The sequence below is a fragment of the Campylobacter helveticus genome, from assembly GCF_002080395.1.
Lineage (GTDB): Bacteria > Campylobacterota > Campylobacteria > Campylobacterales > Campylobacteraceae > Campylobacter_D > Campylobacter_D helveticus.
Genome location: NZ_CP020478.1, coordinates 566065 through 623735 on the forward strand (window position 1 = coordinate 566065; position 57671 = coordinate 623735).

59 protein-coding genes, 1 tRNA gene and 1 pseudogene (2 of these 61 only partly in view) are annotated in these 57671 nt (G+C 32.8%); 29 read left to right on the forward strand and 32 right to left on the reverse strand.

Annotation, left to right across the window (positions count from 1 at the left end):
* From fliF to serC, 9 genes are all read left to right on the forward strand, one after another.
* Positions 1–1667 carry the 3' portion of a flagellar basal-body MS-ring/collar protein FliF gene (gene fliF, locus CHELV3228_RS02975; RefSeq protein ID WP_082199476.1) on the forward strand. Its footprint begins 16 nt before the window's first position, so 1667 of the gene's 1683 nt are visible here — the last part of the coding sequence; its start codon lies off the left edge, out of view; its stop codon occupies positions 1665–1667.
* Positions 1667–2695, forward strand: a complete 1029-nt coding sequence (fliG, locus tag CHELV3228_RS02980) for a flagellar motor switch protein FliG (protein ID WP_082199477.1) — start codon at positions 1667–1669, stop codon at positions 2693–2695. The genes fliF and fliG overlap by 1 nt, the downstream gene beginning before the upstream one ends.
* A 7-nt stretch (positions 2696–2702) precedes the next feature.
* The gene (fliH, locus tag CHELV3228_RS02985; RefSeq protein ID WP_082199478.1) at positions 2703–3521 is read left to right on the forward strand and encodes a flagellar assembly protein FliH; all 819 of its coding nucleotides are present in this window, start codon (positions 2703–2705) and stop codon (positions 3519–3521) included.
* Positions 3514–5349, forward strand: a complete 1836-nt coding sequence (dxs, locus tag CHELV3228_RS02990; protein ID WP_082199479.1) for a 1-deoxy-D-xylulose-5-phosphate synthase — start codon at positions 3514–3516, stop codon at positions 5347–5349. The genes fliH and dxs overlap by 8 nt, the downstream gene beginning before the upstream one ends.
* A gap of 80 nt (positions 5350–5429) precedes the next feature.
* Entirely contained in the window at positions 5430–5846 is a 417-nt protein-coding gene (gene perR / locus CHELV3228_RS02995; RefSeq protein WP_082199480.1) for a peroxide-responsive transcriptional repressor PerR, read from the forward strand.
* Positions 5847–5878: 32 nt separating this feature from the next.
* On the forward strand, positions 5879–6982 hold the full coding sequence (locus tag CHELV3228_RS03000) for a CYTH domain-containing protein (protein ID WP_082199481.1): 1104 nt from the start codon (positions 5879–5881) through the stop codon (positions 6980–6982).
* A 5-nt stretch (positions 6983–6987) separates the two neighbouring features.
* On the forward strand, positions 6988–7701 hold the full coding sequence (gene ubiE / locus CHELV3228_RS03005) for a bifunctional demethylmenaquinone methyltransferase/2-methoxy-6-polyprenyl-1,4-benzoquinol methylase UbiE (RefSeq protein WP_082199482.1): 714 nt from the start codon (positions 6988–6990) through the stop codon (positions 7699–7701).
* Positions 7691–8854 (forward strand): exodeoxyribonuclease VII large subunit, encoded by a 1164-nt coding sequence (gene xseA / locus CHELV3228_RS03010; RefSeq protein WP_082199483.1) that lies wholly within the window; start codon positions 7691–7693, stop codon positions 8852–8854. Before ubiE ends, xseA begins: the two co-directional genes overlap by 11 nt.
* Before the next feature lie 10 nt (positions 8855–8864).
* A complete protein-coding gene (serC, locus tag CHELV3228_RS03015) occupies positions 8865–9938 on the forward strand; it encodes a phosphoserine transaminase (RefSeq protein WP_082199484.1) in 1074 nt (357 codons plus the stop codon).
* 28 nt (positions 9939–9966) lie between these two features.
* Here the strand turns inward: serC and CHELV3228_RS03020 are convergent, their stop codons facing one another.
* The 6 genes from CHELV3228_RS03020 to CHELV3228_RS03045 form a co-directional block, all read right to left on the reverse strand.
* On the reverse strand, positions 9967–10953 hold the full coding sequence (locus CHELV3228_RS03020) for a beta-ketoacyl-ACP synthase III (protein ID WP_082199485.1): 987 nt from the start codon (positions 10951–10953) through the stop codon (positions 9967–9969).
* Positions 10934–11914, reverse strand: a complete 981-nt coding sequence (gene plsX, locus CHELV3228_RS03025) for a phosphate acyltransferase PlsX (RefSeq protein ID WP_082199486.1) — start codon at positions 11912–11914, stop codon at positions 10934–10936. Before plsX ends, CHELV3228_RS03020 begins: the two co-directional genes overlap by 20 nt.
* Positions 11915–11919: 5 nt before the next feature.
* Positions 11920–12066, reverse strand: a complete 147-nt coding sequence (rpmF, locus tag CHELV3228_RS03030; RefSeq protein ID WP_082199487.1) for a 50S ribosomal protein L32 — start codon at positions 12064–12066, stop codon at positions 11920–11922.
* 19 nt (positions 12067–12085) lie between these two features.
* A complete protein-coding gene (locus CHELV3228_RS03035) occupies positions 12086–12445 on the reverse strand; it encodes a DUF177 domain-containing protein (RefSeq protein ID WP_082199488.1) in 360 nt (119 codons plus the stop codon).
* A complete protein-coding gene (ndk, locus tag CHELV3228_RS03040) occupies positions 12445–12858 on the reverse strand; it encodes a nucleoside-diphosphate kinase (protein ID WP_082199489.1) in 414 nt (137 codons plus the stop codon). Before ndk ends, CHELV3228_RS03035 begins: the two co-directional genes overlap by 1 nt.
* A 104-nt stretch (positions 12859–12962) precedes the next feature.
* Complete coding sequence (locus CHELV3228_RS03045) at positions 12963–13247, reverse strand: DUF362 domain-containing protein (RefSeq protein ID WP_082199490.1); 285 nt, start codon at positions 13245–13247, stop codon at positions 12963–12965.
* A gap of 207 nt (positions 13248–13454) precedes the next feature.
* Here CHELV3228_RS03045 and CHELV3228_RS03050 point away from each other — a divergent pair, with 207 nt between their 5' ends.
* From CHELV3228_RS03050 to flhB, 3 genes are all read left to right on the forward strand, one after another.
* On the forward strand, positions 13455–14051 hold the full coding sequence (locus tag CHELV3228_RS03050; protein WP_082199491.1) for a peroxiredoxin: 597 nt from the start codon (positions 13455–13457) through the stop codon (positions 14049–14051).
* 199 nt (positions 14052–14250) lie between these two features.
* Entirely contained in the window at positions 14251–14496 is a 246-nt protein-coding gene (locus CHELV3228_RS03055; protein WP_082199492.1) for a hypothetical protein, read from the forward strand.
* A 106-nt stretch (positions 14497–14602) separates the two neighbouring features.
* Positions 14603–15673, forward strand: coding sequence for a flagellar biosynthesis protein FlhB (gene flhB, locus CHELV3228_RS03060; protein WP_082199493.1), 1071 nt, complete (start codon positions 14603–14605; stop codon positions 15671–15673).
* Here flhB and CHELV3228_RS03065 read toward each other — a convergent pair.
* Both CHELV3228_RS03065 and CHELV3228_RS03070 read right to left on the reverse strand, forming a co-directional pair.
* The gene (locus CHELV3228_RS03065; protein WP_082199494.1) at positions 15670–16404 is read right to left on the reverse strand and encodes a YaaA family protein; all 735 of its coding nucleotides are present in this window, start codon (positions 16402–16404) and stop codon (positions 15670–15672) included. The two genes, flhB and CHELV3228_RS03065, sit on opposite strands and share 4 nt — an antisense overlap.
* The gene (locus tag CHELV3228_RS03070; protein ID WP_082199495.1) at positions 16401–17489 is read right to left on the reverse strand and encodes a JlpA family lipoprotein adhesin; all 1089 of its coding nucleotides are present in this window, start codon (positions 17487–17489) and stop codon (positions 16401–16403) included. The genes CHELV3228_RS03065 and CHELV3228_RS03070 overlap by 4 nt, the downstream gene beginning before the upstream one ends.
* A gap of 130 nt (positions 17490–17619) precedes the next feature.
* Here CHELV3228_RS03070 and CHELV3228_RS03075 point away from each other — a divergent pair, with 130 nt between their 5' ends.
* The 3 genes from CHELV3228_RS03075 to CHELV3228_RS03085 all read left to right on the forward strand — a co-directional run bounded on the left by CHELV3228_RS03075 (position 17620) and on the right by CHELV3228_RS03085 (position 21676).
* A complete protein-coding gene (locus CHELV3228_RS03075; RefSeq protein WP_082199496.1) occupies positions 17620–18450 on the forward strand; it encodes a cysteine ABC transporter substrate-binding protein in 831 nt (276 codons plus the stop codon).
* Between the two features lie 58 nt (positions 18451–18508).
* Positions 18509–19588 carry a flavodoxin-dependent (E)-4-hydroxy-3-methylbut-2-enyl-diphosphate synthase gene (gene ispG, locus CHELV3228_RS03080; protein ID WP_082200735.1) on the forward strand — a complete coding sequence of 360 codons (1080 nt, stop codon included), beginning with the start codon at positions 18509–18511 and terminating at the stop codon, positions 19586–19588.
* 99 nt (positions 19589–19687) lie between these two features.
* Entirely contained in the window at positions 19688–21676 is a 1989-nt protein-coding gene (locus tag CHELV3228_RS03085; protein WP_082199497.1) for a DUF2972 domain-containing protein, read from the forward strand.
* 16 nt (positions 21677–21692) lie between these two features.
* Here CHELV3228_RS03085 and CHELV3228_RS03090 read toward each other — a convergent pair whose 3' ends face one another.
* Positions 21693–22622 (reverse strand): DUF2860 family protein, encoded by a 930-nt coding sequence (locus CHELV3228_RS03090; protein WP_082199498.1) that lies wholly within the window; start codon positions 22620–22622, stop codon positions 21693–21695.
* 150 nt (positions 22623–22772) lie between these two features.
* Between CHELV3228_RS03090 and CHELV3228_RS03095 the strand changes: the two genes are divergently transcribed.
* Both CHELV3228_RS03095 and lpxD read left to right on the forward strand, forming a co-directional pair.
* Entirely contained in the window at positions 22773–24155 is a 1383-nt protein-coding gene (locus tag CHELV3228_RS03095) for a replicative DNA helicase (RefSeq protein ID WP_082199499.1), read from the forward strand.
* Positions 24156–24226: 71 nt separating this feature from the next.
* Positions 24227–25180 (forward strand): UDP-3-O-(3-hydroxymyristoyl)glucosamine N-acyltransferase, encoded by a 954-nt coding sequence (lpxD, locus tag CHELV3228_RS03100; protein WP_082199500.1) that lies wholly within the window; start codon positions 24227–24229, stop codon positions 25178–25180.
* 61 nt (positions 25181–25241) lie between these two features.
* Here the strand turns inward: lpxD and CHELV3228_RS03105 are convergent, their stop codons facing one another.
* Genes CHELV3228_RS03105 through CHELV3228_RS03120 form a run of 4 tightly spaced genes read right to left on the reverse strand, consistent with a single transcriptional unit; the run spans position 25242 to position 28728 of the window.
* Positions 25242–25892 carry a glycosyltransferase family 25 protein gene (locus tag CHELV3228_RS03105; RefSeq protein WP_082199501.1) on the reverse strand — a complete coding sequence of 217 codons (651 nt, stop codon included), beginning with the start codon at positions 25890–25892 and terminating at the stop codon, positions 25242–25244.
* 1 nt (position 25893) lies between these two features.
* Positions 25894–27279, reverse strand: coding sequence for a D-glycero-beta-D-manno-heptose-7-phosphate kinase (rfaE1, locus tag CHELV3228_RS03110; protein ID WP_082199502.1), 1386 nt, complete (start codon positions 27277–27279; stop codon positions 25894–25896).
* Entirely contained in the window at positions 27272–28219 is a 948-nt protein-coding gene (gene rfaD, locus CHELV3228_RS03115) for an ADP-glyceromanno-heptose 6-epimerase (protein WP_082199503.1), read from the reverse strand. Before rfaD ends, rfaE1 begins: the two co-directional genes overlap by 8 nt.
* Positions 28210–28728, reverse strand: coding sequence for a D-glycero-alpha-D-manno-heptose-1,7-bisphosphate 7-phosphatase (locus CHELV3228_RS03120; protein WP_082199504.1), 519 nt, complete (start codon positions 28726–28728; stop codon positions 28210–28212). Before CHELV3228_RS03120 ends, rfaD begins: the two co-directional genes overlap by 10 nt.
* A 97-nt stretch (positions 28729–28825) precedes the next feature.
* Here CHELV3228_RS03120 and CHELV3228_RS03125 point away from each other — a divergent pair, with 97 nt between their 5' ends.
* A complete protein-coding gene (locus tag CHELV3228_RS03125) occupies positions 28826–29125 on the forward strand; it encodes a c-type cytochrome (RefSeq protein ID WP_082199505.1) in 300 nt (99 codons plus the stop codon).
* 1 nt (position 29126) lies between these two features.
* On the opposite strand, the gene ccoS is transcribed toward CHELV3228_RS03125, so the two are convergent.
* Both ccoS and CHELV3228_RS03135 read right to left on the reverse strand, forming a co-directional pair.
* Positions 29127–29339 carry a cbb3-type cytochrome oxidase assembly protein CcoS gene (ccoS, locus tag CHELV3228_RS03130; protein ID WP_082199506.1) on the reverse strand — a complete coding sequence of 71 codons (213 nt, stop codon included), beginning with the start codon at positions 29337–29339 and terminating at the stop codon, positions 29127–29129.
* The gene (locus tag CHELV3228_RS03135; protein ID WP_082199507.1) at positions 29336–31690 is read right to left on the reverse strand and encodes a heavy metal translocating P-type ATPase; all 2355 of its coding nucleotides are present in this window, start codon (positions 31688–31690) and stop codon (positions 29336–29338) included. Before CHELV3228_RS03135 ends, ccoS begins: the two co-directional genes overlap by 4 nt.
* 106 nt (positions 31691–31796) lie before the next feature.
* On the opposite strand from CHELV3228_RS03135, the gene rho reads away from it, so the two are divergent.
* The 6 genes from rho to CHELV3228_RS03165 all read left to right on the forward strand — a co-directional run bounded on the left by rho (position 31797) and on the right by CHELV3228_RS03165 (position 37902).
* Entirely contained in the window at positions 31797–33092 is a 1296-nt protein-coding gene (gene rho, locus CHELV3228_RS03140; RefSeq protein ID WP_082199508.1) for a transcription termination factor Rho, read from the forward strand.
* Between the two features lie 5 nt (positions 33093–33097).
* Positions 33098–34609, forward strand: a complete 1512-nt coding sequence (locus CHELV3228_RS03145) for a DNA polymerase III subunit gamma/tau (RefSeq protein WP_082199509.1) — start codon at positions 33098–33100, stop codon at positions 34607–34609.
* Between the two features lie 143 nt (positions 34610–34752).
* The gene (gene nrfH / locus CHELV3228_RS03150; protein WP_082199510.1) at positions 34753–35253 is read left to right on the forward strand and encodes a cytochrome c nitrite reductase small subunit; all 501 of its coding nucleotides are present in this window, start codon (positions 34753–34755) and stop codon (positions 35251–35253) included.
* A gap of 15 nt (positions 35254–35268) precedes the next feature.
* On the forward strand, positions 35269–37092 hold the full coding sequence (locus tag CHELV3228_RS03155) for an ammonia-forming cytochrome c nitrite reductase subunit c552 (protein WP_082199511.1): 1824 nt from the start codon (positions 35269–35271) through the stop codon (positions 37090–37092).
* A 90-nt stretch (positions 37093–37182) separates the two neighbouring features.
* A complete protein-coding gene (locus CHELV3228_RS03160) occupies positions 37183–37755 on the forward strand; it encodes a hypothetical protein (RefSeq protein WP_082199512.1) in 573 nt (190 codons plus the stop codon).
* A gap of 57 nt (positions 37756–37812) precedes the next feature.
* Positions 37813–37902: transfer RNA gene (locus CHELV3228_RS03165), tRNA-Ser, on the forward strand.
* 237 nt (positions 37903–38139) lie between these two features.
* Here the strand turns inward: CHELV3228_RS03165 and CHELV3228_RS03170 are convergent.
* From CHELV3228_RS03170 to CHELV3228_RS03180, 3 genes and pseudogenes are all read right to left on the reverse strand, one after another.
* Positions 38140–38394: a hypothetical protein gene (locus CHELV3228_RS03170; protein ID WP_082199513.1), complete on the reverse strand. Its 255-nt coding sequence runs from the start codon at positions 38392–38394 to the stop codon at positions 38140–38142.
* A 247-nt stretch (positions 38395–38641) separates the two neighbouring features.
* On the reverse strand, positions 38642–38782 hold the full coding sequence (locus CHELV3228_RS03175) for a TraU family protein (protein ID WP_255298197.1): 141 nt from the start codon (positions 38780–38782) through the stop codon (positions 38642–38644).
* A 29-nt stretch (positions 38783–38811) separates the two neighbouring features.
* Positions 38812–39159: pseudogene (locus CHELV3228_RS03180) on the reverse strand (hypothetical protein); the annotation flags it as partial.
* Positions 39160–39312: 153 nt separating this feature from the next.
* Here CHELV3228_RS03180 and CHELV3228_RS03185 point away from each other — a divergent pair.
* From CHELV3228_RS03185 to CHELV3228_RS03200, 4 genes are all read left to right on the forward strand, one after another.
* On the forward strand, positions 39313–39942 hold the full coding sequence (locus CHELV3228_RS03185) for a hypothetical protein (protein WP_234981041.1): 630 nt from the start codon (positions 39313–39315) through the stop codon (positions 39940–39942).
* Positions 39939–40367, forward strand: coding sequence for a hypothetical protein (locus CHELV3228_RS03190; RefSeq protein WP_004277980.1), 429 nt, complete (start codon positions 39939–39941; stop codon positions 40365–40367). Before CHELV3228_RS03185 ends, CHELV3228_RS03190 begins: the two co-directional genes overlap by 4 nt.
* Positions 40368–40407: 40 nt before the next feature.
* Positions 40408–40848, forward strand: a complete 441-nt coding sequence (locus CHELV3228_RS03195) for a hypothetical protein (protein WP_370445641.1) — start codon at positions 40408–40410, stop codon at positions 40846–40848.
* Positions 40849–40952: 104 nt separating this feature from the next.
* On the forward strand, positions 40953–42164 hold the full coding sequence (locus CHELV3228_RS03200) for a Cj0814 family flagellar-dependent secreted protein (RefSeq protein WP_082199515.1): 1212 nt from the start codon (positions 40953–40955) through the stop codon (positions 42162–42164).
* Between the two features lie 43 nt (positions 42165–42207).
* On the opposite strand, the gene CHELV3228_RS03205 is transcribed toward CHELV3228_RS03200, so the two are convergent.
* The 7 genes from CHELV3228_RS03205 to CHELV3228_RS03240 all read right to left on the reverse strand — a co-directional run bounded on the left by CHELV3228_RS03205 (position 42208) and on the right by CHELV3228_RS03240 (position 46345).
* Complete coding sequence (locus CHELV3228_RS03205; RefSeq protein WP_082199516.1) at positions 42208–42801, reverse strand: cysteine peptidase family C39 domain-containing protein; 594 nt, start codon at positions 42799–42801, stop codon at positions 42208–42210.
* Entirely contained in the window at positions 42786–43640 is an 855-nt protein-coding gene (locus CHELV3228_RS03210) for an HmcD domain-containing protein (protein WP_082199517.1), read from the reverse strand. The genes CHELV3228_RS03205 and CHELV3228_RS03210 overlap by 16 nt, the downstream gene beginning before the upstream one ends.
* A gap of 173 nt (positions 43641–43813) precedes the next feature.
* Positions 43814–44191 carry a PIN domain-containing protein gene (locus CHELV3228_RS03215; protein WP_082199518.1) on the reverse strand — a complete coding sequence of 126 codons (378 nt, stop codon included), beginning with the start codon at positions 44189–44191 and terminating at the stop codon, positions 43814–43816.
* Complete coding sequence (locus CHELV3228_RS03220; protein WP_082199519.1) at positions 44175–44432, reverse strand: hypothetical protein; 258 nt, start codon at positions 44430–44432, stop codon at positions 44175–44177. The genes CHELV3228_RS03215 and CHELV3228_RS03220 overlap by 17 nt, the downstream gene beginning before the upstream one ends.
* A 442-nt stretch (positions 44433–44874) precedes the next feature.
* Complete coding sequence (locus CHELV3228_RS03230; RefSeq protein ID WP_082199521.1) at positions 44875–45156, reverse strand: helix-turn-helix domain-containing protein; 282 nt, start codon at positions 45154–45156, stop codon at positions 44875–44877.
* Positions 45149–45376 carry a type II toxin-antitoxin system RelE/ParE family toxin gene (locus CHELV3228_RS03235; RefSeq protein ID WP_159445025.1) on the reverse strand — a complete coding sequence of 76 codons (228 nt, stop codon included), beginning with the start codon at positions 45374–45376 and terminating at the stop codon, positions 45149–45151. The genes CHELV3228_RS03230 and CHELV3228_RS03235 overlap by 8 nt, the downstream gene beginning before the upstream one ends.
* A 186-nt stretch (positions 45377–45562) precedes the next feature.
* Positions 45563–46345: a tyrosine-type recombinase/integrase gene (locus tag CHELV3228_RS03240; protein ID WP_244289600.1), complete on the reverse strand. Its 783-nt coding sequence runs from the start codon at positions 46343–46345 to the stop codon at positions 45563–45565.
* A gap of 400 nt (positions 46346–46745) precedes the next feature.
* Here CHELV3228_RS03240 and CHELV3228_RS03245 point away from each other — a divergent pair, with 400 nt between their 5' ends.
* Positions 46746–46970 (forward strand): mobilization protein, encoded by a 225-nt coding sequence (locus CHELV3228_RS03245; RefSeq protein WP_082199523.1) that lies wholly within the window; start codon positions 46746–46748, stop codon positions 46968–46970.
* 31 nt (positions 46971–47001) lie between these two features.
* Here the strand turns inward: CHELV3228_RS03245 and CHELV3228_RS03250 are convergent, their stop codons facing one another.
* The 7 genes in view from CHELV3228_RS03250 to CHELV3228_RS10470 are tightly spaced (at most 54 nt apart) and all read right to left on the reverse strand, a layout consistent with a single transcriptional unit that may run on beyond the window.
* Entirely contained in the window at positions 47002–48300 is a 1299-nt protein-coding gene (locus tag CHELV3228_RS03250) for a hypothetical protein (protein ID WP_082199524.1), read from the reverse strand.
* Between the two features lie 10 nt (positions 48301–48310).
* Positions 48311–51631, reverse strand: a complete 3321-nt coding sequence (locus tag CHELV3228_RS03255; protein ID WP_082199525.1) for a hypothetical protein — start codon at positions 51629–51631, stop codon at positions 48311–48313.
* Entirely contained in the window at positions 51628–53535 is a 1908-nt protein-coding gene (locus tag CHELV3228_RS10355; RefSeq protein WP_174900347.1) for a hypothetical protein, read from the reverse strand. Before CHELV3228_RS10355 ends, CHELV3228_RS03255 begins: the two co-directional genes overlap by 4 nt.
* A 9-nt stretch (positions 53536–53544) precedes the next feature.
* Positions 53545–54369: a hypothetical protein gene (locus CHELV3228_RS03265; RefSeq protein WP_082199526.1), complete on the reverse strand. Its 825-nt coding sequence runs from the start codon at positions 54367–54369 to the stop codon at positions 53545–53547.
* 12 nt (positions 54370–54381) lie between these two features.
* Positions 54382–55887: a DUF6402 family protein gene (locus CHELV3228_RS03270; RefSeq protein WP_082199527.1), complete on the reverse strand. Its 1506-nt coding sequence runs from the start codon at positions 55885–55887 to the stop codon at positions 54382–54384.
* A 54-nt stretch (positions 55888–55941) separates the two neighbouring features.
* Positions 55942–56739 carry a hypothetical protein gene (locus tag CHELV3228_RS03275; protein WP_082199528.1) on the reverse strand — a complete coding sequence of 266 codons (798 nt, stop codon included), beginning with the start codon at positions 56737–56739 and terminating at the stop codon, positions 55942–55944.
* An 8-nt stretch (positions 56740–56747) separates the two neighbouring features.
* Positions 56748–57671, reverse strand: partial view of a lipase family protein gene (locus CHELV3228_RS10470; RefSeq protein WP_244289601.1) — the 3' portion only. It continues 1014 nt past the right edge of the window; the window shows 924 of its 1938 coding nt (coding positions 1015–1938); its start codon lies off the right edge, out of view; its stop codon occupies positions 56748–56750.

The window sequence follows — 57671 nt, forward strand, 5'->3', positions numbered from 1 at the left end:
TGTTTCTCCAAATTGGGCAGTTGTATCAAAATTTAACGCGCAAACAACGCATTGTTATAGCTGCTTCTATTGTTGTTGTTGTGGGATTTTTAGTTTTTTTAGCTCTTTTTCGTAATGGTCCTGCGGGTTCAAACGGCTATGTTCCTTTGATAGAAAATGCTAATCCAAGCACAGCTGGGGCTATCGTTACTAGGCTTGAGCAAAATGGAGTTCCTTATAAATTAGAAAACGAAAGCACCATTTTAGTCCCTCAAGACCAAGTCAATCGTCAAAAAATGTTTATTGCTAGCGAGGGTTTGATAAAGGATAATCGCGTTGGTTTTGAGGTATTTGATAAGCAAATTTTTGGAGCGACAAGTGCTGAAGAAAAGGTAAGAGCGCAAAGGGCTTTACAAGGCGAAATTGCAAGGATTATAGAAACCTTAGAGCCGATTCGCAGTGCTTCTGTTATTTTAGCCTTACCAAAAGAAAGCGTTTTTACTGAAAAACAAATTCCTCCAACAGCTTCAGTTACAATAAATATTAAAGATGGCTTTAGACTTACAAGAAAACAGATTGATGGCGTGAAAAATATTGTCGCGGCTTCTGTGCCAAGACTAACCAGGGAAAATGTAAAAATTAGCGACCAAAACGGAAATACCTTAGATGAGCAAGAGTTAGAATCAAGTGAAATTTTAGCGATGCAAATTCGCTATAAAAGAGATAGCGAAAGAGAACTCGAGGAAAAAATTATCAATTCTCTCGCACCATTTGCTGGTGGTCGCGATAAACTTCAAGTGAGTGTAAATATAGAGTATGACTTTTCTAAACAAGAATCGCAAAGTGAAATTTACGACCCTAACACGGTGGTTAGAAGTGAGCAAACTTTAAACGAAGAAAAGCAGGGTAGAAAAGACCCTGAAATTCAAGGCGTTCCAGGAGCTGTGTCAAATATAGGTCCAGTGGAGGGCTTGGCAAATAATGGCTTGATTGATTCTTACAAGAAAAATCAGGTAACAACAAATAATGAAATTTCTAAAACTATAACTAACACAAAAAAATCTTTTGGTGTGCCGCTACGCATTTCAGCTGCTGTAACCATCGATGGAAAATATGAAGAAAGTGTCGATGAAAATGGTGATATTAAGAGCGAGTATGTGCCTTTGCCACAAGCCCAGCTGAGTGGGGTGGAAAGTATCGTTAAAAGCACGATAAATTTCAATGCTACAAGAGGCGATAGCGTTGTGGTGCAAAATTTACCATTTTATAGAGAATCTGTTAAAGTTGAAAGTAAGGTTAAGACTTTCTACGGGCGTTTCATCGAGCCATTTATACCACCTGTTAAATATTTTATCGCAGCGATTTTGCTGTTCTTTTTTTACAAGAAAGTTATCGCCCCTTTTACGCAGAAAATGCTCGAAGATGTCGCTGCACAAGAAGAAGCACAGCAGGGTCCAAATGCCATTATTGACGATGCAGAAGATGCCTTAGAGAAATTCAATGCGGCAAGGAAGAAGGTCGAAGAGCAGCTCGGTTTTGGAGATAATTTCGATGAGGATTCTATACAATATGATGTCTTGCTTGAAAAATTAAGGGCTTTGGTAAGTGATAAGAGTGAAGAGATAGCAGCACTCTTACAGAATTTAATACAAAATGATTCTGATTTTAGCGAGAATAAGGATATATAATGATAAAGCTTAGCGAAGAACAAAAGATGATTTATGATGATTTATCAATGCCTGAAAAGGTCGCGATATTTCTTATACAGCTAGGCGAGGATTCTACAACTTCTGTTTTCTCTCATATGGAAATTGATGTGATTACAGAAATTTCTCGTTATATTGCTATGGCTAAAAATGTTGACCGTTCCGTAGCCACAGCTGTTTTGGAGGAATTTTATACTCTACTTCAGTCAAATCAATACATCAAAAGTGGTGGTCTTGAGTATGCTAAAGAAATACTTTTCCGCACTTTTGGACCAGAAATCGCTAATAAAATTTTAGAAAAACTAACCAAAAGTATGGAAAATAATCAAAATTTTGCATACTTAGCACAAATCAAACCACAGCAATTAGCCGACTTTATCACCAAAGAACACCCACAAACCATAGCTCTTATTTTAGCGCATATGGATAGTATCCAAGCGGCGGAGACTTTGGAGTATTTTAGTGATGAATTAAGAGCTGAAGTTGTGATAAGAATGGCAAATTTGGGCGATATTTCTCCAAGCATTATCAAAAGGGTTTCTGCTGTGCTTGAAAGCAAACTTGAGAGCCTTACTTCTTATAAAGTTGAAGTTGGAGGACCTAGGGCTGTGGCGGAAGTGCTTAATCGCTTGGGACAAAAAGCTTCTAAATCAACTATTACTTATATCGAGCAAAGTGATGAGCGTTTGGCTGAAACCATTAAAGAATTGATGTTCACTTTCGATGATATACAAAAACTTAGCACTCAGGCTATAAGAGAAATCCTTAAAGTCGCCGATAAACGCGATTTGATGGTTGGCTTAAAAGGTGCAAGTGAAGAATTGAAGCAAAAATTTCTTTCAAATATGTCCACGCGTGCAAGTGAGGCTTTTTTGGAGGAAATGGGCTTTTTGGGTGCTGTTAGGGTGAAAGATGTGGAAGAGGCGCAAAGAAAGGTTGTGGAAGTCGTGCAAAAACTAGCAGAGCAGGGCTTAGTGCAAACAGGCGATGCGGATGAGATGATAGAGTAGGCTAAATATGGTTAATCGTAGCAATGTAATTTCAAATGAAACTTCAGAACAACATGTGATTGAGGATTATCGTTTTAAGGTAATTTCTGAGTTTGTTAGCGAACAAGAAAGAGCACAAAACGAACAGGCGCATCATCAAGAAATCCCAACCCCTCAAGCACCCATACAAGAGGAAAAAAAAGAAGAATTAAAAGAGGAAAAGGCAGAAGAGCAGGGAGTAGCTTTTCAGCCGAGTTTCGTGGAAGATTTACTTAAAAAAACAGATGAAATGTCCAATAATATCATTAAGCTTCAAATGCAAATTGAAAGTCAAGAAAGCGAATTTAATAACAGGCTTGCCAGTGAGCTTGAAAATGCTAAAGAAAAATATACAAAAGAAGGTTTAGAGGAAGCAAGAGCCGAATTTGAAAAAGAGCTTGGTGCGCTCAAAGACAAGTATTTAAAAAGTGTCGCTAAACTTGAGGAAGCTTGTGCTAATTTAGATAATTTTATCACTAAAAACGAAAAAGAACTAGCCGATACCGCGATAGACATTGCCAAAGAAGTGATTTTAAAAGAGCTTGAGGAAGATTCTACAAAGATAGCTTACGCTTTAGCTAAGGACTTAATGGATGAGCTCAAGGGTGCTAGTGAGTTAGAATTAAAGGTTAATGCTGAGGATTTTGATTATTTAAAAGAGCAGTTTCATCAAGATAGTCGCATTAAGGTCAGCTTAGACGATGCGATTAGTAAAGGTAGTGTGGTGATTTTAAGCAATGCTGGAAATATAGAATCTAACCTCAATTCCCGTCTTAATAAAATCAAAAAAATGATACACAATGACTAAACTTACTCATACGAATTTAGAGTTGCAAGCTTTAAATGAAGAGGAGCTTAAGACTCTTGCTGTAAATTTAAGAGCTAAAATTATAGAGGTTGTGAGTCAAAATGGTGGGCATTTAAGCTCAAATTTGGGTGTCGTTGAGCTTAGTATCGCAATGCATTGTGTGTTTGATAATGCAAAAGACCCATTTATTTTTGATGTTTCTCATCAGTCTTACGCCCATAAGCTTTTAAGTGGAAAAGAGGAATATTTTCATACGCTAAGAAGTTTTGGGGGCTTAAGTGGCTATACGAAAGATGAAGAGGGCGATTATTTTGTTGCTGGACATTCTAGCACTTCCATTTCTTTAGCTATAGGAGCTTGCAAAGCCATAGAGCTTAAAAAAGAGGAGCGTATGCCTGTGGTTTTAATCGGCGATGGGGCTTTAAGTGCGGGTATGGCTTATGAGGCGTTAAATGAGTTGGGCGATAGAAAGTATCCTTGCGTGATTATCTTAAATGATAATGAAATGAGCATAAGTAAGCCCATAGGGGCGATTTCAAAATATCTCTCTCAAGCAATGGCAACGCAGTTTTATCAAAAATTTAAAAAACACGTCGAAAAGATGTTGGATTTTTTACCAGATAGTGCGACTTATATGGCGAAGCGTTTTGAAGAAAGTTTTAAGCTTATCACACCGGGGCTTTTATTTGAGGAATTTGGACTTGAGTATATTGGTCCTGTGGATGGGCATAATATTAGCGAGGTTATCAGCGCTTTAAAACAGGCTAAAATGATGAAAAAACCTTGCATTATCCACGCACAAACCATTAAAGGTAAGGGTTATGCGCCAGCTGAGGGTAAACACACAAAATGGCACGGGGTAGGGGCTTTTGATATCCGTAGCGGAGAAAGTCTTAAAAAACCTAGCTCTAAGTCTAGCGCAACGGAAATTTTTAGTCAAAATTTGCTGGATTTAGCACAAAAATATGAAAATATTGTCGGCGTTACGGCAGCTATGCCTAGTGGCACAGGGCTTGATATTTTGATAGAAAAATATCCTAATCGTTTCTGGGATGTTGCCATCGCTGAGCAACACGCCGTAACTTCTATGGCTGCTATGGCAAAAGAGGGCTTTAAGCCTTTCATTGCGATTTATAGCACTTTTTTGCAAAGAGCTTATGACCAAGTAATTCACGATTGTGCGATTATGAATTTAAATGTTGTTTTTGCTATGGATAGAGCTGGGATTGTGGGTGAGGACGGAGAGACACATCAGGGAATTTTTGATGTGAGTTTTTTGAGTGCTGTGCCAAATTTAACCCTTATAGCCCCACGAGATGCTAAAATGATGAAAGAGTGTATGGAGTATGCCTATTTTCATCAAGGTCCCTTAGCTTTTCGTTACCCTCGCGGTAGCTTTATTTTAAATGAGGAATTTATTCCTTGTAAAATTTTTTTAGCTAAGGCGCAGTGGTTGGTTAAAAATTCAAGCGAAGTGGCATTTTTAGGTTTTGGACAAGGTGTAGGTAAGGCGTGGGAGGTTTTGCAAAATTTGGGAGAGGAGTTTGCAAATTTGATTGATTTAATTTTTATAAAACCTTTAGATGAAGCTTTGTTAAAAGAGTTGGCAAGTAAGACTAAAATTTGGTTTGTTTTTAGTGAAAATGTTAAGATTGGCGGGGTGGCGAGTTTGCTTAGGGAATTTTTGGCTAAGTATGATTTGGGGGTAAAAATTATCAGTTTTGAATATGAGGACGCATTTATTACGCACGGAAATTTGAGTAAAGTTGAAGCAAGTTTGAGTTTAGATGTGAAAAGTTTGAGTCGCAGGGTGCTTGATATTATTTGATAAAAAATATTCTTTAACATAAACATTTTTTAAATAATTTTTTTATATGATTTCGCATAAAACAAATTTAAGGTAAGATTATGGAACTATTACAAATGCTTAAGAAATATGACCTAAAAGCTACTCCGCAAAGACTTTGTGTTTTAAAAATTTTAAAAAGACACGAGCATCCAAATATTGACGAGCTTTATGCTGAGATAAAGCGAGAATACCCCTCCATTTCCTTAGCTACAGTGTATAAAAATATCAATACGCTTCAACAGCAAGGGTTAGTTGTTGAAATCAATGTTGCTAATCAAAAATCGTGCTATGACATTTACGAAAAAGAACATATGCATATCATATGCACTAGTTGTGGAAACATCGAAGATAAAGATTTTGATGAGATAGAAATGAATGAATATCAAGAAAATCTTGAAAAGAAAATCTCAAATTTGATTGAACATTTATCCGTTTGTGCCTATGTTAAAGCTTGCAAAAAATGTCAAAAGCATTAAGGGCAAAACGAGCCTTTTGAATAGAGTTTGTCGTGTTTTATCCATTTCAAAGAAAATTTTTACTCCAGTCTTTTGATTTAAGCTTAAAACAAATTTCAAAGGGTGTTTGCGTAACGACTTTTTACACAAAAATTTCTCCAAAAGAAACTTTAAAATTTCAAAGCCTCGATGAAAAATATTTTTTAATTAAAAATGATTTAAGAGAAGAAATCTCTAAAAAAGAATTTGACAAAGCGAAAGAAAAAGCCTTGATGAAGGTGCTTTCTAAAAAAAGTTATGAATTGCCAGATGAAAAGAAAAGAGCGTTTTTGCAAATTTATAAAGAAGATAGGCTGTTTGTTTTGAAAGTATTTTTTAAAAGCGAGGAAGAGGCTTGTCGCTTTAAGTGTGATGAGAGATTGCAGCTTTTAAGGGAGCTTGATGAGAGGTTTAATTCTAAAAATTTAATCCTTTATGATTATAAAAAGGCTTTTTTTGATATTCACACTTGTTTTAATATCATAGGGAAAAATCAAAATTTCACGCTTAATTTCCCTCAATCTTTACACGCAAATGATGGTTTTAGAGTGCTTTTATTTTATTTGCTTTGTGGGTTAAAAAGCCAGATGAGAAAAAAATACGATATGGCAGATTTGCATTTTATCGTTTTAAAAATTTGTGTATTTTTGAAAAATACAATAAAGCTTTTTGATGCCACAATGGCGCGAAAATTATTAAGTGGATTTGAGAGTTTGGAAAAGAAAATAAAGCAAAATTTAACAAAAAAATATTTTAATATCAAACCTTATAGAGATTTATTGAGCGATTTTGAATTGTTTTTGAGAGAGGGAGATTTTTTTAAAAGTGTGGAGAAAGAGAGTTTTTTAAAGACTTTTGTGGCACACAAATTACGCTTAAAGCTGATTACATTTAAGAAAAATTCTTATAAAAGTTTTTCTTATGAGGAATTTATGGTGCAATGTTTGGAAATTCGTATTTTCCTTGAGCATTTTGCTCATTTTTTTAATGATAAAAATTTGCAAAAATTAGCTCTTATTTTCGATGAAAATGTTTTTGTAAAATTTATGAAAAAAAGAGAAAAAATTTTTAAACTCATCAAAAAAGTAAATAAAAATTTAAAAATTTATAAAGGATAAATAAAATGCAAAAGCAAGAAAAAATTATAGAAATGTTTAATCAAATCGCCCCAACCTATGATAAAGCAAACAGAATTTTGAGTTTTGGTGTAGATGTAAGTTGGCGTAAGAAAGCTTGTAAGAGGGTTTTGGAGCTTTGTGAAAATGATGATTTAAATATCATAGATGTGGCTTGTGGCACGGGCGATATGATAGAAATTTGGCAAGAAAGCGTTAAAAAATCAGGCAAAAAACTTCATCTTATTCAGGGCATAGACCCAAGCTCTGCGATGCTAAAAGAGGCGAAAAAAAAATTTACCAATGTAAAGTTTATCGAGGCTGGGGCGCAAGATTTGCCGTTAGAAAGTAAGAGCGTGGATATTTTAAGTATAAGCTATGGAATTCGTAATGTGGTAGAAAGGCAAAGGGCTTTGGGTGAATTTGCGCGCGTTTTAAAAAATGGTGGAATTTTATTAGTATTAGAATTTACAAAAAGAGAGCGTGGGGGCATTGTGGCGTTTTTTAGAGATTTCTATCTTAAAAATGTTTTGCCAAGTTTGGGGGGGCTAATTAGTAAAAATAAAGAAGCTTACACCTATCTTCCAAATTCTATTGAGACTTTTTTAAGTCAAGAGGAATTTGGCACAGAGCTTGAGAGTGTGGGGTTTGAAAACATTGATTTTAAAAGCTTTAGTTTTGGGGTGAGTTCTATGTTTATAGCGAGAAAAAATGACGGTTAGTCAGTTAAATTTAGCCGCTAAATCTTTATTAGAGCTTCATTTTAGCAATGTGCTTGTGAGCGGAGAGCTTTCTAAGATAACAATGCACGGCTCAGGACACTGGTATTTTGAGCTAAAAGACGAGAGTTCAAGCATTGCCTGTGTGATGTTTAAGGGAAATAACATTCAATTAAATTTTAAGCCAGAGGTTGGAGATTTTTTAGAGCTTGAGGGAAATTTAAGCCTGTATGCCGAGAGTGGGCGCTATCAATTTATCGCTAAAAATATGAAAAAAGAGGGTTTTGGTGATTTAGAGGCGCGTTTTTTAGCTCTTAAGGAAAGTCTGCAAGAGGAGGGTTTATTTGACGATGTGCATAAAAAATCCTTACCAAAATTTCCTTTAAAGATTGGTATTATCGCTTCTTTTAGCTCTGCAGCTTTGGAGGATATGCTTAAAATCATCAAGCAAAAGGGTTATTTTTTAGCTAAGATTTATATTTTCAATGCTCTTACTCAAGGACAAAATGCACCAAATTCTTTAATTAACGCTTTAAGAAAGGCTGATAGTGCAAGCCTTGATGTGCTTATTATGGCAAGAGGGGGAGGGAGCAGAGAGGATTTATTTTGTTTTAATGATGAGGCTTTAGCAAGAGAAATTTTTGCAGCAAAAACACCTATCATTTCAGCCATAGGACACGAGATTGATTATGTAATTAGTGATTTTGTTGCGGATTTAAGAGCGCCAACGCCAAGTGCTGCCATAGATATTTTATTAGCTTCCAAAGAGGATTTGGAGCAAAGACTTGATTTTGTGGAGGATAAGTTAAAAACGAGTTTTACGCTCATTTGTAAAAATTGGGAAAATCAGCTTTTCAATTTAGCAAAAATCTTTAAGGCAAATTCTTTACCTTTTGCGATAAGTCAAAAAATGAAACATTTAGAAAATCTTAAAAAACAATTAGAATTGTTGATGAAAAATAAAATTCAAATCAGTTTTTTAGAATTTGAAAAACTTAAAAATGCATATTTACAGCACGAGAATTTTTTTGAAAAAAACAGACATTTAATTTCTCTTAAAAAAAATGGTAAAATAGTGCATTTAGAGGAGTTAAAAAGTGGAGATGTTGTGCTTCTTAGCTCACAAAATTTAGAAAAAGAAGCTAAAATTTTATGAAAGGATAGAGATGAGAAAGATAAATTTTAGTGCAGGACCTTCGACTTTACCGCAAGAGCTTTTAAAAGAGGCACAGGAGCAGCTTTGCGATTATAAGGGTTTGGGCTATTCTATTATGGAGATTAGCCATAGGACGAAGATTTTTGAAGAAGTGCATTTTGACGCGATGCGTAAGGCTAAAGAGCTTTATGGTTTGGGGGAGGAGTATGAGGTGCTATTTTTACAAGGTGGAGCAAGTTTGCAATTTGCTATGATACCGATGAATTTAGCAATGGGCGGTGTTTGTGAATATGCAAATACAGGAGTTTGGACTAAAAAAGCGATTAAAGAAGCGCAAATTTTGGGCGTTGATGTTAAGGTTGTGGCGAGTAGCGAAGAGGAGAAATTTTCGCATATTCCTAAGGTGGAATTTAGCGATAATGCCGATTATGCTTATATTTGCTCTAATAATACTATCTATGGCACACAATATAAAAAATATCCAAAGACAAAAACGCCTTTGATTGTCGATGCGTCAAGTGATTTTTTTTCTAGGAAGGTGGATTTTAGCGATATTGCACTTTTTTATGGCGGAGTGCAAAAGAATGCTGGAATTTCGGGTCTCGCCTGTCTTTTTATACGCCAAGATATGCTAGAAAGAAGTAGGGCTAAAAATATCCCTAGTATGCTAAAATACGCTATCCACGCTGAAAACAACTCTCTTTTTAATACCCCTGCGACTTTTGCGATTTATATGTTTCATCTTGAAATGCAATGGCTTTTAAATTTGGGCGGTTTAGATGAGATAAATAAGAAAAATACGCAAAAAGCACAGCTTTTATATGAAAGCATTGATTTGAGCGAGGGTTTTTACAAAGGACACGCGAGGAAGGAAGATAGGTCTTTAATGAATGTAAGTTTTAATATAGCAAATAATGAGCTTGAAAGCATTTTTATTAAAGAAGCCGAAGAAGCTGGTATGATAGGACTTAAAGGACATAGGATTTTAGGTGGAATTCGTGCGAGTATTTATAATGCCATCACCTTAGAGCAGGTAAAAACTTTGTGTGAATTTATGAAAGCATTTCGTAAGAAATATGCTTAATGAGCCAAGAAAAGCCAGATGGCTTTTCTTAGAAATTTTCTCCCCCAAAATGAAGCAGAGCAGACCCCCAGGTAAAACCCCCTCCAAAGGCATCAAGCAAGATTAAAGACCCCTTTTTTAAGCGTTTTTCTTCATAAGCGTCATTCATCGCCATAGGGATAGAAGCGGCGGAAGTGTTGCCATACTTTTGCACACTAATAACGCATTTTTCATCTTCTAAATTTAGTTTCTCTTGCACGGCTTTAATGATTCTAAGATTTGCTTGATGTGGGATAAATAAGTCAATTTGTGTGGGGCTAATATGATTTTTCTCTAAAAGTTCTACGACATCATTGCTTAAGGTTTGAACGGCTATTTTAAAAACTTCATTACCTTTCATTTTCATCGCTAAGGGTGAGCAAATTTCTACGCTTTTGGAGCGTTCTGTCATTAGCAAATCGCCATATGTGCCATTACTCGCAGTATGCACATCGATGATAGGATTTTCCCTATCAAGACTTACAATCCCAGCTCCCGCCCCATCGCCAAAAAGTATGCAAATGCTTCTATCTTTATAGTCCATTATGGAGCTTGCTTTTTCTGCGCCTATGATGAGGACATTTTTTTTTGCACCGCTTTCAACTAAACTTTTGGCAAGTTCTAAAAGATAGATGAAACCAGAGCAAGCCGCAGATATATCAAAGGCTGTGATATTTTTTAAGCCCAAATTTGCAGCGATTTTGCAAGCTGTTGATGGCATAGTGAAATAGTCAGGACTTAAAGTCGCTACAAGAATAGCATCAATTTCATCTGGCTTTAAATTTGCCCTTTTTATAGCTTTTAAAGCAGCTTTTGTGCCTAAATCGCTTGTATTTTCATTTTCTGCTGCTATTCTTCTTTCTTTAATTCCCGTGCGACGCAGTATCCACTCGTCACTAGTATCGACCATTTTTTCCAACTCTTCATTGCTAAGTATTTTTTCTGGCACATAAGAGGCGATACTTTTAAGAGAGGCTTTAAAATTTGGCAAGTTCATTTTCTATAGCTTTATTGATATTGGCTTCATTAAAGTGAATTGCCTGAAAAATAGCGTTTTTAATAGCCCTCGAATCGCTTTTTCCGTGACTTATAATCACACAGCCTTTTACGCCAAGTAAGGGTGCGCCGCCATATTCTTGCCAATCAATTTTCTTTTTAAGACGCATAAATGAGGGCTTCATTAAAACTGCTCCAAGTTTGGAGAGAAAATTTTGCTTAATGTCGGCTTTTAAAATTCTAAAAATTGCTCCAGCAACGCCCTCGCAGGATTTTAAAATGACATTACCACTAAAACCATCGCAAACTAAAACATCGACATTTGCGTTAAAAATATCGCGTCCTTCAGCGTTACCGATGAAATTAGGAATTTTTTTCATCAGTTGGTGGGTTTCTTTGGTAAGTTCATTTCCTTTGCACTCTTCTTCTCCATTTGAAAGTAGGGCAACTCGTGGTTTTGAAATTTGCATTACCTCTCTAGCATAAACTTCACCCATAACGGCGAATTGAAATAAATTTTCGCTTTTGCAATCTGTATTTGCCCCAACATCTAAAAGTAAAGTTGTGCTTTCAATGTTAGGCATTAAGGTTGCTATAGCTGGTCTTAAAACATTTTGCAATCTTCCAAGTCTAAGCGTTGCCAACGACATACTAGCCCCACTATGCCCTGCTGAAACTACGGCACTTGCCTTTAAATTTTTAACAAGCTCAATGGCTTTATAAATACTCGTTTCTTTGCGTTTTAAAGCATCGGTAGCATTTTCTTCCATAGAAAAAACTTCATTTGCTTCTTCGTATTGGATATATTGCTCTAAATGTTTTGGAATGAGCGGTTTTAATTTTTCAGTCTCACCCACTAAGATGGCGTTAAAAGGCTTAACATTTAAAGCCTCGATGACGCCTTCTATAATGGGTTTCTCGCCGAAGTCCCCTCCCATTGCATCGATAGCAATGCTTATCATAACTTTTAGTATTCCTTAGTTAGTGGATTAGCACGGTGAGGCATTTTGTAGCTTCCATCTTTGTCTTTCACAGGCATAGGAAGACTAACTTTATAATGTGTTCTGCGTTTAGCTGCACGAGTTTTGCTAACTCTTCTCTTAGGTACTGCCATTTTTTCTCCTTTTTAAAAATTAATCTTTTTCGCTGCAAGAATCGCAGTAAAAATAATCGCTCAAATAAGCTTCTAACTCTCCCATAGCAACTTCTAATAAATCAATATGAGAGTCAAAAAATTCTATGGTATCGCTTAGTTCGTTTTTAGGGTCTTTATAAAAACCATCGCTTACCAAAAGTTCCAAATTTTCATCGATACGAAGCTCCATTTCAGCCCCACATCTATCACAAGGTCTATAAACAAAACCTTGCATTTTTGCTTGCATTTTTACAAGCTTAGGATTTATTCTGCTTAAGTTTCCTTCAAAAACTATATTTTCAAGGTTTAATTTGAAAGGATAAGCAGTGGAATTAATCCTAGAAAAAGCAATTTTCATTAGCAAATTTCGTTAGATTTAAAAAAGAACTCAATCTCGATTTTTGCATTTTCTAAACTATCGCTTCCGTGAACGGCATTAGCATCAATGCTTTCAGCAAAATCCGCTCTAATAGTGCCTGGCTTGGCTTCTTTAGGGTTTGTTGCACCCATTAAATCTCTATTTTTAAGCACAGCATTTTCACCCTCTAAAACTGAAACAACCACAGGACCACTAATCATAAATTCCACTAAATCTTTAAAGAAAGGTCTTTCTTTATGCACTGCGTAGAAATTTTCAGCCTGTTCTTTGCTTAGTTGTAGTTTTTTCATTGCTGCTATTCTTAAGCCGTTGCTTTCAAAGCGGTCTAAAATTTTACCTATAACACCTTTTTTAACAGCGTCTGGCTTGATGATAGATAAAGTCTTTTCCATAATCACTCCTTAATAAACTTAATAAATAAAACTTGGAATTATACTTGAATTTGTTTATAAGAAAATTAAACGAAGAAAAGCTAGTCAAAACTAGCTTTAAAAATTTAGGCAAATACGGGAGTATCGCCGTTTCTCATATCACTTGAAATGTTATCTCTGCTTGGTTGTCCCGAAGCAACTTCGCTCCATACTATGCAACCATCAGTCGGGCAAGCACTTGCACAGGCAGGTTGGTCATTATGTCCTACGCACTCTACGCATTTGTTAGAATAGACATAGTATCTATCCTCGCCCTCAGGGTTATTTGCATCATCAACAATAGCACTCACTGGGCATTCATCGATGCAAGAACCACACGCGATACAACTATCTGTAATTTTTACAGCCATTTTAGCTCCTTTGATTTTTGATGTTTGGAGGGAATTTTAGCGGTAAAAATCTTAAAAAAATATAATTTTGCCCTTTGTTGATAATCAAAAAAGTAGTATTTTTGATAACAATTATTATTTTTTTCATTTTTTACTTTTTTAAAGCTTTTTAAAGCTTTAAATGATACAATTTTGCTATCAATAAATTTTATTATTTAGGAGAACAAGATGATTGTTACAAAAAAAGCTTTAGATTTTACTGCTCCAGCAGTATTAGGTAATAATGAGATTGTAAATGATTTTAATCTTTACAAAAACATAGGTCCAAAGGGTGCGGTAGTTTTCTTTTATCCAAAAGATTTTACTTTTGTTTGTCCATCGGAGATTATTGCTTTTGATAAAAGATATGAAGAGTTTAAAAGTCGTGGTATCGAGGTGATTGGAATTTCGGGCGATAATGAATTCTCACATTTTGCGTGGAAAAATACCCCAGTAAATCAAGGCGGTATCGGTCAGGTAAAATTCCCACTTGTTGCGGATTTGACAAAGCAAATTGCTAGAAATTTTGATGTGCTTTTTGCTGAGGCTGTGGCTCTTCGTGGCTCATTTTTATTAGATGCTGATGGCACAGTTCGCCACGCTGTGATTAATGACTTGCCACTTGGTAGAAATATTGATGAAATGCTAAGAATGGTAGATGCTATGCTTTTCACAAACGAACACGGCGAAGTTTGCCCTGCTGGTTGGAATAAGGGTGATGAAGGTATGAAGGCTAATCCTAAAGGTGTGGCTGAGTATCTTGGCAAAAACGAAAGCAAACTTTAATCTTAAAAAGCCTCTTTTGGAGGCTTTTATTTAATTCTACAAATTTTCACCCATTTAATCTTTTAAATTTCTGCAAATTTTTTAACTTATCTTCAAAATATTTTCCAAACAAGCTTTTGCATTAACTTAAATTAAATTTAAGTAAAATTTAAGGGGGGGGGGGTATCATATCAGTTTTATTTTACTTTTAGGAGGTTTTATGATTTATGTGTTGGCTTTTTTCTTTCCTTACATAGCTTTAGCAGTTCGTGGGCTTTGGATTCAGGCGATTTTTAACTTTATCCTTTGTGTTATTGGTTATGTTTGCATACTTACTGGTATCGGTGCGATTTTGGGTATTCCATTTGAGTTAATTGCAGTGGTTTGGGGCATTATCGCTATATTACAAAATTCTAATAAAAAGCAGCATCAAGAAATGCTGGACGCTTTGAAAAATAAAGACTAAGTTTCCGCTAATTAAGTCTAGAGTTTTACTTTAGACTTCTTCTCATCAAATTTTATCAATTTATACTTTTTTATTATAATTTAGCTTTTAAATTTAAAGGCAAAAAATGGCAGGCGAAGACCAAGAAAAAACGGAAGAACCCACCTCCAAAAAGATAGAAGATGCTAGACAAGAGGGAAATGTCCCTAAGAGTCAAGATGCCTCCGCTGTGGTAACCCTTATCGTTGCGATTACTCTAATTTTATTTTTAATGGGCTTTATGGGCGAGAGGATAGCAAATTTATATAGATATTATCAAAGTTTTATCGGCGTGGAATTTGATTTGCGTATTATTCAGGCTATTATGATGAAAAGCATTTTTGAGGTTTTGATTATCCTTGCTCCTATTGTTTTAAGCATTATGGTGGCGGGGGTCGTGGGTAATATTATGCAATTTGGTTTCATTTTTACAACTAAACCCATTATGCCAAATTTAAGCAAAATCAACCCCCTCAAAGGACTTAAAAATCTTTTCTCCCTTAAAAAACTTATCGAAAGTGTGAAGATTATCCTTAAGGTGAGTGTGGTTTTTACCATAGCTTTTATTGTTCTACTTCAATTTGTCAAAGAGCTTCCTAAGGTCGAGCTTTACAATCTCACCGCACAAATGATTTGGTTAAGAGACAAGGCTTTGATTTTAGCAGCTATTGTAATTATCGCTTTTATTGTGATTGCTGTTCTTGATGTGTTTTTGGTGCGTTTTCAGTATTTTCAAGGGCTTAGAATGAGTAAGCAAGAAATTAAAGATGAGTATAAGCAAATGGAAGGGGACCCGCAGGTAAAAGGTAGAATTAGGCGTTTGCAAATGGAAGCTGCGAGGCGTAGAATGGTGCAAGATGTCGCAGGTGCTGATGTGGTGATTACCAACCCTACCCACTATGCGGTAGCACTTCGCTATGATACGACTAAAGAAAATGCCCCAAGAGTTGTGGCTAAGGGGGTGGATTTTCTTGCGTTACGCATTAAAGAAATGGCTTATAAGCATAATGTTATCGTGTATGAAAATCCACCTCTTGCAAGGCAGCTTTATAGGGATTGTGATATTGACCAAATGATTCCTAGAGAGCTTTTTAAGGCTGTGAGCGAAGTATTTAAATTTGTTTATCAAGCTAATAAGAAAAAATTTCCTAAAAGCTAGTCCATAATTTCTAAGGTAATTTCTTCTTTAAATTTAAGTTGTTTAATGTCTTTTAGTTTTAAATTATTTGGAAGTTTTGAGAGTAATTTCGCATTTGAGCCGATTTGATTTTGTGCTGCAATTCTTAATAAAATCCCCCGATAAGCTTTAGCATAGTGGCTGACTATCTTACCGTTTTTAAGGAATTTATAGGTGCTAATTTTCTTTTTTGGAGTATAAAATTTATCGTAAAATCCAGCCCTTAAATCAAGCACCTCTTCATCTTTTAAATATTCATCTAAAGCCTTACTAAAATGCTCTTTGTAAAATTTTTCTATGGCAAAAGTTCCGAGCTTTGCCCCTTGTTTAAATTTGTAAAAGGGCAGGGTATCACTTGCTCTTACTACGCCAAAAAGATTGGAAAAGATGAGAGTGTTATCTAAAATATAATTTTGCGCTTTTTCTTCTAGGCTTTGAAAATTTAAATACTCATAACTTACACCTGTATAAAGTTCTATGGCGCGTTTTGTGGGAGCTGTTTTGAGATTATGCAAAAATTCTTGTGTGGGATTTTTCACACCAAAAAAAGTTTGTAGCTCTTCTAAATTAGCATTTTTAATACAATTTTCATAAATTTGCAAGGCTTCAAGTCTGTATTTAAAAAGCTCTTTAAAGATAAAAGAGCTTTCATTAAAGGCACCTTCGGTGCATTCTTTATCCTTGCTTTCACTTGGAGAGAAAAGAATTTTCAAGGAACCATCATTCCTATTTGTGAGAGTTGATTGATTGTTTTAAGGATATCGCTAAAATCTTTACCATTGATGGTAATTTTTTCTACGCCACTTTCTTTCAGGGTGTTAAATTCGCTTAATGGAATATCTTTAAAATCAAGTGCAAGATTAAGTTTGTAAAGTGGATTTTTGCTAATATCATTAATCAGTTCAAGAGTTTTAGAATAAAGCAAACTCTGCTCTTCATTGGTGTTTTGATTTTGCAGAACTTCTAGTGAGCTTTTTGCCATATTAATGTAAGGGGCAAAAGCGTCTTTTGTTTGAAGATTAATGTCAAGCTTAAAGTTTTTTACCATACTTTGTTTTAGTATTGCTTCAATAGATTTACTGGAATCATTGTTAAAATTAACAAGGCTTTTTTCATTTACAATCAATTTGTCTGTGTCAAATTTTATTTCAAGTTCATCTAAAGCTTTAAAAACTTCTTCTTTTATGCCGCCTTCCAAACTTGCAGAAATAAAATTTTCCTTATCATTACCTATTTTGTAAGAATAGTTATAATTTACATTTCCCCCATCTTTTGTTGTTAGTAGGTTGAATGCGACATTGTAATTATCTTGGCTTAATTCTTGCATTAGTTTGGCGATTTTTTCGTCATTTATTAAGGCTTTGCTATTATTTTCCACTTGCCTAATGCTTTCATCGCTTAGTTTTAAACTTTCTAAATTTACGCTTGTTTCAAGTTTATCATTTTTAGAGAAAAGATGAGCGTAATAATCTTTATAAGAGATTAAACCAGAAGCATTATTTTCTGTGTAAATTTCGTTGGAGCGAAGCTTGATATTTTTAGCACTAAAAATAGGCGTCCCGCTAGAATTTAGTGAAAAGTCAGGACTATTACATTCTATATAAGCTTTATCAGCTTTACAGGTGAAATCTTTAAGTTTTACTTCAATTTCCTCACTAGTAGTAAATTCTTTAAGTTGCTCTTTAACAACTTCATTAAGACTTTGTTCATATTTTTTCACAACTTCATCACTAATTTCGCTTGAGCAAGCGCTGAAAAAGAGTGCAAAAGCACCAAGTAGAGCTAAATTTTTTTTCATATTTTTCCTTTTTATGTGTTTTATATAGTAAAAGAGAGCGGAATTATAGCAATTTTTTCTTAAATTTTTTATCTTATATTAATTTTTTTTTAATAAAATGGGATTGAATTTATCTTATAAAAGGACAAAAATGAAAAAAATACTTTTAAGCATTTTTACAGCTTTTGTTGCGGTATTTTTAACCGCTTGTGGTAGCGAAACGAAGGAAAATTCCATTGAGAGAATTAAAAACGCAGGGGTTGTTAAAATAGGCGTTTTCGGCGATAAGCCCCCTTTTGGTTATGTTGATGAAAAGGGAGAGAATCAAGGCTATGACATTATCCTTGCCAAACGCATTGCAAAAGAGCTTTTGGGTGATGAAAATAAAGTGGAATTTGTGCTTGTCGAGGCGGCAAATCGTGTTGAGTTTTTAAAGTCTAATAAGGTCGATATTATCCTAGCGAATTTCACACAAACGCCTGAAAGAGCGGAGCAGGTTGATTTTGCTTTGCCTTATATGAAAGTGGCTTTGGGCGTTGCCGTGCCTAAGGATAGTAAGATTAAGAGTGTGGAGGATTTAAAAGATAAGACTTTGATTTTAAATAAAGGCACAACAGCGGACGCGTATTTTACTAAAAATCACGCTGATATTAAAAGTTTGAAATTTGACCAAAATACAGAAACATTTGCCGCTTTGATGGATAAAAGAGGGGACGCTTTAGCACACGATAATACCTTGCTTTTTGCGTGGGTTAAAGAAAGACCGGATTATAAAGTTGTTATTAAAGAGCTTGGTAATCAAGATGTTATCGCTCCAGCGGTTAAAAAAGGCGATAAAGAATTGAAAGAATTTATTGACAATTTAATTGTTTCTTTAGCGGCAGAGCAGTTTTTTCATAAGGCTTACGATGAGAGTTTAAAAGCGCATTTTGGGGAAGATGTTAAGGCTGATGATGTGGTGATTGAGGGAGGAAAACTCTAAATTCTAAGGGCAATTTCGCTTGAAATTGCCTAAGTTATGCTATATTTCCACTCAAACAATGAAAAGAGACGCTATGCGAAGATACAAAACAAGACAAATTAAAGTTGGCGATGTGTTAATAGGGGGCGATGCACCGATTTCTGTGCAATCTATGCTCTTTACGAAAACAAGAGATATTGAGGGCTGTTTAGAACAGCTTAACCGTCTTTATTTCGCTGGAGCAAATATCGTCCGCCTTGCGTGTCTTGATATGGCTGACGCTAGGGCTTTAAAAGAGATAAAAGAAAAAAGCCCTCTGCCTTTAATCGTTGATATACATTTTAATCATAAGCTTGCTGTTTTTTGTGCGGAATTTATTGACGGAGTGCGGATAAATCCGGGTAATATCGGCTCTAAGGAAAATATAAGAGAAGTCGTAAAAGCGTGTAAAGAAAGGCAAATTCCTATAAGAATAGGCATCAATCACGGCTCCATAGAAAAGCAATTTAGCGATAAATTTGGTTATGGTGTGGATGCGATGCTTGAAAGTGCGAAATATAATATAGGGCTTTTGGAGGATTTGGATTTTACAGACATTAAAATTTCTATGAAAACCTCCAACACGCAAACGACCATTGAAGCTTATGAAAGGTTGCGTCCGCTTTGTGATTATCCTTTTCATTTGGGCGTAACAGAGGCTGGGACGAAATTTCACAGCACTATAAAAAGCTCTATCGCTTTAGGAAATTTACTTTTAAAGGGTATAGGCGATACGATGAGGGTGTCAATGACTGGGGAGCTTGAGGAAGAAATTCGCGTGGCTAAGGCCATCTTGCAAGATAGTGGGGTGCAAAAAAGCGGGGTTAATATCATCTCTTGTCCTACTTGTGGGCGAATTCAAAGTGATTTGCTCTCAGCCATAAAAATCGTTGAAGAAAAAACAAAACATATCAAAGAGCCTTTAAATATCAGCGTAATGGGCTGTGTTGTTAATGCTTTAGGTGAGGCTAAGGGTGCAGATGTGGCTATAGCTTTTGGCAAAGGACAAGGGCTTGTGATAAGACACGGCGAGGTCGTGGCTAAACTCAAAGAAGACAAGCTGGTAGAGAAATTTTTAGAAGAAGTGGAAGATGAAGTCAAGCTTAAAAGAGGGTTGTAGAATCTAGACTCCATTTTTTTTTTTTTTTTTTGATATAATCCCCTCAATCAACAAAATTCCAAAAACCAAAACATTAAACTACCAACAAAGGAAAACGCTATGATAAACAATCCTAACTCAGCCATACAAAGAATGAAAAATCATCTCTCTTATAAATTAGGGCAAGAGCTTATTGCATTTGACACGGGGGGGGGGGGGGTAAGCTCTCTTCTTTTTAAACTCTATTTAATTAAAAAAACCCACAAAAAACATCTTAAAATTTATCAACAAATCACAGAAGTCTTCCCAGAACTTAGACGCATACCTTTAGAACAATGTAGCGATTATAAACAAGGCTTAGAATGTCAGTTTCATCTTTCTTATCTTTTAGGACAAGCCTTAATCAAAGCAGATAAGACTTGGTATAAGGGAGGCTATTTTAAACTCTTTAAAGACATCAAAGAAGCAAAGCAAATTTATAAAGCTTTTAAAGAGATGAAGGAAGAGCTTGGTGTTGTGCCAAATTTAGAAGGTGTTAAAGCAAATCATCTCAAAAAATCCTTAGTATCAAAAGAATTTCAAAGTCTTTTAAAAACATCATATATCCCTTTACAAAATCTCATCTTAGATAATTTTGCTTTTATCTTAGAGCATTTAGAACTCATCTATTTATGGCTTAACTCTAAAGAATTTAAAGACAAATATGAAAAGGAAAATTACCCTTATCCTCCATTACTTAATCCAGATATCTTAAATGAGCTTTTAAATTTAGAAGATGAACAAAATAAAGAAACACTAAGAATCAAGCTTAAAGAACTTTCCAATACACAACATACAAATGCTTTAAGTGATACTATAAAAGCCTATGCTAAGGCTGGGCTTGATTATAGACTAATCCCAGCTGAGAAAGCTTGGGAAATGAATTTGCCTTTGCCGAGGAGCTGGTATGAATGTGTGTTGGTATTTGGGGGTTGTAAGGGACATGTAGCTTTATCCTATTATCTTCTATGGGCTGGCTATGCAAAAAATGTATTTAAAAGTTCCAAAGCAGGATTGCCAAATCCAAGCGGATATTATATAAATCAATATAAAGAATTGAATGAGTTGAGAAACGACAAAAATATACTTATTTTTTTAAAAAATTATGAGAAGTCTCATAAAGATTCTCCCAAACTATATGATTTATGTTTTCACAATAAAGATATTTATATTTTAACTAGAGATCCAATTTCAACATTTAGAACAGCTGTTAATCATATTGACGATCAATATATTTCAGAAAATACACGATTTAGTCCCAAGACCGATTTTAGCGAGGGTCTTAAATGGGTTCAATATCACCACTATTGGCTTGATAGTGCTATGAGGCTTATTGAAGATTGTATGGATGTTGTGAATATAGATAGTTTTCTTATCGATTATGTTGATAAAAATAGAGTTTTTTATATAGATTTTAACGAAATATATCCTAATACCATGTGGCTTTTTAAACACTTTCAAGCTAAATATAATTTTCCAGATTTTTCTGACAAAGACTTTTTGGGATGTAGCTGTGGTGGAAGTATAGGATATTTAATATTTAATGGGAAAATATTAGAAATTTCTAAAAATTATTTTTCTAAAGAAAATCCTGATTGTGAGAAATTTGAAATATACTTTTATTCAACATTGAGAATGTATTTTTTAAAAAATAAAAATATCAATGTAGAAAACAGCATTCCACATTGTCTAGATATACAGAAAAATTTTATTGATGTTACCGATTTTCTAGTTAAAAATGAGTTGAAACCAAAAGACTTTTTTTTAGCAATGTCTCAGAGTAAATTTAAAAAATTATCTCAAGATGAAGATCTATTCAATCAAACCAAAGATTATATTGAATATTTCTTAGGACTTATAGAAAAACAATGCGTTTTAGAGGATAATAAAAAGAAGAGTGAAAAAGATATTTTAACTTTATTGAAAAAAAATAAACATATTAGAGTAAAGCTTAAGAATTATATGGATAAAGAATTCAACAGCATCAAAGAAAATCGCCCCGACATTGTCGCTTCGTGGAAATACTACCAAGAATTTGAAAAGATGTGTGGGGAGATGAAAGAGGGTTAAAAGGGCATTTGCCCTTTTAGAATTTATAGCCTAAACCTGTGAGGAAAATTTGGTAGGTTTCATCGTAAAAATTGATGTCGCTATCGCGTTTTTCTAGGTTATAATTTGCATAGGCGTAAAGACTTTCATAGCCTAAAAGTTTGTTTTTCACTACATTTACACCAAGTTCGAAAATATCTCCGTCTTGCTTTTTGTTGAAAATTGGGTCTGTGCCATCGGCTTCATAATAGCTATAAGCGATGGTTGGACTTATGATAAAATCATCTTGCAAAGGTAAATTTAGCCCAGCCTTAAAGCCATACCTTGAAAAACTTGCAGCTTTACCATCTGCGTCATTATAATCATAAAGCAATCCAGCATTAAATAAAGAATAATCGTAATTTAATTCAAATTCGTGGTAGAAGCCATCGCGTTTTAGACTGCTATAAGGAATGGTTTCCTTATCGTATTTATTTTTTGCGAAAAGGTAATTTGCACCAAATTTACCAAAATCACTTTGATAAACTTGAGAAAATTTAAGTCCAAATTTGTCTAAATCTGTTTCTTCGCGAAATGTATTTAGGGCGTAAGGGTTTGCATAAGCTTTTTCTCTAATCGAGCTTACAAAAGAAAGTGAGCTGCTAAAATTTGACATATAAGCCATCTCGTAGCCGAGCGCAAAACCACTTAAATCTCTACCATTGTAGTTTTTTAAGAAAACTCTATCATTTTCTATTAAACCGCCATAGTAAAGCTCAAATCCCACTAAAGGAATGGCTGAAGTATCAGAATTTTTTGCGTTATAGCTTCCTAAAAAATCGCTGTCTGCAAGGGGGCTAAGATTGCTCTTAACATCTCTAAAACCACCGCCAACGCTAATTTTACCGCTAAAACCCTCTTCAAAAACAATTTCATTTGCATTTAACATTAAAGCGCTTAAAGCAAAACTCACTAGATATTTTTTCAATTTTTCTCCTTGTGTGAAAATTAAAAGTAATTGTAATTACTATAAATTTAAAGTTGGAAATGTTACTTTACTTTGCTTTAAAAATTTCTTAAAATATTCAATTTTTAAGCATAGTTTTGTTAAAATTCGCATTTTAGTGGAGTTATGGGTATGAAAAATGAAGAGCATTATGATTTAGACTTAGAGCGTATGATACTAAGCTCTTGTTTGCTAAGTGATGGCGAAGTGTATGCAAGTATAGCCGGAGATATTGAGATTAAGGATTTTAGCTTAAAGGCACATCAGGATATTTTTAAAGCGATGGTTGCTTGTGCGAATGCAGGAGAGCCAATTAGCCTTAGTTTTTTGAAAAAACACGCCAAATTAGACGAGCAAATTTTAAACGAAATCATCGCCACTCCCTCTATGATAGACATTAGCGCTTATGTGAAGGAGCTAAGAGAAAAGTCCATTAAAAGACAGCTTTTAGGCTTTGCGCATCTTTTGCCAAGTCGCATTAATGCAAGTAGGGCTGTGAGCGAAATTTCTGATGAGCTTAGCAAGGATATTTTTAATATCATTAGCCGCGTAAATTCTGCGGATATTAAGGACATTAATGAGGTCTTAGGTGAGCTTTTGGAGGAATTTAAAAGGCAAAAAAGTTTAGAAAATAAGCACATTATAGGGCTTGAAAGTGGCTTTAGTGAGCTTGATGATAAAACGAAAGGTTTTAAGGGCGGTGAGCTTATTATCGTGGCGGCAAGACCGGGTATGGGTAAGACGACCTTATGCTTAAATTTCATCGATAGGGTTTTAAGGCAGGGTAAGGGCGTGGTGATGTTTTCTCTTGAAATGCCCGGAATTCAAATTATGCAAAGACTATTAGCCTCTAAAACCTCTATCCCCTTGCAAAAAATCATCACCGCAGATTTAAATGACGAGGAGTGGGAAAGAGTGGGCGATGCGTGTAATTACTATTCTAAAACTAAATTTTTTCTATATGATAGTGGCTATGCGAGTATCACGGATATTAGGGCGATTTTAAGGAGGCTTAAGTCGCAAGAGAGTGATATTTCTTTATGTGTGGTGGATTATATAGGGCTTATGATGAGTCATTCAAATTTTAGCGATAGACATTTGCAAGTGAGTGAAATTTCACGCGGGCTTAAGCTTTTGGCAAGAGAGCTTGATATGCCTATTATCGCACTTTCCCAGCTTAACCGCTCTTTAGAGAGCCGCTCAAATAAACGCCCGATGTTAAGCGATTTGCGTGAAAGTGGGGCGATAGAGCAAGATGCGGATACGATATTGTTTGTTTATCGTGATGAAGTGTATAGAGAGCAAGAGGAAAAAGAAAGGGAAAATAAAGCAAAAGCAGAGGGTAAGGACTACCGCCCAAATTTCGTGCCAAACCCAAGACAAGAAAGTGCTGAAATCATCATAGGTAAAAATAGAAATGGTCCCGTTGGGACGGCTGAAGTGGAATTTCAAAAGGAAAATTCGCGTTTTGTGGATAAGCCTCACGGTATGAGTGAAACGACTTTTGAGGGCTAAGGCGAGGGCGTTTTGAAACTAAGTTTTGTTAAAATGCCTTGTATAAATTTGCAAACGAGAAAGGATATAGAATGAAATTAAGAGAGATAGCGGAATTTTTGAGTTTAGAATATGAGGGCGAGGATTTAGAAATTAGTGCGCTTAATTCTTTATTAAGGGCTAGTTTTACGGAATTAACTTATTGTGATGGGGAAAAAAATGCTAAAGACATTCCAAACACAGGTGCAGCGGCTATTATCGTTTCTAAAGAATATGAAAATTTAGTTCCAAAAGATACAAAAGCCCTCATCTCGCCTAATCCTCATCTTAGTTTTGCCTTTTTAAGTAAAATTTTTGCTAAACCCCTTTTTAGTGAGATTAAGTCGCAAAATATCGCAAAAAGTGCGAAAATAATGCCTAATGTTTATTTAGGAAATAATATTGACATAGGGGAAAATGTCATCATAATGGCAGGGGCTTTCATAGGAGATAATGTAAGCATAGGAGATGAAAGCATTATCCACCCTAATGTCGTCATTTATAATGACACTAAAATAGGTAAAAAATGCCATTTGTTAGCAAATTGCGTGATAGGAAGTGATGGCTTTGGCTATGCGCATAATAAAAATGGAGAGCATTATAAAATTTATCATAATGGCAATGTGATTTTGGAGGATTTTGTCGAAATAGGTGCTTGCACGACTATTGATAGGGCTGTGTTTGGAAGCACTATTATCAAGACCGGGACTAAGGTGGATAATTTGGTGCAAGTGGGGCATAATTGTCAAATAGGGCAAAATTGCATTATAGTTGCTCAAACAGGAATTTCAGGCTCAAGCGAATTGGGGCGTAATGTTGTAATGGGCGGACAGAGTGCAACAAGCGGACATCTTAAAATAGGCGATTTTAGCACCATAGCAGCAAGAGGGGGCGTGAGTAAAAGCTTAGAAGGTGGGCGTGTATATGGGGGCTTTCCTATAATGCTGCAAAAAGATTGGCTTAAAATGCAGGCTAAAATTGCTTTAAGTTTTAAGGAGAAAGATTAAACGAAGTCTTGTTTTGAGTGTGAGAAGAAAGTGTTTTGCGTTGCGATATAGGCGGTAAAGCTCACGCGTGAATTTGTAGTTGTTCTCTCTCTCTCTCTCTTGTAGCGGCTATATCACTTGCTGTGTCAAAATCTTGCAGAAAAAGAGGTTTAAAGATGATGTTTGAAACAGTGCTATAATCCATACTATCATCAACGGGATTGATTAAAATTCGCGTGTGTTTTATGAATTTTTTAGCCGCACTAGGCTTGATGAAATAGCCTCTCGTTCCCCCTACATTTGAAAAAGTGATATTAAAATGATTATTAAGAGCGTAAGAACTCTTTTCTTTTATGTAGTGAATTCTCACATACTCATAGGGACTTTTTAAAATTTTTTCTAAATTTTGTGCGTTAAAAGCCTGAGTAAATTCCACATCGTCCTCAAGCACAAAAATGCTCTCATTAAGCTCTAAGCACTTTTGCCATAATTTATAATGACTTGCAAAACAGCCTTTTTCACCCGAACTTAACTTTCTACCATTTAAATATTTCGCCCAAGCAGGGTGAAATTTGGCAAATTCCTCTCCCCCATCTCCATCAACAGCTTCAAAAAAGATGAATTCTAGTTTATCTCTGAGAGTCTTTTCTTCATTTAAAAGTTTAGCAATTTGTTCCTCCATCGCCCTTTTTCTTTGCGTGGAGCGTTTGAGGTTGATGATGAAAACTTTCATCTTAATTCCTTCGTATTTTTTCTATGAGAGAGGTGGTGCTAAAACCTTGCTGAAATTCAAGTAATCTCACTTCTTTGACAAGCTCACTTCCCACGACCTCTTTGCCCTCATAATCTGCCCCCTTTACCAAAACATCAGGTTTTAAAGTTTTGATTAACTCAAGCGGAGTGTCCTCCTCAAATATACACACAAAATCTACAAAATAAAAAGCCCCCAGCATACAAGCCCTTTCATATGCCTTATTGATAGGGCGTTTTTCTCCTTTTAGTCTTTTGACACTAGCGTCTGAATTAAGCCCTACGATTAAAATATCGCCTAGTTTTTTCGCCTGCTCTAAATAGCTTAAATGCCCAAAATGCACGATGTCAAAGCAGCCGTTGGTAAAGACGATTTTTTTATCCTTTAAATTTTCAAGTAAAGCCACAAGTTCTTCTTTGCTTTTAATTTTCTTTTCGAAAGTGCTTAAATTGAGGCTTTTTATCTCGTCAAAACTCACGCTCACGCTGCCTATCTTACTTACAACCACAGCCGCTGCCTCGTTGGCTAATTCACAAGCATTTAAAATAGGCACTTTACAAGCTAGACAAAAGGCTAAAACAGCAATGACACTATCTCCAGCCCCAGTTACATCATAAACCTCCAAAGCTCTAGCACTGATTAGGTGTAAATCTTCATCAAACAAGGCTATGCCGTCTTCTGAAAGCGTGATGATGGAGTATTTTAAATGAAAGTCATTTTTAAGCTTTTTAATGGCAAGTTTTAAATTTTCTCCCTTTAAGTCCTTAAATTTCAAAGCCTCCAAAGCTTCTTTTTTATTGGGCGTTAAGAGAGTGGCGTTTTGATATTTGCTATAATCATTTCCCTTTGGGTCGATTAAAATAGGGATATTAAGCTCATTTGCCCTACAAATAAGAGCTTGACACACTTTTTCACTCAAAACCCCCTTTCCATAATCGCTCAAGATAATTGCCTCAAAATCTTTTGCGATGGTATTAAAATTTGTGATGAGTTCATCTTCTAGCCTGATTTTAGAGCTATCTTCCTCATCGAGCCTTAAAACTTGTTGATTGTGAGCTAGAATTCTGTTTTTAAGTGGAGTTTTGCGTCCTTTTTGTGTGAGAATAACACCTTTTAAATGACGCTTTAAAAACTCTCCCGCTTCATCATCTCCCACGACACCAAGTGCAAAAACTCTAGCTTTAAGATTAGCTAAATTTGCATAGACATTTGCCGCCCCGCCTAATCTTTTTTCTTGTTTGAGGGATTTTGCGATTAAAACGGGAGCTTCTGGGCTAATTCTTGAGCACTCACTCCAAATGTAATTATCCACCATAAAATCACCCACAACAAGAATCTTAGGGCTTTGTTTGCTTAAATTTTCAAGCATTATATTCCTTTTCAAAAATGCGTTTAATTTCAGGCAGGTAATCCTTTATCCCAGCTTCAAGTTCAAATTCGCTTGTGTAAAAGTTCTCACTTAAATGTGCCTGGGTGTGAAATTGATAGGCTTTTTCATAGGGATTTTTAATCCACTCATAGTCTAAATTTGTGCCAAGTTCTTTTTGTAAAATATCTACAATATCTTTAAAAGTCCTTGCCTTGCCACTGCCTACATTATAAATTCCACTTTTTGTTTCTAAGGCTTTTAAATTCGCATTTACAACATCTTTTATATAGGTAAAATCTCTATAAATTTTTTCACTTCCTTCAAATAAACGCGGATTTTTCCCACTTAAAATTTGTAAGCCAAATTGTAAAATCATCGAGGCGGTTTTGCCTTTAAAAAATTCATTTTTCCCATAAATATTAAAATAGCGTAGCCCCACGATATGAAGCTCGTTAAAATATTTTTGTGCAAGTTTATCCATCATTAATTTTGAAAAAGCGTAAGGGTTTTTAGGCTCTTCATAGCCTACTTTTTGAGGGCTTGGCATATCTCCATACACACTAGCAGAGCTTGCGTAGATAAGCTTAGAGTCGCATTTAATAGCAAGTTTAATGAAGTCCTTAAAGCTATTTAAATTCACGCTTAAAACTTGGGTTTGATTATAGGCTGTGGTGTCCGAAATGGCTGCTTGATGAAAGATGGTTTCGGGTTTAAATTCACGCATCACTTCAAAAGTTTTTGCTTCGTTGATGTCGCCTACAAAAAGCTCTCCCTTAAAATCAAGCAAATTTTTGAAATGTCCAAAACTTTCTAAATTTCCATTATCGAGTTTTTTATCGCTTCGCATTTTGTCGATGATTAAAATTTCATTATTTTCTTGCAAAGCAAGGGCTAAATTTGAACCGATAAAGCCTGCTCCTCCTGTGATAATTATACGCATATTTCCCCCTTTTCGATGTCTTTTAAAAGTGCATTTAAATTAGTATAATTTTGATAAAAATCGCCCTTTTGAGTGGAATTTATAAGATAGAGTTTTTTAAGTCCTGCTTTAAGTCCTGCTTGCATATCTGTGAGATTATCGCCTATAAAAAAGGAATTTTCTCTATCGATGTCAAATTCTTCATAAGCCTTTAAAAACATACCGGGCTTTGGCTTTCTACACTCACAACCCTCCAAATGCGGACAATGATAAATTTTATTTATTAAAATTCCTTTTTTGGCAAATTCTTCACACATAAAAGCACTTAATGTCGCAAAATCTTTCTCATCATAATAGCCTCTTGCAATTCCTGATTGATTAGTGATGACAAAAATAAGATAATTTTTTTGTGTGAAAATTCGGCAAAGCTTAAAAATCCCCTCGCAAAATTCAAAATCTTCTATTTTGTGAACATATTTTTTATCGACATTGATTACGCCGTCTCTGTCTAAAAATAAAGCCTTTTTCATAAAATCATTATAGTTAAATTTTTTAAATGATTGAGAAATTTAAGAAGTATTAAATTTTTAAGGATATACTAACGAGATTTTGTAAAAAGGAGATAAAATGAAAAAATTTGTTGCAATTTCAGCTTTAACCTGTTTGGCTATCTCAGCTTATGCGGCAGATGGTGCTACGCTTTATAAAAAATGTGCAGTTTGCCACGGACCAAAGGCTGATAAGGTGTATCTTAATAAGGTCCCAGCACTTAAAAGTATTTCGACTGCTGAAAGACTTCAATATATGAAAGAATATTTAGAGGGTAAAAGAAATGCTTATGGACAGGGTGCAATTATGAAAATCAATCTTAAAGGTTTAACGGAGGAAGATTTTAAAGCTATTGAAGCTTATATCGAAACTCTATAATTTAAGGCTCTTTACGAGCCTTATCTCTCAACGTCTCTTTTTTACGGCGTTCAAGTTCTACCGCTTCTTTTAAACTTTCTTCATCGTCATTAAGCGTGATGAATTTATAATCATCGTCAAATTGCTTATTTTTAATCCCCCAAAGTAAGGTCGCAAGTATAATAAAAAAGACGACTATGGAAACACCTATCATCATCATTATGACCAAATTCATTTTTTAATCCTTAGTGCATTTAAAACGACAATTATACTACTAAAAGACATCGATAAAGCAGCGATGAGAGGATTAATAAGTCCTAAAAATGCTAAAGGTAGGCTCAAAACATTATAAAAAAGCGAAAAAGCTAAATTTTGTTTGATAATTTTAAAGGTAAATTTGGAGAGTTTAAGGGCTGTTTTTAAAGAATTTAAGTCATTTTTCAAAAGCAAAATATCACTATTTTCAATAGCTAAATCACTTCCCTCTTTTAAGGTAATTGAAACGGAGGCAAATTTTAAGGCTAAAGCATCATTTACTCCATCGCCGACAAATAAGATTTTGTGATTTTGCGAGAGTTTTTCTAATTCTTTCATTTTATCCTCTGGCAAACAAGAAGCTTTGTAATTTGAAATTTCAAGCTCTTCGACTATTTTTTTAACAGCAAATTCATTATCTCCGCTTAAAATCATCACTTCTTTTTTTTCTTTTTTTAGATAATTAATTAATTCTTTCGCTCCCTCTCTTAACACGCTTTTAAGTTCAAAAAAAGCTAAAATTTCTTTATTTTTAGCGAAGATGAAATGTGAATTTTCTAGCTTTTTTTCTATTTTAATGTGATTTTCTTTCAAAAATGTCTCATTGCCTCCCAAGAAAATATCTCCATTTAAATGAGCTTTTAAGCCTCTAGCACTGATATTTTTAAGCTCTTTAAAGTCTAAATTTTTTTCTTTAGCTCCTTTTTGTTTTAAAAACCCTGCCACGCTTTTTGCTATGGGGTGCTTTGAGAGTTTTAAAAAGGTGTAAAGTGCGTTTGTATCAAGCTTCTCACTAAGATAAAATTTATCAATTTCAAGTTCTAATTTAGTTAAAACACCCGTTTTATCAAAGACGGCAATATCGCATTTATTTAAATTTTCAATGACACTTGAGTCTTTAAAAAGTATATTGTGCTTAAAAGCTTTACCAAGTGCGATGAGATTACTAACAGGCGTGGCAAGAGCTAAGGCACAAGGACAGGCTATGATTAAAACCGAAATGGCATTAATGAGCGAAATTTCCACGCTTTCATTAAGGTAGAAAAACCAAAAACAAAAGCAAAGTAGGGCAAGGCTTAAAATGGTTTTTGAAAAATAGCCGCTGATTTGATTGACGAGATTGATAAGTTTGGTTTTTTTTGAACTTGCAAATTCCAAAAGCTTAATAATTTGCGAGAGTTTAGAGTCTTTGTAAAGTTTGGTAGCTTTGTATTCTACACTGCCGTCTATTAAGATACAGGCTGAATTTAACACATCACCTTTTTTGATGAGCTGAGGTGTGTTTTCACCATTTAAAGAAGAGCTATCTACACTTGCTTCGCCTTTTGTGCAAATTCCATCGATTAAAATTTTATCCCCAGCTCTTAGTAAAATAATGTCTCCAAGTGCGACTTTTTGCACTTCTTTTGGTTTAAATTCTACGCCGTTAAAAACCAAAACTTCATTTTGTAAGAAGTCGTTTAAGCCATCGATTGTGTCAAGGGCGCGTTTTTTGCTAAAAACTTCTAAATATTTACCTACGAAAACAAAGCAAATAATCATAGCCACAGAGTCAAAATACACTTCCCCCACCCTAAAAAACATCGCCCATAAAGAATAAATATAAGCCAAACTTGCCCCGCTAATGACTAGAGTGTCCATATTTAAGTTTTTATGTTTTAGGGCATTGAAAGCACTTTTGTAAAAACTTGAGCCTGTATAAAAAAGCACAGGTGAGGCAAGGATAAATTCAGCGAAATTTAAAATGTCCTTAATATCCCTTTCCATACCGCTAAAAAAGCCGGCATATTTTGCCACCGCTATCCACATCACATTCATCACACAAGCGATAGCAACGACCATTTTAGAATAAAATTCGCGTTTTAAACTTTGTGCTTTTTTCTCACTTTTGTTTGCATCATAAGCACTTGCTTTATAGCCTATGCTTTCGATGAGTTTTAAAATTTCTTTAAGGCTGATTGTTTTTTCGTCAAAAACAATTCTTGCCTTATGGTTGAGGTGGTTGATGTCAAGTTCTAGTATGCCTTTTTGTCTTATCAAAACCTTTTCATTAAGCCATATACAAGCCGCACATTCTATGCCATGTATAAGAAGATAAATTTCGCTAAAACCCTCTTTTGTTTTATGGATAAATTCGTCATAATTTTTTGTTTCCCCATTTAAATCAACGGGTTTTAGGCTATGATTCCCAAGTCTTTGATAAAACTCATCAAGCCCTTTGTCGTGTAAAATTTCATACACACTTTCACAGCCCCTACAACAAAAAAATAGCCCATTTTTCTCACGCATTTGCTCTTGTTTGAAGTTTAATTTACAATGCTCACACTTCATCTTTTTACTTTGAATTTTTTTATAAGTATAAACTAAATTTGACAAAAATAAGAATTTTTTACTAAAATCACGCTTTTAATTTACTGCTACATCTTACAGAGGACTTATGGAAAAAGAAAAAAAACATCAAAGAACGCACATTCCCGTTGAGGGCTATAAAATAGAAGATTTAAAATTGCTTGACCTAGAAAATTTGGTTAAAATCGCTAATGAATGCGAAATAGAAAATCCTAGAGAATTTCGTAGGCAAGAGCTTATTTTTGAGATTTTAAAGGCTCAAACTAAAAAGGGCGGCTTTATACTTTTTACAGGAATTTTAGAACTTAGTCCTGAGGGCTATGGTTTTTTAAGAGGGATGGACGCAAATCTAAGCGATAGTGTCAATGATGCCTATGTTTCTAATTCTCAAATTCGCAAATTCGCCCTAAGAGTAGGGGACATTGTAACAGGGCAGGTTAGAGAGCCAAAAGACCAAGAGAAATATTATGCACTTTTAAAAATTGAAGCGATTAATTATCTCCCTCTTAAAGAGGCTAAAGAAAGACCGCTTTTTGATAATCTTACCCCCATTTTCCCCACAGAAAAAATCAAACTTGAATATGACGCAATGAAACTTACAGGCAGGGTGCTAGACCTTTTCACGCCGATTGGTAAGGGACAAAGAGGGCTTATAGTAGCCCCGCCTCGCACAGGTAAAACTGAGTTGATGAAAGAACTTGCCACCGCTATAGCTAAGAATCACTCTGAAATGCACTTAATCGTGCTTTTGGTCGATGAAAGACCGGAAGAGGTTACTGATATGCAGCGTTGCGTTAAGGGTGAGGTATTTAGCTCGACTTTTGATTTGCCAGCTTATAATCACGTGCGTGTAGCCGAGCTTGTCATAGAAAAAGCAAAAAGAATGGTAGAAATGGGCAAGGATGTCATCATCTTGCTAGATAGTATTACGCGTCTTGCTAGAGCTTATAATACAGCCACTCCAAGCTCGGGAAAAGTTTTAAGCGGGGGCGTGGATGCAAATGCTTTGCATAAGCCAAAACGCTTTTTTGGAGCGGCTAGAAATATAGAAAATGGAGGCTCACTTACCATTATCGCTACGGCTCTTATTGATACGGGTTCGAGAATGGACGAGGTGATTTTTGAGGAATTTAAAGGCACAGGAAATAGTGAAATCGTGCTAGATAGAAGTATATCAGATAGAAGAATTTACCCTGCGATTAATATCATTAAATCAGGCACAAGAAAAGAAGAGCTTTTGCAAGGGGTTACGAATTTGCAAAAAATTTGGGCAATTCGCTCCGCTATTTCACAAATGGACGATGTGGAGGCGCTTAAATTCTTGTATTCTAAAATGCTTAAAACAAAAGACAATGTTGAGCTTTTATCTATAATGAATGAGTAGGCAAAATGCTTCAAGCTTTAGCGATAAAATATCGTCCTAAGACTTTTGATGAGTTAGTAGGGCAAAAGGCTGTCAGTGCGAGTTTAAAATACGCTTTAAATTCTAAGCGTCTTGCGCACGCTTATCTTTTTTCTGGACTGCGTGGAAGTGGGAAAACCTCAAGTGCAAGAATTTTTTCTCGTGCTTTAGTGTGCGATGAGGGACCTAGTGCCACGCCTTGTGGAATTTGTAAGCAGTGCAAGGCTGCACTTGAGGGCAAACACATCGACATTATAGAAATGGACGCAGCGAGTAATAGGGGGCTTGAAGATATACAAAGCCTTATAGAGCAAACTAAATACGCCCCTTCAATGGCGCGTTTTAAAATTTTCATCATCGATGAGGTGCATATGCTTACCTCTCAAGCGGCAAATGCTTTACTTAAGACCCTTGAAGAGCCTCCAAGCTATGTGAAATTCATTTTAGCGACAACAGACCCTTTAAAACTTCCAGCCACAGTGCTTTCACGCACGCAGCATTTTCGTTTTAAGCAAATCGCTCAAAGTGAAATTTTGACACATCTTAAAGAAATTTTAGAAAAAGAGCAGGTGGGTTTTGAAGAAGAGGCTTTAAAATTCATCGCAAGAAGTGGAAATGGCTCTTTACGCGATACCCTTACGCTTTTAGACCAAGCGATAATTTTTAGTGAAAATCACATTAGCACGGCTAAAATTACTGAAATGCTTGGCTTTTTAGACCCGTCTAAAATCAAAGAATTTTACCGCGCTATTTTGCATAAAGACAGAGAAAAGGTATTTGAATTTTTAGAAGAATTGCAAGACTATGAAGCTAGTAGTGTGATTGATGAAATGCTTTTTTATCTTAAAGAAAGTTTTTTTTCAAGAAGTGAGGAATTTACAACTTTAATCTATGAGAGATTTTTTAGGATACTTTCAAGGGCGAAAAATTTAATTTGTGATGATGATGGATTTACGCTTTGTGTGATGGCTTTTATGATGATGGAGGCAAGTTATTTAAAAGAAATCGACACGCAGATTAATGAACTGCAAAATAAGATTGACAAGCCTTTAAATCAAACTAAAGAAGAGGGCATTAAGATAGAAAATTTTAAGCCTCAAACTAGTCAAAATGCCTATGAGCTTTTAATTGCAAAAATTTATGATAGGGATTATGAACTTGCGGAGTGTTTTAAGCAAAGCACGAAATTTATAGGATATGAAAATTCCACTTTAATCATTAGCTCCAATGCGCAGGGGCAAAATCGCACTTCATTAAATCAAGGCTTTAAGCTTATACAAGAATTATTAAAGGAAATTTTTGGAGAAAATGCTAGGATAGAAGTGCGAAAAGAGGTTATTATCGATGAGAGCAAATTGCAAAGTCTTAAACAAAATGCGAAGAATCTTGATTTAAATTTGGAATTTGACGCCTTGCGCAAAGACGCCAAGAAGGCAGACCCTCAAGGTGAGACTAAAGAAGCTTTAAGGCGATGTTTTGGCGATCCTCAAGTGGAGTAAAAATTGATTTTACAATCTTGCAAAATACAATCTAGCTTATTTTAACAAAGTATTTAAGATTTATTTACTCCTTAAATAAAAATTAAATATTTTTTGTTACAATTTTCCATTACGATTGTAAATTATTTTACAAGGAGGGGATTTTGGGGCAAAAAAGAGCTTTTACAAATCTTTTTGGTATTTTTTTACTTTTGCTTTTTGCTTTATTTGCTGTGGGTTTTTATACCTTTTATAATGCAAAAGGTTTTTCTTATTTTAGCAACTCAAGCGAATCTTGCAATAATTGCCATATTATGAATGAGGTTTATAATGACTATTTAGCAGCTTCTCATTCTAAAAAAGTTAAGGGTGAGGCACGAGCGAGTTGTGCGGATTGTCATTTACCACATCAAGGCGTGGATAAGTGGATAGCAAAAGCTCAAAGTGGCTTATCTCACGCTTATGCTTTTACTTTTAAACTCGATGCGTTGCCAACAAATTTAAGTGCAACACAAAAAAGCAAAGAAATGGTGCAAAATAACTGCATTCGTTGTCATAGCGACTATGCTGGGGTGGCTATCAATGCGACAGCCAACCCTCATAAAGATAATTCTTTAAGTTGTGTTTCGTGTCATAGTGGCGTTGGGCATAAACGCGGATTTTAAATTATAGGAGGTTTTATGAATAAAAAAGGTGTTTTATACTTCGGTATAGTAGTTGTTATCGCCTTAATCGGCGGAGTATTGTGGCTTAATAATGATGTCAGCCAAAAACAAGCAGAAAGTGTAGGGGGCATCGCAAGTAAGAATTTTGTTGAGATGACGGATGATAATCCTACTTTTGATGAGTGGGGTAAGAATTTTCCGGATTATTTAGATATGTATTTAACTGTGGAAAAAGAAAAGCCTTTTGAGACTGATTTCGGTGGAAATTTGGCTTATTCTAAGCTTATTCGCTATCCTCAGCTTACAGTGCTTTGGGCGGGATATCCTTTCTCCATAGACGCAAATGAAGAAAGAGGACATTTTTGGATTCAAGTTGATCAAATGGATACAGCAAGAAATAATAAAGATTTTCTTAATGCTCACGGCTTTGCAGGATTTGGCGGACAGCCAACAGCCTGTATGAACTGCCATAGTGGTTGGACTCCTTGGCTTTTGAAAAATGTCGCAAAAGATGATTGGGTGGCATTTAATTCAACTAAATATTGGACGATGATTAAAAATGTCCCAGCTGTTAATGGCTATAAGGAAGGCTCAGTAGAGCATAGCGGACCACACGGCGGTAAAAGAATGGGCGTAACTTGTGCGGATTGCCATAGTCCAAATAATATGAGCTTAAGACTTACACGCCCAGCAGCTATTAATGCTTTGGTAGCTAGAGGCTATGAAAGAGATGCGGAGCAGGGTGTTAAGGCGACTAGAGAAGAAATGAGAACTTTAGTTTGTTCGCAGTGCCATGTTGAATACTACTTCAAGCCAACAGGTGAAAAAGTTAAGGTTATGGGTGAAAGCATTGCGAGCGATGAAACTAAGAAATGGTGGAACGGCACTCAAAAAACTTATGATGAATTTGACACTTGGAGAGATGGCAATAAGCCTACAGAAATCGAAGTTGCTGGGATAGAGCTTGTTTTCCCTTGGAGTGAGTGGAAAAAAGGTGAGCCATTTAGAATAGAAATGTTCGATGAGTATTATGAAAAAGTGCGTAAAGTATTTGATAAAGACTGGGCTCATAAGATAAGTGGTGCGCCTATGCTTAAAATTCAACACCCTGAAAGTGAGCTTTATAGTGGAGGTGTGCATGCGGCAAATGGTGTAAGCTGTGCGGATTGTCATATGCCTTATATTAGAAAAGGTGCTAAGAAAATGACCCAGCATAATATCACTTCACCATTAGCGGATATTAATTCTGCTTGTAAGACTTGCCATAACCAAAGCGAAGATTATCTTAAGGCTCAGATTAAAGATATTCAAAACTCAACCGCACACAATTTAAGAACAGCAGAGTATGCTATCGTTAGTCTTATCACAGACATTAAAACTATGCGTGAGGCACTTGGGGCTTTAGAGGCTTACCAAAGTGATGGCAAGGCAGATGCGAAGAAGATTAATGAGGAATTGAAGGAAGTTTTAGAGCTTCATAGAAAAGCACAAATGAGAGCGGATTTCATCGGTGCGGAAAACTCAACAGGTTTTCATAATCCAAGAGAAGCTTCAAGAATGCTATTACAAGCTGTAGATATGGCTAGAATGGCTCAAACTAAGCTTGTGGAAATTGCTAATGCTAAAGGTATGGCGGATTTTAAAACTTCAAATTTAGGTTTCGAAGATATGCAAAAGCTAAATCCTGGTGATATTCGTTATAAGGTCGATATGAACGGACATAAGGTTGGAGAGCGTTATTATGAACACGATAATGTTAATGGTAGTCCTTCAAATGCCTTAATAGAGGGAGATAAAAACCTCAAGCCTTACAATTATCAAGCCGTTGATAAACAATAATTTAAGCCCGTAAATTCGGGCTTAATTTATACTTCACTTTCACTTCACATTAAATAACTACAATTCCTTAAATTTTTTAAGGAGCGAAATATGATTAACAAAAACAAGCTTTTTAGACAGATACACATTTATATCAGTCTATTTTTCTTACCTTGTGCGGTGCTTTTTGCTTTTACTGGCATAGCTTACATTTTTGGTTTTAATCAAGATGTTGGATTAAAAACACAAAGCTATGTCTTGCAAAAAAACATAGAAGCAGGTAAAGAGCGTGAGGCGCTTTTGGAATTTTTAAAAGAAAATAATCTTAAAATTCCAAGTAACACAGAACTTCGTGTCGGCAAGGGTAAGGGTGCTGGAAACTCGGCTAATGTAATGCTAATGGGCGGAGTGCATTATAGCGTTGAGATGAAACCTAAGGCTAATCAATACGAAATCACACTTAAAACAAGAAGTCTTTTAGGGGATATGATAATGCTACATAAAGATAAGGGTGCGTGGTATTTTTCTGTGCTTTCTGTGGGCTTTGGTGTGGTCTTGTTTTTACTCTATCTTTCAGGGCTTATGATAACATTTTTTGCAAGTAAAAAAGATAGAAATAAGCAGCTTATGACTTTAGTGGTGGGATTTTTGGTAACGATAATTTTGGCATATTTGAGTTTATAATACTTGGCTTTAAGCTGGGTATTATTTAATTTTTACTATAATCACACTTTCTTTTATGGACAGATGGGTGAGTGGCTGAAACCACACCCCTGCTAAGGGTGCAGATCTTAACGGGTCTCGAGGGTTCAAATCCCTCTCTGTCCGCCATTTTTGTTTTTCATACTTAATCAACATTAGTCAAATTTCATCACATTTAGTCAGTCAAAGCATTAAAAATTAGCGTTTTATGTTAGTCATATCTAGCCATATCTCATCGCATTAATTTTTATCAATTCAACCTTATTTATTGTTAAAGTATATGTAATAGTATATACAAAAGTGAGAATAAACAATTTACATATACTTTGAAAGGATATAGAATGAATTTCATTAATGAAAGGCAGATTAAAACTTTGCCGATAGATAAAAGGGCTTTTCATATCTTTCATTGATTTGTTCTTTACTAAGATTAGTATCCCCTCTTAATTTTGTGAGATTAAAATCTTTGGTGTTTTTATAGAGCGTATCCGTAGAGATTTGATTTTGCATTGCGGCTTTATCTTTAAGGTATTTGTTTTCAAAGATTTGTTCTTTGGTAAGATTATCCTCTGCACTTAAACACAAAGCAAAGCTTGTTAAAAATAAAAGGGCTTTTTTCATCGTTTTTTAGAGATTAAAGAAGTTTAGGTATAATTTCATTAGGGTGCAACGCCAAAGGGCTGCAACCCGATGGCGTTAATTTACCGCCCTGTTGGGAGGTGAGTTAATTGAACCACTCAATTCTAGTGATTGTTATTATACTACTATGTATAATTGTTGTCAAGGCTTATTAGCCTTCCCCTCTTTTGAGGGGGCTAGAATACCCTTTGGCTTTTTAAAACTTCTTAATCTTTACTCCTTTCATAAGTTAAAATACACAACATTCTCTTTTCTTAAACAAGAGAAAAGAGAAGTTATCTCCAAGACTTGGTAGGTTTTTAGCAAAGCTCCATAAAATTCCACTCTGTCCTATAGCCATACCCATAGGGTGAGGAATAGGGGCTGTGATTTGTAGTCTATAAGAGGATTTTCTCCATAAAAATTTAAAGTATTTTTGCTCGTATAAGCACCTGAAACAATATTATTATACTCTTGTCTTGCATAGCTTCCACCACCTGAAATCAGTAGGTCAAATTTAGGATGCAAAGTATAAATGAAAGTTTGCGTTAAAAAAACTTGCTTTGTATCATTCCAAATGGTAGGATCGCCCCCTATGCTGATATTAGGATAAAGCAGATAAGAATTTGCATTACCCGTGCTAAGTAAAGATAGACTTGTAATGCTTCTTAAGCCTATTTGCTTTTTAAACAAACTATCGATGTTTAATTCATCGCTAGCAAAAAGCCAAGCATTTAAAATCGCCAAAATGAAAATCATTTTTCTCATTATTTGTCCTTTTTAAAATATTGCATAAAGGGATAATCAGGCAAAGAGTGTTCCAAATTTTTAAATAATGACATTTTATATCTTATAAATTTGACTTCAATTTTTTTAAATGATAAAATAAACCCAAATATATCTTAAATAAAAGAAGTTAAAATGTTTCAAAAACTATTTAGCATTGTAGCTTTAAGTGCTTTACTAGTAAGCTTTAGCTTTGCAAATGATCTTCTTGCCAAATTAAGTAAAGGTGCGGTAAGTGATAATAGTGTAGGTGTTAAAGTTCTTAGCCTTGATGAGATGAAAGAGGTTAGGGGTGGGTATGCCGTAGCAACTATAAGAATTTCCCAAAACGAATTAGCTGCTTTAGCAGTTCCAGATTTTGAAAATGAATTAGGTTGGGAAATAAAAAATGGTCAAATTAATCTTGAACAAACTATGAAAAATGATAGAGGGTTGTGTCAAATGGGCTCTACGCAATGTTATTCTAATAGTGCGACCAAAAAACATTTATGGCAAAGTCAAAAAAGACTACAAGAATTTACCAATGCTTTAGACGGCTCAAATCCTCTTTATACGGCTTTAGGATTTAGCGTAAAAAGAAATGTGGGCTTTAATAGGGCTGGAAAATTTGTCTATTTTTCTTATGGAGTTGTTGCTGTCAATCGTTTTGATGGAAGCATACGCAATGTAACTAATAGTGCAACGCTAAACAATAACATAATTATTAATGAATTAAAAAGAAATTATAAAGATCGCTTAGAAAGTGCTTTGGGAGGATTAAGATGACAATTAATTCTTTAAACTTTTCAACCAACACGATGCAATATGATAAAGAAATAATCAATTTTAAACAAAAAGCAAATGAAAAACACCAAGCCAAATTTATGGATCTATCAGGCTTACCAAACTTAGGATACGCCAAAAATGGCGAAACAACCATTTTAGGGAAATTATGGGGTTATGATAAAAACATAAGCAAAAAAGAAGTCGAGGATTTAAAAAAATTTATCGAAGTCGATCATAAAATTGGGGGATTTGATTTTGGAGGGAAAGGGCTTTTTATGTTATATGAAAATGAATTTAATGCCTTGTTTAATTCAACGCTAAGTATTAATGAATTTAAAGAAAAATATCTCGAAACTAAAAAGAGATATGAAATTAGACACGGCTATCAAACTCATAACATTGTATCGATAAATATAAGAGCTTAAAGATTTTATAGTCAATAAATTGATTACTAAGGAAGTAATTATGAAAACACTATCAAATATTATCATTTTAAGTGCTTTATTAATAAATTTCAGCTTTGCAAATGATCTTCTTGCTAAGCTAAGTAATGGTGCGGTAAGTGATAACAGCGTAGGAGTAAAAATTCTTAGCCTTGATGAGATGAAAGAGGTTAAGGGTGGGTATTATTTTAAAAGAGATAGTGCTTTTGATTATAATGCTGGTTCTCTAAGTTCTTATGGTTATGTTGTGATGGATAATAGCGTTAATCAAAATTCGAATGTGGTTACTCAGTCATTAGGCTATTCTAGTGGTTATATCGTAGCCAAATACCGCTATGTAAATAATCAAAAAGATTATTATTTACAATATTTTTCAAGTAAATATGGTTCAGGCACAAACATTTGGGCTTATGCAAATAGTCCTGCTTATAATATCCTAAACGAATTTAAAAGCAAATATTAATTCTTTTGTGTTCCATTTACCCCAAAATGGAACACATCTTGCTTATATTATTTATATAAATATATTTAGGTTGAAGGCAAAAAAATCTAAATCAAGGAATTAATATGAGTATCTTTAGTATCAACGATAACTCAAACTATACTTCTATACTTTCACAAGCAAAAGCTAGTAAAGAAAGTAAAGAGAATTCTAAAATAAGTTTTGCTAATGCTTTTTTAAAACAAAATGCTAGTAAATTAAATGAAATTCAAAGTGCTAATTCACAAACTCTAATAAAAAGTGAAGTTTTAAATAGTGGCTCAAATTCCACTCTTGACACAAACTATGGCTTATTTAGCGAATTTCAAAATACCGTTCATACTCTAAAATATAAACAAGCAGATTTAAACAATGCTTCATCTTTAGCCTATGGTTACAGCGTAGATAAAAATGGCTATATGGGAAGTGATTTTAACAAAGCTGCGGGATTACCTGAAGATTTTAAAATACATAAATCTACTTTAGATGAGATAGAGAGATTTAATCAACATGGTATGGCTGATGAAACTAGTGGTAATTATTATAATAGTTTTGATATGGCTTCTATTGTTAAATCCTATTATAATAGCTTTAATCAAGTAATCAGTGCATTTCCAAATGATAAAACAAGTTTTAGCGAAGCTGATTTAGAGCAATTACCAAAAGGACTAAATTATGTCCATAACGAAAATAACGAAAAAATTGTAAAAAATATATTTAATGCGGAACAATTTCACGAAGCACAAGCGATTAAATATTCTACTATGAATTTGGGTATGAACCTTATGAAACTTGACTTTTCTCCACAAAGTATGGAACAAGGACCTTCAAATGAAGGTGAATTTAATCCTGATATGTCAGTTTATCCACAAAATGAAGATGGAAGTTATTCTAAAGAAGCTTTATTTATGAGTTTTTTAAAGTCTTATTCGCCTATTCCATCTTCAAATCAAGTTGTTTTGAGTCCTGAAGCAAAAGTTCGTGAAGCAAAACTTGAGCTAGAAATGAAAGCAAATCCTTCTTTTAGCGTTTCCTTAGACGACATTATGACGGGCAAAGTTGATTTTGCAAGTTTGTTAAAAGGCTATGCACAAGATGGCTGGCTTGATGCGAGTATATACGCAATGGAAACAGGAGCTAAATGGCAAAATATATATGTAGGCAATGGTGCTTGGTTTGATAATCAGTTTAATCAAGCAAAAGCTAACGGCTGGAAAGCAAGTAGTGAAAGTATCGATTCTTATGTTGAATCTATAATGGATAGACTTAATAATCTTATGGGACAAACTAGGGTTTAGAAAAGACTTAAAAATAAAGGATTAATATCACTTAATTGTGATATTAAAATCCAAAATGCTCTATTTCAAAGTTTAAAGATTTAGGTAGATTGAGTTTGTAATCTTTAAGTTGCTTTTTGGGATTGATAATTAAGGCAAATCCACCTTTATTGTATCTATCCCAAACGCTATAAAATTCTCTTTTAGAGCTAATGTATTCTCCATAGCTTGGGTCAAATATTTGCAAATAATTTCCTTTATGATTGATAATTACCACAAAATGTGGAAAGCGTGGGTCGTCTTCTATCTTCACTAAAATAGGAACAGACATAATGCTTTCTAAAATCTTTCTATCGATTTTATAGGATTTGCTTTGAAAGCCTAGCTTTTTAACGGCGTCATTTAAATCCGCAAAGCTTACCATATCAGTATAAAGTTGTTGTCCGCTCATAGCTTTTAGTAAATCTAATTCCGTTAAATTGCTATCATCAAGTATGTTTATAAGTGTAGCTAAGGAAGCGGCACCGCAAGATTCTTCATAGTTTTGCCTTATAACTTTTTCATTTTTAATTTCTTGGTAAGACTTAACTACAAATTCTGCCTTTAAAAACAAAGGCAAAAGAGCAACCATTAATGCTATTTTTAGAATTTTTTCCATAGATTGATACCAAAAATTGCATCAGGAGCAGCAGAGCTTCCACCTAGACTTGCACTGACTGAAACGGCTGTATCTTGATTGATACTATAAGTAGAACCGCCACTAATTGTAGGAATTGATCTGATTTCTGAATTTTTTACACCATTGATTTTTTGTTCGGTTTGAAATCTTTGCTCTGCTCCTAAATCTAAAGTGATTTTAGGGCTTAATACTATAGATAAATTGCCTCCAAAATAAATACTATTTCCATACTCTATTTTAGCAATTTTAAATTTTCTTTCTGCATTATAACCAAATCCTGTATAAATACTATATACCACTGGATCGCTATATCCTCTTAAACTTGCCTCTAAGTTTTGGGATTGAAAATAAAAGTTTTTAGTTTGCAAAACTGTTTTTTCTCTTTGAATGATCGCTGTTTGAAATTTAATCTGCGGAACAAAGTCAGCAATGCTTTCTCCTGTATAAATAAAGCCTATCCATAAAGAATCAAAATTTAAAGTATTTTTGCTTGTAAAAGCACCTGAAATAATATTGTTATACTCTTGTCTTGCATAATTTCCACCGCCTGAAATAAGTAAATCAAAACTTGGAGTTAAAGTGTAAATAAAAGTTTGATTTAGATAAAGTTGTTTCGTATCATTCCAAACATTTAAATCTCCATTTACTCCAATATTTGGATAAATATAGTATGAGTGAGGATTTCCTGTGCTAAGCAAGGATAAACTTGTAATGCTTCTTAAGCCTATTTGCTTTTTAAACAAACTATCGATATTTAACTCATCACTAGCAAAAAGACAACCACTTAAAACTGCCAAGATAAGAATAATTTTTTTCATTATAATCCTTTTGAAATATTGCATAGGGAGGAATAAAGCAAAAAATATTCCAAGTTAAGAATAGAAAGTGATAAAAATAAAAACTATTTGTCAATAGTCTTTTAAGAGAGCAAATAACTTATGCCTTAGTTGCTTTTATGCGAGTTTGGCGAGGTAAATTAAGAAAGAGAAATTTAACACCCATTTAAATCTTTATCAAAACTAAGCTTTTTATAGTTTTGTAATTTACATTTAGCACAAATGAGTGCATCCACAAAATCTATATTTTTATGCTCTATAATATTTAATGCTTCTATTAATATTGCTTTATCTTTATTAATTACCCCCTCAAAACAAATTATGGTTTTTAAATCTTGTATAACCTCACTTTTGTCAATCTTATAAAACTTTGTCAATACAAAATATGCCTCCATTAAGATGCCACTTAAAATCTCAACTTGGATTTGTCCGCTTTCTATTTGTTTAAAATACTCAATACTCAGTCTTAAATGCTCTTCATTATCGCCCACTAAAAAGCGAATTATAATGTTTGTATCAATGAGATAAACCATATTTTTCCTTCATAGCTTCAAACATAGCTTTTTCTTTTATTTTTTCTAAATTCTCTTGAGGCTTTTGATGATTTTTATATTTACCTGCAAGTTTTTCAACGATAGAATTTTGAGTTTGATTTGCTGGATATGCAAAGGCTAACACCTTTTGTTTTCTCTTATCTACAATTTGAATTGCTTCCTTTAAGTTGGAAAAAATAGAAGTATTTTTTTGAATTTCACCTATACCGATTTTAAACATTATTAATCCTTTTTATATATAATGTTATGTATTATACATAAAAAAGGTTAAGGCATTGAAAACAATTAACTTAGAACATTATCCTAAAAGTAAAAAGGTATTACAAGTGATGATACTAATTATAGCAGTTTGCATAAGTCTTTTGATAGCGTATTTTATGATAATCTATTTTCCATTTTACTTTGTTTTTAATTATGCTCTTAATGAAGAACAACAAACTAGGCTTATTGAACTTTATAATCAATTTGGAGATTCGGCAATTTTTACACTTTGCCTTTCTTTTTTGTGGATAGCTTTCTATCACTACTTACATATATTACAAGTGAAGATACCAACACAACAAAAAAGCAAAACAACACCTCTACCACTACCATATAAAAAATATTAAAATTGCTTAAATCTTCAAGTAGCGGGATATGTTTTCTTAATCTGCTTTTTCATTTTATAAACTAATCCGCAATTTCTTTAATCCCACAGCTTTTGCATACTTTATTAAGGTATCAAAACTAGGATTATTAAGCTTAGTTTCAAATCTTGCTAATTGACTTTGCTTAATTCCAAGTTCTAAAGCTAAAGCACTTTGTGTCTTTTTGCTTTTTATCCTTGCTGCGATTAATTTTTTCTGCAATTCAAACCAAGCATTTAAATTTTCGTATTCTTTTTGAAATTCTTTATTTTTTAATTCTTTTTCTAAAACTTTATTTACAGGGATAAAATTACTCATCGTTTAGTTCCTTTAATTTTTTATAAGCAATCTCAAGCTCATTTTTTGGTGTTTTTTGACTCTTTTTAATAAATCCGTGCAATATATAGATTTTCTTGTCTTTTTGAAAGGCGTAAAATAATCTTGCCACATTATCCTTACCCTTAACCCTCAGCTCAAAAAGTCCTCGACCTAAAAATTTAGAGTGAGGCTCTTTTACTTCATTGCCATATAGTTGCAAGAGTGAAAAAGTCGTTGAAATTTAGCTCTTATATCTATAGAGAAATTTGATAAATTTCTAAAACCTTTTCATCATAAAAACTTACTTCAAACATTAAAATTAAAATCCTCGATTTTTAATTGATGAGATATTATAACATAAATGTTATAATATAAATACCATATTTTCAAAATAATTTCTCATTAACTACCCCAAATTCCCCAAAGCCTTCCTAAGCATTTCATTATTTGCCTTAGCATAAATGGTTGTTGTTTGCATACTTGCGTGTCTTAGTATCTTTTGTATAACGACAAGATTGACATTTTGTGAGGTGAGTTTCATCGCTAAGGTATGTCTTAAGAGGTGCAGACCTTTTTTATGAATTAAAGCCTTAGCATAAATTCTATTAATGATAATAAAAGCATTGCTCCTGTTTAAAAGTTTTCCATTATGCGTTTGCATAATATAATTACTCTCTTTCAAATACTCTTTAAAATAATCAAGCTCATCATCAATATAAGCTTTTTTAATATAAGCAAATTGTTCCTTGCCTCCCTTAGCAAGTATATTAATTTTTAGCATATCTTCTTCATCTTCATTAAAATCACACAAACGCACTTTTAAGCTTTCTGAAATTCTAAGCCCCGCATAAAGCATTAATTTAATAAGAAGTGCATTTCTAAAACTTGCATAATCTTCTTTTTGTATTTTTAGTCTTTCTATGGTATTTATAAGTCTTTGAATTTCATCATCACTTAAATGCTCAAGCTTTTCTTCTCTTTTTTCATTTCTTGTATTAAGTTTTGAAAAATTAAAAGAGAACTCAAACAAATCTTCATTATTTTCATTAATGAAGGTAAAAAAGCTAGTTATTGCCCTTAGATAAGTAAGTTTTGTTTTTTTAGAAAGCTTTTTATGATTTTTAGACCTTATTTCCAAATAACTTAAGAAATTTGAAATATAGGAAGTTTTTATTTCTTTAAACTGCATTTCATCACAAAACTCTAAAGAATATTCTCTAAATTCGTTTAAAACTCTTTTATAAAGTTAAATTGTATTCAAAGAATAATTTAAATCCTTAAAATGACAAAAATAAGCCTCAAGCTAAAAGTCTAAATCCTCTAAAAAATCGCCTCTTGTAAGCTTCATTTAAGTTTCCTTTTGTTTTGTATATCATAATAATATATTATGTTATATATTTAACCCTAACCTAAACCCAAAAAAGATAAATTTATGCCTTTATTGAGGTTTATGGATAAGTTATATATTATTATCATTATATCAAAAATATGCTAATAATATAAAATAATAAACAATTAACCTTTTTAAATTAAAAATAATTACTCTAATATGCTATAATATCCTCATAATTTCACAAAAAGGATAAAATATGAAAAATAATGCAGAAATTTTAAATAAAAACGAAGAAAATATCATTTCAAAAAGAATTCTTTTTAATAAGAAAAGTTTAGAAATGATAAATATGATGTTACCCGCTTATAAAGATGAAATTGATGATAATTTAAAAGAAAGTGAAAAAATCTCTTTATTTATTAATCTTTGTGTAGAAAAAATGTTTAAAAAAGACTTTTTGGATAGGATTAAGGAATTTTAGGATAGATTGGGACGATATTACTCAAAGGCAGCTAGTCTTCTTTAACATTATGTTTTTTAGCATAGGCTTCTATCTTAGCTCTTAAATCTTGTGGGAAGTTATAACGATAAATTGCAGGGATTCTAGGGTCAAGAAGTCTATCAAGCTTATGTCTTTTATAATACCATTCTAGGTTTTCAGGGGTAAAATAATAAGGTGCATTAGGGTAGCCTTGAGGAGGAGTTAGGGCTGCTAGTTTGGCAGTTAAAATCATAGAGTCTATTTTTAATTGTGCATCATTCCAGTCATTTGGAATATCATAACCATAAGCATTTACCATACCATTGTAATACCCTCCCCTATGGCGATCAAATTCCCTTCTGCTTTCATAAGTAGAATCTACATCCCTTGGATCTTTTATTTTACCCTCAACTATATCACTTCTTAAGGCTCTATACATACTTCCAAATTCATCGCGAGAAATTCTATACCTGTTATAATCAATGACCCAATCTACTCCCATAATTTCATCTATAAAAGGAAGCATACCAAATTCATCAGGTTTTAAAGTCTTAGCTAAGGTTTTAATCTCTTGTTCTCTTAAAGGATTTTTATGCACTCCTACCAAACCACTTCCTACCGCAATATCTGCATAACCATAAATAGCACCTAATAAATTAGGTTTATCTAATATACTGCTTCCTCCACTTAGTTGTATATAAAGTATAGTAGCTTGGATAAATCTTGCATTAAAACCATTTTGAAACATATCATTAGCTAGATATTTATAATCACCCAATATTCCTGCTGCCATACCCCATTCATTATGAAATAAACTTGATCTTAGATTATGTTTATTATCATCTACTGTTCTATATAATTCTTCATATTTAGGTTCTACATTTCCTTTTTCATCTACAGCTCCTATAGCTTCATAAGGTATATCCATAACAACACTTCTTATACCACTTCTAATGACTAGATATTTATATCTTTCTTTTTTAGTTTTTAATGAGTTATAATAAGCTTTTTCTGCTTTAGTCCAAGGAGCTATGCTTCCTTTAACAGGATCTTTTAAATATAAGTTTTGCCAATCTTTAAATTCAAGTAAAGTAGAACTTTGTCCTGTATAAAGATTAGGATCTAGGTATTGGGGTTGATAGTCTTTATAGGGGGAGTTTTGTTTGATATTGTGTGCTTCAAACAAAGCTTTGGAATATTCTTGGGTGTATTTGCCTACTTCACGCCCATCTTCTCTTTTATCAAATATAATTTGATTTGTATTTTTATCAACTTCTAATATAAGTCCATTAGAAGTATAAATCTCGTAAATATCTTTATTACCACTCATCTTTATCCTTTCATCCTATATATAAACCATCTTCCATAATGATAGTTGTAGCTAGTCTGCCTATAAACTTATTAGAATAATCTTGGGATTTATTAGTATCATCGCTTTCTTCATCATCATTTTCGTTTTTTCTTTCATTATTAACATCTTCATTGCTTATCCCCCTATACATCACTTCCAAATTATGTTGTCCTATGGCTTCTAAATTTTCCATCAATCTTCTTGCCTTTTGCCTATCTTCTATGAAATTACCTTTTTCATCTTGGGTAGTATTATAAATTCCATTTGCATATTCGTATAAAATTTGTATAGTATCATTATAAGCTAAGATAGGATGTTGCTTTATTTTAGGATTTTGTGTTTTATACTCTTCTTTTTTTTGAAAATTTTCTAGCTTGTATATGTTACAATTTCTAAGTTCTATATAATTTTTTTCAAAAAATTCCATGTCATTTAAGATGTATTTGCCTTCATTGATTTTATCTTCCATAAAAGCACTTCTTTTTTCATCTAAAATGATATAAGATAAAAGCCTTCTTAAAGTAAATTCTCTAGCTTCACTTGAAGTCGTAGCACAAGCAATACTAGGATAGTAGTTAAGCCCACCCGTGCATAATAAAGAGCCAAAAATAAATTGAGATAAATCAAAACTCATAAATCTAGAATTTATCAATAAAGGATAGGTTAAGTATTCTTCTTTTTTTACGGCTAAAGGAAAATCATAATTGTAAGTAAATTTTTCATACATTAGTTTTTCATATAAAATTTTTAATCTTCCATAATTTGTAGGTAAAAGCGTATCAATCAAAGAACTTGCTAAATTTTTTAATATATCTGCACTTAAATTTTTACCCATTTTAATGGAAAAATCGAGCGCTAATTGCTTTTTTGCTTTTGATATCAGATGAATTTGTTTGGCTTTATCTAATCTTGAAAAACTTTTTGATTTTTTTAATTCACTTGCATATTCTAATTGATTAAAATAATAATAATTTGTTCCTATTTGATATAAAAAAAGTTTATTGAGTGGCTTTTTGCTTTTCGGGTTAATTTTTATAAAACGCCCTTTAGGATTAAGCGCATAAAATATCCCTAGTTCTTTAAAAAAATGTGCTTTAAAACTAGAAAATAATTTATTACCATAATGCTTTTTATCAAAGCTTGAATCTGCAAAAAATAAAATCATTTTTTTAAAAAAATCAGGCTGACTCATAAAAAATTCTGTAAAAGGAAAAAGTTGATTAATAATGCTAAAAAAAGTAATATCTAAGGATAATTTCGCAAGTTCATTATTAAGCATAATATCTTGAATACTTTTATCTAAATCTTTTTTTGAAGGAAGGGTTTTGTTTGTTTGTATATTTTCTTCAAATTCAATCTTATCATCAAAGCTTTCATTTAAGGTATTTAAAAAATTTACATAAGTTCGATTCTCTTCTTCAAAATCATTTTCAAACATATCTTTAGCTAATTCATCTAAATAAATGACTTCACTTATTCTATTTTCTTTATCTGCTTGTAAATCTAATTCTTTATTGATGAAAATATATTTTTTTTCATTATCAAGCATAATATAAGATTCTAAAAAAATAACTTTTAATTTATTAATGTGATTAAGACTAAGTGCTTGGTAATAACATAATCCTCTATCAGAGTATATTTCATACTTATATTCTTCAAATTCTTTTTGAAAAATATATAAAGCACAAGTTGCTAAAAACAAATGCAAGGTGGAATATTCGTATAAATTTTGAACTGAATATGGAGCTAAGCTTTTATTCATATCGTCAAAATAATCATTAAAAAGTTCTATATATTCTTCTACTTTTTCTTTTTCTTTTTCACTAATTTCTTCAAGTTCTTTGGGTAATTTAAAAAAGCTATTAAGGTAATGCATACTCTCAATTTTTAAATATCCAAGATTTTTATGGTTTTGATAAAATTCTTTATCAAGCTTTACAAAAGGACAAAGCTGTAATATAAAATCATCTTCATTTTTAATATCTCTTTCTATAAAGTAAGAACCATAATCTCTTTTGCTAGGAAATTTTTCTTTTAATTCAAGCTTTTCATTTTTTGTAAGAGCTTTAGGACGATTTTTTATTTTTGCTCCTAATTTTTTTTGATATAAGTCCTCGCAAAGCCCAGCATTATTAAGTTGTGATGGATTAGTAATAAATAAATAGTTTTTGCCCATTTTGGTTGTATTGATTTGATTGGTATTTTTTTTATCCAGAATCATTTCTACTAGCATTGAAGAATTTAAATCAGGATATTCTGCATAAAAGAAATGATTAAGTGCAACAATCTTTAAATTGATAGCTTTTTTTAGTGTTGTATCAGGATTATTTAAACTAGAATTAACCAAAAGCGTGTTGTCTAATTTTTCATTTTCAAAATTTTGATTTTTTTCTAAAAAATTATCAAAAATGCCTTGAAATTTTTCATCTAAAATAACTTTATAAAAGCTATTTTTATAAAGACTAATAGAAGGTGCGTTAATATAAGATGAAAAATCTAATAATATTTTATCGTCTATAATTAATACATCGGATAAAATTTCTTCATTACATAAAGCAATAATAGGATAAAGTTTGCTAGTGATAAGTTCTAAAAGCGGATAAGCAAAATCATAATAATATTTTTTTTCCTTATACTCTTCATACTCGGAGTAAGAATTATAAGCCTCAAACAATGTATTTGCGACAAAAACATAAGGATTTTTTTTGATTAAAGAAATGGGCTTTTTAAGATTGATTATAGAATCTAATATATTGATAAAAAATTTTGCTATAGCTCTAATAATTTGCTTATATTCATCATCATTAGATTGGGCGATATTTTTTAAAAGTGTATTAAAAAGTGTATCTAGGGCAACTTGTATCCTTGGTTTTATCTCTTGTTCAAAATAATTAGATTCCTTAATGCTTTTTAGCAATACATTTAATTCTTTTTGAATTTCTTTTAAAAAATTTTCGATATTTTTTTCATTATTTTCATTAATAATTTTATTCAGTGTTTTATTTTCATTTTGATTGATTGCATTATTTAAAAGCTTTAAATTGTTATAGATGATTTTTTTAATACTAGATAAATTTTGTTCTTTTGTGATTTCATCTTTATCGGTTTGATTTAAATATATAATTTTAAAAGTTTTTTTGAAATCATATTGAATATCACGCAAAATTTTATATAAAGAATTATTAGCTTTATTATATCCATCAAAATCGTTGCATATAAAAATAATTTTATTAGCATTTTTTGTAAGATTTTTTAGCTCGATTTCTAAGTTATGACTTGACGAAATTAAAGTAAAATTTTTTATTTTCACATTTCAATCCCATTTACCACCACAAATTTACAAACAAAAACCCCTTGCTTTCTATCTTCATCTTCTAAGATTTCATCTAGTCCTTTTGCAATTTGAAGTTTTAGATTGTGCATTTTAGCAGGAGTTAAAAAACAAAAATGATATGTCATTAATTCTTTATTATCTTCTAAAGTATTTTTAATGATTTTATCATATGTATGTAATTGTTTAAAATATCCTGCTCCTAGATTTTTGTTTTCAAATTCTTTATAAGCATCTTTATGAATTTTAGCAATGTTTTTTGGGATGATAAAATAAAGCTTAATTAAATTTGTGTCAAGGCTAAGGTTTAGTTCTTTAAATTCATAATCTTTACTAAAGTCTTGTTTGAATTGATTAAGAAGATTAATGTCCTCTATATCTCTTAAATCTTTTTGGAGAATATTTAATTCACTTAAAGCTTTATCTTGCTCTTTTCTTTCATTATTGATTAAAAGATTATAGATGGGTAAATTATCTTTTTGAAATCTATCACTTTTATAATGCAATCTTATCATAGGCTCTTGAAGTTTTGTTAAGCTTTTGCTTTGTTGTTCTAATCCCTCTAAAGGATTAAAACTATGATCAAAAATAAATTGATTGAGCTTAGGCACACACTTTAAAGCAAAGCCTTGATTTGTGATTGAATTACTCACTAATTCTTGCAAGATAACAAATTCATCATTAACTTTCTTTTGAGATAAAGAACCTTTAACATTGACAACACGAGTGCAAGGAACACTCACCCCTGCTATGGTATGAGAACAGCCTTGTATCTTTGAATTTAAATAATCACTTTCCAAGATTAAAGGCACTCCATTTGATTTAAAGCTTTTTCCTTTGTTTGATTTAAGGATTACCTTACCTCCGTGAGGACATCTAATCACATCATCTTCAAGCACAGCATATAAAGAAGCTTTGCTTTGTTTGGCTTTTATTTCTAGTGCTTTGTTTTGATTTAAGGTTAATCTTGTTTGTTCTAGTGTTTTGATGTTTTCTTTATGGGTGAGTTTAAGTTTAATCTTTAAGCTTTCATTACTAAGAGAGTAGTTTAAAAGTGTTAAGGTAAGGTTATGAAGATAAATAGTGAGTTTTCCCTTATCAAGTGTTTCATCTTTAGGGGCAAAGTAATAACTTGGTTGTTCTTGTTTAATGTTTCCTTCTTTGTCTAATTCTCCAAAGAAGAAAGGATGGTTGGGGAGTTCTTGGGAGCCTGTAAGGAGGGTGGAGTAAAAAAATATTCTTGTATCAAGTTCTTTTAAATTTATACCATACTCTTCCTCTAAGTCTTTTATGTCTATGCAAGTTTTATCTTTAGTGAAGATATCGCAATGATTATCATAGATATGGATAAGGTTGGACATAGAAATGAAAGAAGTATTGCTAGTATTAGATTGTAAATTTTTAAGATTGATTTTGTCTAGGAAGATGATTTTATGATTTGTGTTTTGAGAAGAAAGAAAGATTGTGTTGGTAGGTTTGTTGTAAAAATTTTTTTCATGATTTAAATTTCTAAAAGCAAACTCTAGCTCTTTTTGATTGATAATATTAGTTTGATTATATTTTTCATAAAATTTCCTAAGTTTTTGCTCTTTCTCATTTTTTAAAATCATCATAGTTTTATATAAAGATTTTCGGGCGTTTAGGTAGGGAGTATTTAAAGAATCTTGATACAAACAAAAAATTTTGAAAAAAGTAGATTTGTAATTGAAATGATTTTTTCGTGAAATTTCATTGATAAGAGGCTCCCCTTTTATATCAACAGCAATTAATTCATTGCAAGTATAAAGACAATACAAATAAGCCATTTTAGAAGTTTTTGTCAAAGAATTTATTTCATCAAATGAAATTTCTTTAAAACGCGATGAGTAAGATTTATCTTGCATATTTTTCCCTTAATGATTCAAAATATTTTCAAAATCTTGCCTACTAGGAAATTCTAATAAAGTAAGTAAAGGCACAGATAGCAAAATAATACTCATTAAACAACCAAAAATAAAAATGGTATAAGTTTTGTGAGATTTTATTTTTAAATTTATTTTTGAATTTTGCTTTTGATAGATTTTGCTTATTATAAATAAATATACTATGAAGCTTATAAAATAAAATGGTATTGCAAGTATCAAAGTGAAAAATAAAAAAAATATTTCTCTTTCAAAAAGTTCAGGAATAATAAAAGGCAAAATGGTAGCAAAAGCGAGTATAGCGGCTATGAATATAGGCTTGAGAGTTCTTATTGTATTTGCAATTTTTATTTGCGAAAAATTTTTAATTATATATATAGACAATAAAGAAAAAACAATATAAGCTGGTAAAAAAGCAAAAAGACTAGACTGCATATGGATCAATAAAATATTAAGCAAGGCTTCTTTTTGGCTCATATTTGCAGGATGATTATCATCGTAAATAGCCATAATTTCTTCTTTATCGTAAGGAGAGAATGGAAAAGCCATATATGTAAATTTTTGAAAATAAAAACTATCAAGGTTGATACTTGAACCTATTAGACATTCAAATGCAACAAATGGAAGAAAAACACCTAGTGCATAGTATAAAGCAAATTTTTTATCATACAAAATATTTTTACAAATAAAGTTATTGCATACATAAAAAGCCAAATATATAAATATAAAATAACAACTCCATAACAAAGAATTATGAAAAATTCCTGCAATAATCCAAAAAATCCCATAAATAAAACTAAAATAAGCTATTTCCATCAAAAACCTTTTTCAAAGATTGTGGTGGATAGGTTCATTTGTAAAATCAATTTTTTTTATAAAATTATCACTAAATACCCTAAAGTCCAAACCATAAGGAGTGAATTTTTGATAGTCTTGATAATCTTGATTATAAATATAGTATCGATTTGTTTTTTTAGCTTGCAAAACATCTTCTATCGTTATATTTGGTATCGCATAGCCCAAGTATTCAATACTCTTATAAGTATCCATTTGTCTTATAGAACCCCATATGCTAAAACTCTTTTCATTAAAATCCCAAGCCCCGACAGGCTGTCCAAGTTTAATAATATTACCATTATCATCAAATTCGTGCGATTGGTCTAAAAAATCAAAGCTATCATAAACATAAGCAAATATTTCATTAACTCTAAAAGAAATGCGATGGCTTTCATCCTTTTTTATTGTTATATTTATAGGTACATAATTTATTGAAAACTTTCCACTGCAAGCATAAAGAGCTAAATTTTTTTGAAAATTCATTTGAACTTTGTTATATGTTTGATTTGATTGATGTATGGCAAAGTTATTTGGATGAAATAAAGTAAATTTTTCAAGTAAAGATAAGGTTCTAAAGTCATTTTGTAAGGTTTTATATGACATTTGATTTGAAAAACTATATTTTAGATACTCAAAAGCCTTATTCATAAAAAAACTATCCGTAACGCTAAAAGTTTGGCAGTTTAAATTATCTATTTCGAAAGGCTTACAATACTTTGTAAGTTTGTATCCAAAAGGAGTTTCCCCCTTACTTAAAAGATAAGATTTTGCATTTTCATTACTTCTGTTTTCTCGTATATCAATGGCAAAATAAAAATCATATTCGCCACTAGATAAATTATGCAAAATTTTTGCATTTTGTGGAGCGAATAAAATATTTTCTATTTGTTTTTTAAATTTATTCGTATAAATCATATCTTTAAAAAAAATTTTTTCATTATCTTTTAACAAAGGAAATTGCATATAAAACTTATCCCAATCTAGTGTGGTATAAAATCTAATAAGACGCTTTTCTTCTCTAATAAGATTTTCATTATATCCTGCATTATAAGAATATAATTCAGCTCTTTTTCTTAATTCATAAGGGCTGAAATTTTGACCAATCTTTTTATCTTTTTCCTCTAAGTTTGTTGGATATGGGGTATAGTGTAAAACAAGAGGCTCTATGCCCTTGCTTTGTAAGAAATTTTGTATCTCTTTTAGTTTTTGTTCATTGCTAGGCTTATCTTGCTTTATGGAGAGTTGATAGTTTTGTATAGTATCCATCTTGGGACTATTTTGCCACAAAAATTGCAAATTGTAGCTCACCGCCCAGCCAAGTGCTGCCACTTCATTGCCGTTTTCCTTATAGTATTTAAATTCATTGTAGCAACACTCTAATTTTGTGGAAAGTATCGAATGGTCGTAAAAATTAGTTTCTTGAATTATTTTATCGTTGCTTGTTTCTGCATTTATATGATCAAGCCCTAAAGTTTGAAAAAAATCACCTTCATTCATAATGTCTCCAAAATGCAACGCACAAATTTAATAGTATCTTATCAAATTATAATTTCAACTATGTAAAGCAAAGCCTTGATTTGTGATTGAATTACTCACTAATTCTTGCAAGATAACAAATTCATCATTAACTTTCTTTTGAGATAAAGAACCTTTAACATTGACAACACGAGTGCAAGGAACACTCACCCCTGCTATGGTATGAGAACAGCCTTGTATCTTTGAATTTAAATAATCACTTTCCAAGATTAAAGGCACTCCATTTGATTTAAAGCTTTTTCCTTTGTTTGATTTAAGGATTACCTTACCTCCGTGAGGACATCTAATCACATCATCTTCAAGCACAGCATATAAAGAAGCTTTGCTTTGTTTGGCTTTTATTTCTAGTGCTTTGTTTTGATTTAAGGTTAATCTTGTTTGTTCTAGTGTTTTGATGTTTTCTTTATGGGTGAGTTTAAGTTTAATCTTTAAGCTTTCATTACTAAGAGAGTAGTTTAAAAGTGTTAAGGTAAGGTTATGAAGATAAATAGTGAGTTTTCCCTTATCAAGTGTTTCATCTTTAGGGGCAAAGTAATAACTTGGTTGTTCTTGTTTAATGTTTCCTTCTTTGTCTAATTCTCCAAAGAAGAAAGGATGGTTGGGGAGTTCTTGGGAGCCTGTAAGGAGGGTGGAGTAAAAAAAGAGTGAAGGAGTGTAGCTTTGAAATTCTTCAAAGGTAAAATCCGCTGTTTTTTCTAGTCTAAAAAGTTCTTCATAAATACTTTGACAATCAATCACAGCCTTATCTTCACAAAGCAAATAGATGCTTTTTTTATCTTTATGGATAGAGTATAAAAAATTTTGACTTATCATCATTTCCCTTAGGCAATATCCACTTTAGCTTTTCCATTAAAATATAATGCTTGAGAAATTTTACAAACTCCGCCTAAATATAATTCATCCCAAATTTGATTGATTATATGATAGGCTTTTGAGTTGTATCCATAAATTTTATGGATATTATCAATTTTTTCAAGGCATTTTAAATCTTTATCAACGATGATAAAAATTCTAAATTCTCCAAGAGCGATTTTATAAGCTAAATTGTCTTTTTGATTGATAAAAGAGCAGTCTTTTCTATATTTATCAAAGTCATTTTGATGAAGGATTAAAATATAATATTCTTTTTCTTGTGCTTTTAAGATGAAGTCTATGATTTCATCTTGCTTGATGATAGAGCTTTGATAAATGCTAGAATAATTTTCATCGGTATAATTTTCATTTTCTTGCATTATAAAAGCAATTTGAGAAAGAAAGAATTCAAAAGAATTTAATGCTTCATAATTATTTTTTGAAACATTTTTATTGATTTTATGATTTTTAGTAATAAAAGTTTTTGTATATATCTCAATATTTTTCATAAAATGATTTAAATTTTCTAAACTTTCTTTTAAAGAATTATTTTTGATTATTTTGTTTTCATTTTCTTTAAGTTCTAAAAGATAAGTATAAAAATAAAGAGTTTGAGTAAGGGGGATAATGGAGTGGTCTCCTGTCATTCCGGAGCTTGTATTGATTGTATGAAGCAATGTTGTATCGCCATATTGATTGTCTTGGTGTAATCCTAGCTTAATCCCTAGTTTTGATATAGGAGAGCCTATATACCATTCGTTTTTATATTCATTATTACTTGATTCACAATGATAGATAGAATCTTGAATTGAGAGTTTATATATATATCTTTCATCTCCTTTAAGTTTAAAATTTTGAGGTGCTCTCCTATCTTCTTTAAAATATTGCCAATA

Coding starts and splice junctions, on each gene's coding strand:
- fliG (WP_082199477.1), top strand. CDS start 1,667: ATGATAAAGCTTAGCGAAGAACAAAAGATGATTTATGATGATTTATCA.
- fliH (WP_082199478.1), top strand. CDS start 2,703: ATGGTTAATCGTAGCAATGTAATTTCAAATGAAACTTCAGAACAACAT.
- dxs (WP_082199479.1), top strand. CDS start 3,514: ATGACTAAACTTACTCATACGAATTTAGAGTTGCAAGCTTTAAATGAA.
- perR (WP_082199480.1), top strand. CDS start 5,430: ATGGAACTATTACAAATGCTTAAGAAATATGACCTAAAAGCTACTCCG.
- ubiE (WP_082199482.1), top strand. CDS start 6,988: ATGCAAAAGCAAGAAAAAATTATAGAAATGTTTAATCAAATCGCCCCA.
- xseA (WP_082199483.1), top strand. CDS start 7,691: ATGACGGTTAGTCAGTTAAATTTAGCCGCTAAATCTTTATTAGAGCTT.
- serC (WP_082199484.1), top strand. CDS start 8,865: ATGAGAAAGATAAATTTTAGTGCAGGACCTTCGACTTTACCGCAAGAG.
- CHELV3228_RS03020 (WP_082199485.1), bottom strand. CDS start 10,953: ATGAACTTGCCAAATTTTAAAGCCTCTCTTAAAAGTATCGCCTCTTAT.
- plsX (WP_082199486.1), bottom strand. CDS start 11,914: ATGATAAGCATTGCTATCGATGCAATGGGAGGGGACTTCGGCGAGAAA.
- rpmF (WP_082199487.1), bottom strand. CDS start 12,066: ATGGCAGTACCTAAGAGAAGAGTTAGCAAAACTCGTGCAGCTAAACGC.
- CHELV3228_RS03035 (WP_082199488.1), bottom strand. CDS start 12,445: ATGAAAATTGCTTTTTCTAGGATTAATTCCACTGCTTATCCTTTCAAA.
- ndk (WP_082199489.1), bottom strand. CDS start 12,858: ATGGAAAAGACTTTATCTATCATCAAGCCAGACGCTGTTAAAAAAGGT.
- CHELV3228_RS03045 (WP_082199490.1), bottom strand. CDS start 13,247: ATGGCTGTAAAAATTACAGATAGTTGTATCGCGTGTGGTTCTTGCATC.
- CHELV3228_RS03050 (WP_082199491.1), top strand. CDS start 13,455: ATGATTGTTACAAAAAAAGCTTTAGATTTTACTGCTCCAGCAGTATTA.
- CHELV3228_RS03055 (WP_082199492.1), top strand. CDS start 14,251: ATGATTTATGTGTTGGCTTTTTTCTTTCCTTACATAGCTTTAGCAGTT.
- flhB (WP_082199493.1), top strand. CDS start 14,603: ATGGCAGGCGAAGACCAAGAAAAAACGGAAGAACCCACCTCCAAAAAG.
- CHELV3228_RS03070 (WP_082199495.1), bottom strand. CDS start 17,489: ATGAAAAAAAATTTAGCTCTACTTGGTGCTTTTGCACTCTTTTTCAGC.
- CHELV3228_RS03075 (WP_082199496.1), top strand. CDS start 17,620: ATGAAAAAAATACTTTTAAGCATTTTTACAGCTTTTGTTGCGGTATTT.
- ispG (WP_082200735.1), top strand. CDS start 18,509: ATGAAAAGAGACGCTATGCGAAGATACAAAACAAGACAAATTAAAGTT.
- CHELV3228_RS03085 (WP_082199497.1), top strand. CDS start 19,688: ATGATAAACAATCCTAACTCAGCCATACAAAGAATGAAAAATCATCTC.
- CHELV3228_RS03095 (WP_082199499.1), top strand. CDS start 22,773: ATGAAAAATGAAGAGCATTATGATTTAGACTTAGAGCGTATGATACTA.
- lpxD (WP_082199500.1), top strand. CDS start 24,227: ATGAAATTAAGAGAGATAGCGGAATTTTTGAGTTTAGAATATGAGGGC.
- CHELV3228_RS03105 (WP_082199501.1), bottom strand. CDS start 25,892: ATGAAAGTTTTCATCATCAACCTCAAACGCTCCACGCAAAGAAAAAGG.
- rfaE1 (WP_082199502.1), bottom strand. CDS start 27,279: ATGCTTGAAAATTTAAGCAAACAAAGCCCTAAGATTCTTGTTGTGGGT.
- rfaD (WP_082199503.1), bottom strand. CDS start 28,219: ATGCGTATAATTATCACAGGAGGAGCAGGCTTTATCGGTTCAAATTTA.
- CHELV3228_RS03120 (WP_082199504.1), bottom strand. CDS start 28,728: ATGAAAAAGGCTTTATTTTTAGACAGAGACGGCGTAATCAATGTCGAT.
- CHELV3228_RS03125 (WP_082199505.1), top strand. CDS start 28,826: ATGAAAAAATTTGTTGCAATTTCAGCTTTAACCTGTTTGGCTATCTCA.
- ccoS (WP_082199506.1), bottom strand. CDS start 29,339: ATGAATTTGGTCATAATGATGATGATAGGTGTTTCCATAGTCGTCTTT.
- CHELV3228_RS03135 (WP_082199507.1), bottom strand. CDS start 31,690: ATGAAGTGTGAGCATTGTAAATTAAACTTCAAACAAGAGCAAATGCGT.
- rho (WP_082199508.1), top strand. CDS start 31,797: ATGGAAAAAGAAAAAAAACATCAAAGAACGCACATTCCCGTTGAGGGC.
- CHELV3228_RS03145 (WP_082199509.1), top strand. CDS start 33,098: ATGCTTCAAGCTTTAGCGATAAAATATCGTCCTAAGACTTTTGATGAG.
- CHELV3228_RS03155 (WP_082199511.1), top strand. CDS start 35,269: ATGAATAAAAAAGGTGTTTTATACTTCGGTATAGTAGTTGTTATCGCC.
- CHELV3228_RS03160 (WP_082199512.1), top strand. CDS start 37,183: ATGATTAACAAAAACAAGCTTTTTAGACAGATACACATTTATATCAGT.
- CHELV3228_RS03170 (WP_082199513.1), bottom strand. CDS start 38,394: ATGAAAAAAGCCCTTTTATTTTTAACAAGCTTTGCTTTGTGTTTAAGT.
- CHELV3228_RS03185 (WP_234981041.1), top strand. CDS start 39,313: ATGTTTCAAAAACTATTTAGCATTGTAGCTTTAAGTGCTTTACTAGTA.
- CHELV3228_RS03190 (WP_004277980.1), top strand. CDS start 39,939: ATGACAATTAATTCTTTAAACTTTTCAACCAACACGATGCAATATGAT.
- CHELV3228_RS03195 (WP_370445641.1), top strand. CDS start 40,408: ATGAAAACACTATCAAATATTATCATTTTAAGTGCTTTATTAATAAAT.
- CHELV3228_RS03200 (WP_082199515.1), top strand. CDS start 40,953: ATGAGTATCTTTAGTATCAACGATAACTCAAACTATACTTCTATACTT.
- CHELV3228_RS03205 (WP_082199516.1), bottom strand. CDS start 42,801: ATGGAAAAAATTCTAAAAATAGCATTAATGGTTGCTCTTTTGCCTTTG.
- CHELV3228_RS03210 (WP_082199517.1), bottom strand. CDS start 43,640: ATGAAAAAAATTATTCTTATCTTGGCAGTTTTAAGTGGTTGTCTTTTT.
- CHELV3228_RS03215 (WP_082199518.1), bottom strand. CDS start 44,191: ATGGTTTATCTCATTGATACAAACATTATAATTCGCTTTTTAGTGGGC.
- CHELV3228_RS03220 (WP_082199519.1), bottom strand. CDS start 44,432: ATGTTTAAAATCGGTATAGGTGAAATTCAAAAAAATACTTCTATTTTT.
- CHELV3228_RS03230 (WP_082199521.1), bottom strand. CDS start 45,156: ATGAGTAATTTTATCCCTGTAAATAAAGTTTTAGAAAAAGAATTAAAA.
- CHELV3228_RS03240 (WP_244289600.1), bottom strand. CDS start 46,345: ATGCAGTTTAAAGAAATAAAAACTTCCTATATTTCAAATTTCTTAAGT.
- CHELV3228_RS03245 (WP_082199523.1), top strand. CDS start 46,746: ATGAAAAATAATGCAGAAATTTTAAATAAAAACGAAGAAAATATCATT.
- CHELV3228_RS03250 (WP_082199524.1), bottom strand. CDS start 48,300: ATGAGTGGTAATAAAGATATTTACGAGATTTATACTTCTAATGGACTT.
- CHELV3228_RS10355 (WP_174900347.1), bottom strand. CDS start 53,535: ATGCAAGATAAATCTTACTCATCGCGTTTTAAAGAAATTTCATTTGAT.
- CHELV3228_RS03265 (WP_082199526.1), bottom strand. CDS start 54,369: ATGGAAATAGCTTATTTTAGTTTTATTTATGGGATTTTTTGGATTATT.
- CHELV3228_RS03270 (WP_082199527.1), bottom strand. CDS start 55,887: ATGAATGAAGGTGATTTTTTTCAAACTTTAGGGCTTGATCATATAAAT.
- CHELV3228_RS03275 (WP_082199528.1), bottom strand. CDS start 56,739: ATGATAAGTCAAAATTTTTTATACTCTATCCATAAAGATAAAAAAAGC.